General features: G+C 71.6%; 24 protein-coding genes and 1 tRNA gene (2 of these 25 running past the window's edge). 16 read left to right on the top strand and 9 right to left on the bottom strand.

Translation table 11 applies throughout. The features are described 5' to 3' along the window. The 3 genes in view from DFR69_RS10405 to DFR69_RS10395 are tightly spaced (at most 13 nt apart) and all read left to right on the top strand, a layout consistent with a single transcriptional unit that may run on beyond the window. Positions 1–386 carry the 3' end of a replication initiator gene (locus tag DFR69_RS10405; protein ID WP_110037249.1) on the top strand. 1,330 nt of this gene lie to the left of the window's left edge, so only the last 386 of its 1,716 coding nucleotides appear in the window; the start codon falls outside the window, past its left edge; its stop codon occupies positions 384–386. Between the two features lie 13 nt (positions 387–399). Further along, positions 400–603 carry a helix-turn-helix transcriptional regulator gene (locus tag DFR69_RS10400; RefSeq protein WP_110037248.1) on the top strand — a complete coding sequence of 68 codons (204 nt, stop codon included), beginning with the start codon at positions 400–402 and terminating at the stop codon, positions 601–603. Beyond that, positions 600–1,823, top strand: coding sequence for a tyrosine-type recombinase/integrase (locus DFR69_RS10395; RefSeq protein ID WP_208643949.1), 1,224 nt, complete (start codon positions 600–602; stop codon positions 1,821–1,823). Before DFR69_RS10400 ends, DFR69_RS10395 begins: the two co-directional genes overlap by 4 nt. A gap of 13 nt (positions 1,824–1,836) precedes the next feature. Here DFR69_RS10395 and DFR69_RS10390 read toward each other — a convergent pair. The 3 genes from DFR69_RS10390 to DFR69_RS10380 form a co-directional block, all read right to left on the bottom strand. Continuing rightward, positions 1,837–1,912 (bottom strand) — tRNA-Arg (locus DFR69_RS10390). Positions 1,913–1,993: 81 nt separating this feature from the next. Continuing rightward, on the bottom strand, positions 1,994–2,776 hold the full coding sequence (locus DFR69_RS10385) for a hypothetical protein (RefSeq protein ID WP_110037246.1): 783 nt from the start codon (positions 2,774–2,776) through the stop codon (positions 1,994–1,996). A 99-nt stretch (positions 2,777–2,875) separates the two neighbouring features. Beyond that, on the bottom strand, positions 2,876–4,015 hold the full coding sequence (locus DFR69_RS10380; protein WP_110037245.1) for an acyl-CoA dehydrogenase family protein: 1,140 nt from the start codon (positions 4,013–4,015) through the stop codon (positions 2,876–2,878). A 71-nt stretch (positions 4,016–4,086) separates the two neighbouring features. Here DFR69_RS10380 and DFR69_RS10375 point away from each other — a divergent pair, with 71 nt between their 5' ends. The 3 genes from DFR69_RS10375 to DFR69_RS10365 all read left to right on the top strand — a co-directional run bounded on the left by DFR69_RS10375 (position 4,087) and on the right by DFR69_RS10365 (position 6,855). Next, on the top strand, positions 4,087–4,686 hold the full coding sequence (locus DFR69_RS10375; RefSeq protein WP_110037244.1) for a TetR/AcrR family transcriptional regulator: 600 nt from the start codon (positions 4,087–4,089) through the stop codon (positions 4,684–4,686). Between the two features lie 36 nt (positions 4,687–4,722). Further along, positions 4,723–5,085 (top strand): ArsR/SmtB family transcription factor, encoded by a 363-nt coding sequence (locus DFR69_RS10370; protein ID WP_110037243.1) that lies wholly within the window; start codon positions 4,723–4,725, stop codon positions 5,083–5,085. A 132-nt stretch (positions 5,086–5,217) separates the two neighbouring features. Next, complete coding sequence (locus tag DFR69_RS10365) at positions 5,218–6,855, top strand: long-chain fatty acid--CoA ligase (protein ID WP_110037242.1); 1,638 nt, start codon at positions 5,218–5,220, stop codon at positions 6,853–6,855. A 59-nt stretch (positions 6,856–6,914) separates the two neighbouring features. On the opposite strand, the gene DFR69_RS10360 is transcribed toward DFR69_RS10365, so the two are convergent. Then, positions 6,915–7,307, bottom strand: coding sequence for an SCO5389 family protein (locus DFR69_RS10360; RefSeq protein WP_110037241.1), 393 nt, complete (start codon positions 7,305–7,307; stop codon positions 6,915–6,917). An 85-nt stretch (positions 7,308–7,392) separates the two neighbouring features. Further along, positions 7,393–8,424, bottom strand: coding sequence for a nitronate monooxygenase (locus tag DFR69_RS10355; RefSeq protein ID WP_186817541.1), 1,032 nt, complete (start codon positions 8,422–8,424; stop codon positions 7,393–7,395). A gap of 269 nt (positions 8,425–8,693) precedes the next feature. On the opposite strand from DFR69_RS10355, the gene DFR69_RS10350 reads away from it, so the two are divergent. The 7 genes from DFR69_RS10350 (at position 8,694) to DFR69_RS10315 (ending at position 50,313) form a co-directional block, all read left to right on the top strand. Next, the gene (locus DFR69_RS10350) at positions 8,694–9,560 is read left to right on the top strand and encodes a M23 family metallopeptidase (RefSeq protein WP_244198192.1); all 867 of its coding nucleotides are present in this window, start codon (positions 8,694–8,696) and stop codon (positions 9,558–9,560) included. Between the two features lie 217 nt (positions 9,561–9,777). Next, the gene (locus tag DFR69_RS10345) at positions 9,778–17,067 is read left to right on the top strand and encodes a non-ribosomal peptide synthetase (RefSeq protein ID WP_110037239.1); all 7,290 of its coding nucleotides are present in this window, start codon (positions 9,778–9,780) and stop codon (positions 17,065–17,067) included. 83 nt (positions 17,068–17,150) lie between these two features. After that, positions 17,151–23,180: an amino acid adenylation domain-containing protein gene (locus DFR69_RS10340; RefSeq protein WP_110037549.1), complete on the top strand. Its 6,030-nt coding sequence runs from the start codon at positions 17,151–17,153 to the stop codon at positions 23,178–23,180. Between the two features lie 227 nt (positions 23,181–23,407). Further along, the gene (locus DFR69_RS10335; RefSeq protein ID WP_244198190.1) at positions 23,408–30,718 is read left to right on the top strand and encodes a non-ribosomal peptide synthetase; all 7,311 of its coding nucleotides are present in this window, start codon (positions 23,408–23,410) and stop codon (positions 30,716–30,718) included. Between the two features lie 59 nt (positions 30,719–30,777). Then, positions 30,778–47,712 carry an amino acid adenylation domain-containing protein gene (locus DFR69_RS35140; RefSeq protein ID WP_425271597.1) on the top strand — a complete coding sequence of 5,645 codons (16,935 nt, stop codon included), beginning with the start codon at positions 30,778–30,780 and terminating at the stop codon, positions 47,710–47,712. 172 nt (positions 47,713–47,884) lie between these two features. Beyond that, a complete protein-coding gene (locus tag DFR69_RS10320) occupies positions 47,885–48,907 on the top strand; it encodes an alpha/beta hydrolase (protein WP_110037237.1) in 1,023 nt (340 codons plus the stop codon). 170 nt (positions 48,908–49,077) lie between these two features. Then, on the top strand, positions 49,078–50,313 hold the full coding sequence (locus DFR69_RS10315; protein ID WP_110037236.1) for a TetR/AcrR family transcriptional regulator: 1,236 nt from the start codon (positions 49,078–49,080) through the stop codon (positions 50,311–50,313). A gap of 9 nt (positions 50,314–50,322) precedes the next feature. On the opposite strand, the gene DFR69_RS10310 is transcribed toward DFR69_RS10315, so the two are convergent. Continuing rightward, complete coding sequence (locus tag DFR69_RS10310) at positions 50,323–51,822, bottom strand: aldehyde dehydrogenase family protein (RefSeq protein WP_110037548.1); 1,500 nt, start codon at positions 51,820–51,822, stop codon at positions 50,323–50,325. A 255-nt stretch (positions 51,823–52,077) separates the two neighbouring features. On the opposite strand from DFR69_RS10310, the gene DFR69_RS10305 reads away from it, so the two are divergent. The 3 genes from DFR69_RS10305 to DFR69_RS10295 are packed head-to-tail and all read left to right on the top strand — an operon-like array spanning position 52,078 to position 54,724. Continuing rightward, entirely contained in the window at positions 52,078–53,064 is a 987-nt protein-coding gene (locus DFR69_RS10305) for an ATP-binding cassette domain-containing protein (protein WP_110037235.1), read from the top strand. Then, positions 53,061–53,870, top strand: a complete 810-nt coding sequence (locus DFR69_RS10300; RefSeq protein WP_110037234.1) for an ABC transporter permease — start codon at positions 53,061–53,063, stop codon at positions 53,868–53,870. Before DFR69_RS10305 ends, DFR69_RS10300 begins: the two co-directional genes overlap by 4 nt. Continuing rightward, positions 53,867–54,724 (top strand): ABC transporter permease, encoded by an 858-nt coding sequence (locus DFR69_RS10295; protein ID WP_244198189.1) that lies wholly within the window; start codon positions 53,867–53,869, stop codon positions 54,722–54,724. The genes DFR69_RS10300 and DFR69_RS10295 overlap by 4 nt, the downstream gene beginning before the upstream one ends. Before the next feature lie 54 nt (positions 54,725–54,778). Here the strand turns inward: DFR69_RS10295 and DFR69_RS10290 are convergent, their stop codons facing one another. The 3 genes from DFR69_RS10290 to DFR69_RS10280 all read right to left on the bottom strand — a co-directional run. After that, positions 54,779–55,957 carry a lycopene cyclase family protein gene (locus DFR69_RS10290; protein WP_244198188.1) on the bottom strand — a complete coding sequence of 393 codons (1,179 nt, stop codon included), beginning with the start codon at positions 55,955–55,957 and terminating at the stop codon, positions 54,779–54,781. 83 nt (positions 55,958–56,040) lie between these two features. Next, complete coding sequence (locus DFR69_RS10285) at positions 56,041–56,601, bottom strand: Uma2 family endonuclease (RefSeq protein ID WP_208643948.1); 561 nt, start codon at positions 56,599–56,601, stop codon at positions 56,041–56,043. A 100-nt stretch (positions 56,602–56,701) separates the two neighbouring features. Further along, positions 56,702–57,671 carry the 3' portion of an ABC transporter permease gene (locus tag DFR69_RS10280; protein ID WP_167456217.1) on the bottom strand. The gene runs 206 nt beyond the window's last position, so 970 of the gene's 1,176 nt are visible here — the last part of the coding sequence; its start codon lies beyond the right edge, outside the window — the gene reads right to left on this strand; it ends in the stop codon at positions 56,702–56,704.

Genomic DNA, 57,671 nt, shown 5'->3' with positions numbered 1-57,671 from the left:
TCGTGCCCAAGGGCGCCAGCGAGAAGACCCAGCCCGGACGGTGCAACACCAAGGCCCACCGTCGTGAGTTCCTCGGAGTCCCCGGTCGCCGGGTCCTGGTCTCGAAGAACTGGACCGGCAAGACCCTGCCCGATCACAAGGCCGAGCGTCAGGAATTCGTTCGGCAACAGCTCGCCGCCGTCGGTATCGAGAAGCCGGACACCTCACATATTCGGGTGTATCCGGTCCCGCCCGGTGATCCGGACGCGCCACCGCGTGAACACCTCGTGATGGCACACGCGAATGCCCGGCAGGCATGGCGCATTCAGTACACCAACGCCCGTATGGCTTTGGCCGACGATCCACCGGGCGCACTGATTTCTGTTCAGCAATCCGCAGCAGCATAGGGAGGAATGTGAGATGGAGAGTGAAGACACCTATTTGAGGGCGAAGGACTGCGAAGCCCTCACCGGTATCCCGGAGGCCACCTGGCGGTGGTGGGCGCACGTCGGCAAGGGTCCGGCCAGCTTCAAGCTCGGCGCTCGCCGTCGCGTGTGGCGCAAGTCGGTGATCCTGGCGTGGATCGCCGAACAGGAGGCCGAAGCCCTCGGTGATGCCGCGTGAGCACCGTCCGCCGCAACCGTCGCGCCGGGGTCGAAGACCTCTGGACGAAGGAAGAGCGCCGACCGGATGGCACGCTGCATCGCGTTCGTTCCAAGCTGTGGGAGAAGGGAAAGCGTTGGCGTGCAAGGTATGTCGACACGATGGGCAAGGAGCACTCCAAGCGGTTCGCTCGCAAGGTTGACGCTCAGGCGTGGCTGGACGGACAAACGTCGGCGGTCGTGACGGGTGCGCACGCATCGCCTTCGGCTGGTCGGGTGACTGTCGATGTCGTGGCCAAGGCGTGGTTGGCTGGTCATCCGTCGTGGGAGAAGGGGACGCGTTCGCGGTACGAGTCCATCGTGAAGCGGCACATCCTGCCGAAGTGGGGGAGTGTCCGCCTCGGCGATCTGGTCGAGATGCACGACGAGATTCAGGAGTGGGTGACCTCGCAGGTTGCGGGTGGTGCGGCGGGTGGCACGGTTCGGAAGAACCTCGGCGTGCTGTCCCAGATCTGCGATCACGCGGTGAAGACGCGAAAGATCGCGGTGAATCCGTGCCGCACGGTGGACCGGCCGAAACAGCGTCTGGCGAAGCGGCGCTACTTGTCCGGTGTGGAGGTTGAGCGGTTGGCCGAACAGGCAGGTGGCAACTGGCTGACGGTGATGGTGCTCGCCTACTGCGGTCTGCGGTTCGCCGAGCTGGCGGGTATGCAGGTCTCTGCGGTGTCGATCGCGCGCAACCGTATCCAGGTCGAGCGGACGATCACTGAGGTTGACGGGCAGCTGGTGACGAAGGCTCCCAAGGATCACCAGCGGCGGAGTGTCGCGTTCCCAGCATTTCTGGTCGAGCCGCTGACTCGGCGTATTGCCGGCCGAAGTGCTGACGCGGAGGTCTTCACCTCCTCGCAGGGTGCGGTGCTGCGGGTTCGCAACATGCGCCGGGATTGGTTCGATGCTGCTGCGAAAGCTGCCGGACTGGAGGGGCTCACGCCGCACGAGCTCCGCCACACTGCGGCCTCGTTGGCGGTGTCTGAGGGAGCGTCGGTGCTGGCGCTGCAACGGATGCTGGGGCACGACAAGCCGAGCACCACGCTGGATTTCTATTCGGATCTGTTCGACGACGACCTCGACGACGTGGCCACCAAGCTCGACTCGGCTCGCAAGGGCTTCGCGGCTACTGCGTACAAGCTGCGTACGGAACGGGCGGAAGGGCCGGGCGGCGACGGAAAGAAAGTCGCCTGACCTGCGTAAATGCTGGTGCCCTCGGCAGGATTCGAACCTGCGACACCCGCTTTAGGAGAGCGGTGCTCTATCCCCTGAGCTACGAAGGCGGGGGGCCGGGTTGGCCGGCCGAGGTGAGTATAGCGTGGCGGGATCGTGGGGTGGGGTGGTGCTTGGGGCGCGGGCGATGGTCAGAACCCGCCTGCGTCGAAACCGCCACCGCTGTCGTAGCCGCCGCCTCCGTCGTAGCCGCCGCCGTCATGGCCACCGCTGTCGAAACCGCCGTCGTCGTATCCGCCGGAATCGAGCTCGGCCTGCTGGTCGAGGGCGGCTTCGCCGGTGCCGTCTTCGAAGGCCTGGGTGTCGTAGGGGACGCCGGGCATGCCGGTGAAGAGGGCGGTGAAGAGGAGGGCGGCGCCCGCGCCCCAGGCGCCGGCGATGAGGGCGGGTTTCCACCAGGGTTCGGAGTACCAGCCGGCGGGGACGGGGCGGCCTGCTACGCGGCCGCCGGGGAAGTAGTTGGGGGTGAGCGGGGAGGGGGTGGGGGCCGCGGTGACGGGGCGGCCGTTGTGGTTGACGGTGCGTGGCTGGTCGACCTCGCCGGCGATGTCCTGGCCGTCGAGGGTGGGGATGGGTGGGCCGGGGTCCATGTCCATCGCGGTGCGGGCGGCGCGAATGTAATAGAGGCCCTCGAGGGCGGTCTGTTTGGCCAGGCGCGCCTTGGCGGCGGAATCGGCGCGGTCGAGCTGGCCGCCCGCCGCGTTGTAGCGCTCGGAGGCGTCGGCCAGGGCCTGGCGCGACGCCTCGTTGCGGGGGGAGAGCTGATAGACCTGGCCGCCGAGCCGCTCGGTCGTCACTCGCGCGTCGGCCTGGGCCTCCTCGAGTTCGCGCGCCGTCCGCTTGTTCTGCTCGGCGCGCAGGTACAGCAAGGCCGCCACGCACACGACGACGATCACGATCAGCCACCACAGCATCGCGCACCTCTTTCGCCTGAGGTCTCGAGACGCTGTCCAGTTTACTGAACGGTTGCCCTATCGAGCGCAGGCGGGATGATCAGCGCGTTGCCGGATAGCTCACCCGGCCAGATGGCGGGCGATCACCAGGCGCTGGATCTGGTTGGTGCCCTCGAAGATCTGCATGACCTTGGCCTCGCGCATGTAGCGCTCCACCGGGAAGTCCTGGGTGTAGCCGAAGCCGCCGAAGACCTGGACGGCGTCGGTGGTGACCTTCATGGCGGCGTCGGTGGCGACCAGCTTGGCGACGCTGGCCTGGCGCGAGTACGGCAGGCCGGCGTCGCGGCGGCGGGCGGCGTCGAGGTAGGTGGCCCTGGCGGTGTCGACGGCGGCGGCCATGTCGGCCAGGACGAAGCCGAGGCCCTGGTGGTCGATGATCTTGCGGCCGAACGCCTCTCGCTCCTTGGCGTAGGCGACGGCCTCGTCGAGGGCGCGCTGGGCGAGGCCGGTGGCCACGGCGGCGATGCCGAGGCGGCCCGCGTCCAGGGCGCTGAAGGCGATCGAAAGACCCTGTCCCTCTTCGCCGATGCGCCGCTCGGCGGGCAGAAAGGCGTCGTCGTAGGCGGCGGTGGTGGTGGGGATGCCGCGCAGGCCCATCTTCTCCTCGGGCTTGCCGAAGCTCAGGCCCGCGGTGTCGGCGGGGACGAGGAAACAGGAGATGCCGCGCGAGCCTTCGCCGGTGCGGGCGAACAGGGTGTAGAAGTCGGCGCGGCCGCCGTTGGTGATCCAGGCCTTGGTGCCGGTGACCCGGTAGCCGCCGTCGACGGCGGTGGCGCGGCAGCGCAACGCGGCCGCGTCGGAACCGGCGTGTGACTCGGAAAGGCTGTAGGCGCCGATCGTTTCGCCGGAGAGCATGGTCGAGAGCCACTGCTGCTTCTGCTCGTCGGTGCCGTAGGTGAACAGGGGATGGCAGGACAGGCCGTGCACGCTCACCGCCACCGCGACGGCGGCCCAGCGGCTCGCGAGCTCCTCGAGCACCTGCAGGTACACCTCGTAGGGCTGGGCGCCGCCGCCGAACTCCTCCGGGTACGGCAGGCTCAGCAGCCCGGCCGCGCCGAGCGCCGGGAACACGCCGTCGGGGAAGACGCCGGTCTTCTCGCTCTCGGCGACGCGCGGTTCGAGCACCTTGTCGGCGATGTCGCGGGTCAGCTCGATCAGGTCGCGCGCCTCGTCGGTGGGCAGCATTCGGTCGACAGCCATGCTTTCACAGTACGTCCAGCACTGAATTGCGTGCAAGGGAGCACGGAATTTTCTCGGTCTATACTGGGGCGATGCCGGGGCTGCCACCGAACAAACACCAGGAGAAGAGTCTGCGGACGCGGGCGCAGTTGCTCGATGCCGCGATCGAGAGCCTGGCCGAGGTCGGCTACGCGGGCGCCTCGATCGCCGACATCACCGCCAGGGCCGGGGTCACCCGCGGCGCGCAGCTGCACCAGTTCCACACCCGCGCCGAGCTCTTCGCCCAAGCCATCGGGCACCTCACCGAGCGGCAGCGAGAAGCCATGCAGCGCAAGGCGAAAGCCCTCACCGGAGCGACGGCGCCGGGTGCGGTGCTGGTGGAACTGGTCACCGCGACCTTCGCGGGGCAGCTCGGGCGCGCGTCGGTGGAGCTCTACGTCGGCATCGCGCACGACCCACCACTGCGTCGGGAGATGTTGCGCGTGCAGCACGAGCTCACCGTGGAACTGCTCGACCGCTGCGCCGGGCTGATCGACCCCGCGATCGCCCGCGAACGGCTCGAAAGCGCCTTCTGGCTCACCATCAACCTGGTCCGTGGCGCCACCCTCGACGAGATGGTCGGCCGCGACCGCGTGCGTCGTAAACAAGTACTGGCCGACTGGACCGCTCTGGCCGACCTCGCCCTGCGCTGACCACGGCGGAAGGCGGGTCCGGCCTATCATCGGCGCATGAACGCAGCGCCCCGCCCGCCCCTCGACGAAGACCAGGTGGGCCTGGTGGTCGAGGTGTTCCGGATGCTCGCCGATTCGACCAGGGTGCGGGTCCTGTGGGCGTTGACCGACCGGGAACTGTCGGTGAACGAACTCGCGACCGAGGTCGGCAAGCCGGGGCCGTCGGTCTCGCAGCACCTGGCGAAGCTGCGGATGGCGCGGCTGGTGCGGACCCGGCGCGAGGGCACCACGATCTTCTACAGCCTGGACAACGACCACGTGCGCCGGCTCGTCGTCGACGCCGTGCACAACGCCGAGCACGCCGGGCCGGGCGTGCCTGCGCACCATCGCGGGCCCGATGCCGAGCCGCCGCATCGGTGACCGCACGGCTGACGATGAACACTCGGTTCCACAGGAATAGTTGTGCTCAGGAACAGTTACCACCGGCCGACTCTTCGGTAGCATCCGGCGTGTGACGTGGCTCATGCCACCGCGGGACCGAAGGAGTTTTCGATGCTGAGCACCATGCAGGACGACCAGCTGTCGCTGGCCAAGCTGCTCAATTACGCCGCCACCTTCCAGGGTGATTCGACCGTGTCCACCTGGACCGGTGACGGGGTGCGCACCATGACCTTCCGCGAGCTCGGCGCCGACGCCGCGCGGTTGGCCAACGCGCTGCGTGGGCTCGGTGTCGGCGAGGGCGACCGGGTCGGCACGTTCATGTGGAACAACAACGAGCACATGGTCGCCTACATCGCGGTGCCCGCCATGGGCTCGGTGCTGCACGCGCTCAACATCCGGCTGTTCCCCGAGCAGCTGGTGTTCGTCGCCAACCACGCCGAGGACAAGGTGGTGCTCGTCGACGGCACGCTGGTCCCGCTGTTCGCGCAGTACCTGCCGAACCTGAAGACGGTCAAGCACGTGATCGTCGTCAACGGTGACGCGTCCGCGCTCACCGCGCCCGAGGGCGTCACCGTGCACTCCTACCGCGAGCTGCTCGACAGCCAGCCTGCCGACTTCGACTTCCCGGTCGTCGACGAGCGTTCCGCGGCCGCCATGTGTTACACCTCCGGCACCACCGGTGACCCGAAGGGCGTCGTCTACTCGCACCGGTCCAACTGGCTGCACGCCATGCAGGTGAACTCGCCCAACGGCATGGGCTTCCACGGTGGCGACTACGTGCTCGCGATCGTGCCGCTGTTCCACGCCAACGCGTGGGGCCTGCCGTACGCGGCGCTGATGTCGGGCGCCAACATCCTGATGCCGGACCGCTTCCTGCAGCCGGGCCCGCTGCTGGAGATGATGGCCGCCGAGAAGCCCACCTTCGCCGCCGCCGTGCCGACCATCTGGGGTGGCGTGCTGGCCGGGCTGGCCGCGCAGCCGCAGGACATCTCGCACCTGCGCACCGCCGTCGTCGGCGGTTCGGCGGTGCCGCCGTCGATGATGCGCGCGTTCGAGGAGAAGCACGGCGTGCGAATCCTGCACGCGTGGGGCATGACCGAGACCTCGCCGCTGGGCAGCGTCGCGCACGCGCCCTCGGGCGTGGAGGGCGAGGAGGCCTGGGCCTACCGCTACACGCAGGGCCGTTTCCCCGCCAATGTCGAGGCGCGCCTGGTCGGCGACGACGGCAAGGTCGTCCCCAACGACGGTGAATCGCTGGGCGAGCTCGAGGTCCGCGGCGCGTGGATCACCGGCTCCTACTACTCGCCGACCGGCGCGGAGATCGACCCGGACAAGTTCGACGACGGCTGGCTGCGCACCGGTGACGTCGGCAAGATCAGCCCCAACGGCTACCTGACCCTGGTCGACCGCTCCAAGGACGTCATCAAGTCCGGTGGCGAGTGGATCTCCTCGGTGGACCTGGAGAACGCCGTGATGGGCCACCCGGCCGTCGCCGAGGCCGCCGTGATCGGTGTGCCGGACGAGAAGTGGGACGAGCGCCCGCTGGTCGCGATCGTGCTGGCCGAGGGCGCCGCCGCCGAGGCCGCCGAGCTGAAGGGCTTCCTGGCCGACAAGTTCGCCAAGTGGCAGCTGCCCGAGCGCTGGACCTTCATCGCCGAGGTGCCCAAGACCAGCGTCGGCAAGTTCGACAAGAAGCGGCTGCGCGCGCAGTACGCGGAGGGCGAACTCGACGTGGTCACCGCGGACTGAGTACGCGGAAAAGGCGGGCGTGGAGAGGTCTCCACGCCCGCCTTTTCGCTGCCCGGGGATCAGCAGTTGCGCAGCTCGGGGCTCTGGTTGAGCAGCTGGGCGCGCGGGCTGATGTAGCGGGTGTAGGTCTCGCCGCCGACCGCCGAGAGCGGGAAGGCCGCGACCCGGTGGCAGTTCTGGAAGGCCAGCTTCACGCCGAAGTGGCGCTCCAGACCGCCGCGGATGGCGTCGGAGGCCAGGGCGCGCAGCAGCTGACCGCGCGCCACCTCGTCCGGCGGCGGCACCACGTTGTCGGCGAATTCCGCGTCGCCGGCCCGCAGTTCACCGGCGACGCGGCTCACGACCTCCCAGGCGTAGGGCAGTGACGTACGGACGCATTCGACGAATTCCGCGTCGTCGATATCGCCCTGTTCGGCGCGCTCGAGCAAGGCGGCGGGAACATCGAGGGACATGGCGCTCTCCTCCTGCTTGGGGGTGGTCGGCGTGATGCGATGCGCCTATGAGTCTAAACGAAATCCGTTGTCAATAACCCTGGATTCATTCCGAAAGCGCTTTTCGGAGTGCGTTTTTCGCGTCCGCGGCGAGCTCCGCGACCAGTTCGCCCGCCGATTGCTCCCTGGTCAGCGAATGAGCTTGCCCCGCCCACAGATTCACATCGTCGGAGTTGCCCGCCGCCCTCGCAGCCGCCCGCAACGGCGCGGTGGCGTAATGAATTTCGGGGTAGGCGGCGGGGGCTGTCGCGGTGTGCGCTTCCAGAAAACTGTTGCGGATCCCGCGTGCGCGGCGTCCGGTGAAGGCGCGGGTGAGCATCGTCGGCTCCGTCGACCCGATGGCGGCGCGATGCACGGCGTTGGTCCCCGCCTCGGGACAGCGCAGGAAGACGGTGCCGAGCTGCCCGGCCGCCGCGCCTGCCGCGAGCACCGCGGCCAGCCCGGCGCCGGTGGCGATACCGCCCGCCGCGATGATCGGCCGCGCGGTGACAGCGGAGAGCAGCTGGATCAGGGTGAGCAGGCCGGGCGGGTCGACGATGTCCTCGGCGGGATCGTCGAGGAAGCTCGCGCGGTGGCCGCCCGCCTCGGCACCCTGGGCGATGAGTGCGTCGGCCCCGGCGTCGAGGGCGATCAGCGCCTCGGCCGGGGAGGTGACCGTCACCCAGACCTCGGTGCCGACGGCGTGCAGCCGGTCGACCTCCACGGCGGTCGGGCAGCCGAAGGTCGTCGAGACCACCGCGATCGGGTCGGCGACCAGCAGGTCGAGCTTGTCCGCCCAGGCGTCGGTGTCGTGCCTGGGCGTGCCGAGCGGATGGTCGACACCCAGTTCGGCGAGGTAGGCGGCGTAGTCGGCGGGCTCGGCCACCGGGCCAGGCGCGAACAGGTTCATCCCGAAGGGCGCCGTGGTGGCGGCTCTGGTCGCCGCGATCTGGGCGGCCATCGCGTCGGCGGCGAGATAGCCCGCGGCCAGTTGGCCGAAGCCGCCCGCCGCCGAGACGGCGGCGACCAGTTCCGGGGTGGTGGGGCCGCCCGCCATGGGCGCGGCGACGATGGGGACACGCAAGCTCTCGATCACCATGGTCCGAGTCTGGCCTGTCGGGGTGCGTCGGTGACCGCACGGCGCCGCGGATAACGGTCTGCAACACGCGTTTGTTACCGTCCGACACGGCTCCTACCTGCGACTTCCACCCAGAAGGTTGCGGAATGGTCACGACCGGGTAGAGTTCCCGTCACAACGGATGCCGAAACGTTACGTCGGATCGGCACCGGGAACCGCGCGAGCGGGTTCCGGGCCGGATCGTCAGAGCCGGTGTCGTTTCCTTTGTTGCCGGACGCTAGGACGAAACTTTGTCGCAGCACCGTATGGGCCCCGAATCCATCTCCGTCAAGGCCCTGCTGGGTGACGGAGGCGCCGGGCGCCCGAGCCGGCACCGCGCCGAACCGTCCAGGACCGACCGGGTGCGCGTCGCCGCCAGCGCCGCGGTCGCCACCGGCGCGCTGGTCGGCATCGCCGCCCAGGTCGCGCCGACCATCGCCTACGCGGCCCCGCTGCTGCCGACGCAGAAGGACGACGTCGAGGAATCCGTCGTCCCCGATTCCGCTCGCGAGGCGGCCGAGGTCAGCCTGATCGCCGCGCAGCACACCGCGCCCGTCGCCGAGGCACCCGCACAGGTCGACGCCGTCGCCGCGCCGATCGCCTCGCCCGTGGCCGCGCCGTTCGGCATCGGCAACCTGCCGCCCGAGATCTCCGCGCCGCTCGCCCAGGTCGAAGACATCATCCAGGGCATCCAGCACCAGGTCGCGCCGCCGCAGGCCGCCCGCCCGGTCGCCGGTCCGATCAGCTCCGGCTTCGGTGCCCGCTGGGGCGCCATGCACAGCGGCATCGACTTCGCCGATTCGCTCGGCGCGCCGATCCACTCCGTCATGAGCGGCACCGTCGTCGAGGCGGGCCCGGCCTCGGGCTTCGGCCTGTGGGTGCGCGTGCTCCAGGACGACGGCACCACCGCCGTGTACGGCCACGTCAACGACATGCTCGTCACCGAGGGCCAGCGGGTGAACGCCGGCGACGTCATCGCGACCGTCGGCAACCGCGGCCAGTCCACCGGCCCGCACCTGCACCTCGAGATCTGGGACCAGGGCGGCACCAAGATCGACCCGCTGCCCTACCTCGCCTCGAAGGGCGTGCCGATGGAGTGGGGTCCGTCCGCGCACTGAGCGCCGGCGCGGATTTCACCGCGAAACCAAAGTGACGGTGGTTCGCTATGAGCCCCGTCACTTTGCTGTGTGATGCGGCAACGTCGCTGGTCGGCGGGCCGATACTCCTCAGGGCCCATGGAAGCTGGGGCCCCGGAAACAGGGCTGGATATGATGGCTCGATCTGCACCGGGCGGCCTCAGCGCGTCCAGGCTCGATGAGAGGTGAATGAACTCGAATGGAAACCGCCCGTCGTTCTGCCCGCGGTAACCGCCGTCGCCGGTCGAGCAGTCCGACATTCGGGCAGTTACTGACCGGGGCGGTCGAGTCGTCGGCCGATCGGGTCGCCGTCCGGTTCAACCCCACGGGCGAGCCCGCCGACCAGCGGGAGCTCACCTACTCCGAGTTCGACCAGCGCTCCGCCCAGCTGGCCAGGGAACTGATCGGGCGCGGGATCGGTCCCGGCGACGTGGTCGCCATCGGCATCGCCCGCAGCATCGAATCGGTGCTCGCGGTGTGGGCCGTCGCCAAGACGGGCGCCGCGTACGTGCCTGTCGACCCGAACTATCCGGCCGACCGCATCGCCCACATCCTGTCCGACTCCGGCGCGGTGCTCGGCCTCACCACCGGCGCGCATCGCGGTGTCCTCGGCGACACCCTGCCGTGGCTCGAACTCGACGACGCGGCGACGGCCGCGCGCATCGCCACCCAGCCCGCGCACCCGGTCTCCTACGCCGACCGGGTCCGCACGCTCGACGAGCGCCACCCGGCCTACCTGATCTACACCTCCGGCTCCACCGGTAAGCCCAAGGGCGTCGTGGTGACCCACACCGGGCTGGCGCCGCTGGTGGCCGCCGAACGGGAGCACTACCGCGTCACCCCCGAGGCGCGGGTCCTGCACGTGTGCTCGCCGAACTTCGACGTGTCGGTGCTCGAACTGCTGCTGACCTTCTCCGCGGGCGCCACCCTGGTGATCGCGCCGCCGCAGGTGTTCGGCGGTTACGAACTCGCCGATCTGCTGCGCCGCGAGCGGGTGACGCACATGCTGATCACCCCCGGCGCGCTGGAATCGGTCGACCCCGCCGACCTGGACGACCTGCGCGTCGTCGTGGTCGCCGGCGACAAGTTCGGTCCGGAGCTGGTCGGCCGCTGGGCCGTCGGCGAGCGCGAGTTCTACAACGGCTACGGCCCGACCGAGGCCACCATCCTCGCCACCAGCACCCCGCCGATGGACCCCGCGGCGCCGGTGACCATCGGTTCCGCGATCGCGGGTGTCGGCGCCTTCGTGCTGGACGCGCGTCTGCGCCCGGTGCCCGCCGGGGTGATCGGCGAGCTGTACCTGTCCGGTCCCGCGCTGGCCCAGGGCTACCTGAACCGTCCCGGCCTGACCGCGGAACGGTTCGTCGCGAGCCCGTTCGGCGCGCAGAGCGGTGACGCCAACGCCCGGCTCTACCGCACCGGAGACCTGGTGCGCCGCACCGAATCCGGTGACGGCGTCATCGAATACATGGGCCGCTCGGACTTCCAGGTGAAGATCCGCGGCTTCCGGATCGAGCTGGGCGAGATCGACAACGCGCTCACCGCGCATCCCGACATCGACTTCGCGGCCACCCTCGGCAAGACCCTGCCCTCCGGCGCGACGGCGCTGGTGTCGTACGTACTGCCGAGAGCGGGCGCCTCCGTCGAGGTGAGCGCGCTCGACGCGTTCCTGGCGGAATCGTTGCCCGGCTACATGATTCCGGCCTCGATCATGGTGCTCGACCAGATCCCGCTGACGCCGGTGGGCAAGCTGGATCGCAAGGCGCTGCCCGAACCGGTCTTCGCGGCACGGGAGTTCCGTGCGCCGTCGACCCCGGTGCAGGAGATCGTCGCCGAGGTCTTCGCGACGCTGCTGACCGCGGGCGGGGCCGAGGAGATCCGCGTCGGCGCCGACGACGACTTCTTCGAGCTCGGCGGCAACTCGCTGCTGGCCGCGCAGGCCGCCACCCGCATCGGCGCCGCGCTCGACACCAGGGTGCCCGTGCAGGTGCTGTTCGAGGCGAGCACCGTCGCCGCGCTGGCCGAACGGGTGGAACGCCACATCGGCACCGGCTCCGGGCAGGAACTGCTGCCGCAGGAGCGGCCCGAGATCATCCCGCTCTCGTTCGCGCAGCAGCGGATGTGGTTCCTCAACCGGTTCGACCCCACCAGCGCGGTCAACAACATGCCGATCGCGGTGCGGCTGTCCGGCGCGCTCGACGTCGACGCGTTGCGCGCGGCGGTCCGCGATCTGGTGGCCAGGCACGAGGTGCTGCGCACCATGTACCCGCAGGTCGACGGCGCGGGCCAGCAGCTGATCCTGCCGCTGAGCGACCCGCGCGCGGTGCCCGGCCTCGACTGCGAGCAGGTCACCGAGGACCAGGTGCCCGCGCTGGTCGCCGAGACGGTCGGCGTCGGTTTCGATGTCGCGCTGGCGCCGCCGATCCGGCTGCGCCTGCTGCGGCTGCGCGCGGACGAGCACGTGCTGGTGTGCGTGGTGCACCACATCGCCGGTGACGGCGTCTCGATGGGCCCGCTCACCCGAGACCTGATGGGCGCCTATGTCCAGCGCAGCGCGGGCCAGGAGCCGCGGCTGCCCGAATTGGCCGTGCAGTACGCCGATTTCACGCTCTGGCAGCGCGCGGTGCTCGGTACCGAGGACGACCCGGATTCGGTGCTGGCCCAGCAGATCGACTACTGGCGCGCCCAGCTCGCCGGACTGCCCGATCAGCTCGACCTGCCGACCGATCGCCCGCGCCCGGCCGAGGCCACCTACCGCGGCGCGACCCTGGATTTCCGCATACCCGCCGAGGTGCACGCCGGGCTCGACAAGCTCGCGCACACGCACAATTCGACGCTGTTCATGGTCGTGCACGCGGCGCTGTCGGCGCTGCTCGCGCGGCTCTCGGGCAGCACCGACATCGCCGTCGGCACGCCGGTGGCCGGTCGCGGTGACGCCGCCCTCGACGATCTGATCGGCATGTTCGTCAACACCCTGGTGCTGCGCACCGAGGTGGATCCGGCGGGCAGCTTCGACGATCTGCTGGTACGCACCCGCGCCACCGATGTCGCCGCGTTCGGCCACGCCGACGTGCCGTTCGAGCGGCTGGTCGAGCTGCTCGACCCGGCTCGCTCCACTTCGCGGCATCCGCTGTTCCAGGTGATGCTGGCGTTCCAGAACATGGCGCGCACCGCGCTCGAACTGCCTGGCATGACCGTCAGCGGCGTGGATCTGAGCATCCCGTTCGCCAAGTTCGACCTGCAGTTCGAGATGGTCGAGGACACCGACCGCCACGGCGTGCCGCACGGCATCGGGGTGGGGCTGACCTACTCGACCGACCTGTTCGACGCGGCCACCGTCGAGGGCATCGCCGATCGCTTCGTGCGCCTGCTCACCGCGATCGTCGCCGACCCGGCGGCCCCGCTGGGCGGGCACGAGCTGATGGATCCGGCCGAGCTGGATCGAATCCTGGTGCGCTGGAACGACACCGACCACGAGCTCGCGCCCGCGCTGCTGCTCGACGGCTACCGGCGCGCCGTCGCCGCGCACCCCGACGCCGTCGCGGTGGCCTACGAGGGCGTCGAACTCACGTACCGGGAGTTCGACGAGCGGGTCAACCGGCTGGCCCGGCGGCTGATCGCCGACGGGGTCGGCCCGGAATCGTATGTCGGTCTCGCGGTGCGGCGTTCGCTGGATCTGGTGGTCGGCATGTACGCGATCGTCACCGCCGGTGGCGCGTACGTGCCGCTCGACCCGGATCATCCGGCCGAGCGCATCGCGTACATCCTGGAGACCGCGGCGCCGGTGTGCGTGCTCACCACCACCGCCGACGCGGTCGAGGTGCCTGCGCACACGCCGGTGATCCTGCTCGATTCCGTTCCGCTGGACGGCTTCTCGGCCGAGCCCGTGGCGGCGGCGGAGCTGGTGCGCCCCGTGCTGCCCGCCCATCCGGCCTACGTCATCTTCACCTCCGGCTCGACCGGCAGGCCCAAGGGTGTCGCGGTCTCGCACGCGGCGATCGAGAACCAGACCAGCTGGATGCTCGCCGAGTACCCGCTCGGCCCCGGCGACGTGTACCTGCAGAAGACCGCGACCACCTTCGACGTGTCGCTGTGGGGCTACTTCATGCCGCTGCGCACCGGCGCCAAGCTGGTGGTCGCCACGCACGACGGCCATCGCGATCCCGCCTACATCGCCGAAACCATTGCGGCACAGGGCGTCACGGTGACGGACTTCGTGCCGTCGATGCTCACCGTCTTCGCCGCGCACACCGCGCCCGGCGCGGTGCCGACGCTGCGTGACATCTTCGCCGTCGGCGAGGCGCTGCCGCCGGAGACGGTCGCGGCGATGAACGCCGTGTCCACCGCGCGGGTGCACAACCTGTACGGGCCGACCGAGGCCGCGGTGTCGGTGACCTACTGGCCCGCCGAGCGGACGGGCCGCGGCTCGGTGCCGATCGGTGTGCCGGAGTGGAACACCCAGGTGTACGTGCTGGATTCGCGCCTGCGCCCGGTGCCCGCCGGTGTGGTCGGCGAGCTCTACCTGGCCGGTGACCAGCTCGCCCGCGGCTATGTCGCCAGGCCCGACATCACCGCCGACCGGTTCGTCGCCAATCCGTTCGCGCCCGGTCTGCGGATGTACCGCACCGGCGACCTCGTGGTGTGGCGGACCCAGGAAGACGGCAGCGGCGCCCTGGAATACCTGGGCCGCACCGACTTCCAGGTGAAGTTCCGTGGTCAGCGCATCGAGCTCGGCGAGATCGAGACCGCGCTGCTGGCCCAGCCGACGGTGAGTCAGGCCGTGGCGCTCGTCGCCGATTCACCCGCCGGGGAACAGCTGGTCGCCTATGTGGTGCCCAAGCCCGGCGCCGAGATCGAGCAGGCCGCGCTGCTGGCCGCCATCGGTGATGCGCTGCCCACGTACATGATTCCCGCCGCGCTGGTGGCGCTGGCGGCGTTCCCGCTCAACCCGAGCGGCAAGCTCGACCGCAAGGCGCTGCCCGCGCCCACGTTCACCGTGGGCGAGTTCCGCGCCCCGGCGACTCCCGTCGAGGAGATCGTCGCCGGTGTCTACGCCGAACTGCTCGGAATGGGCCGCGTCGGCGCCGACGACGACTACTTCGCCCTCGGCGGCAACTCGCTGCTGGCCACCCGTGCCGTCGCCAGGATCAACGAGGCGCTCGACGCCGAGATCACCATCCGCGATCTGTTCGAGGCGCCCACCGTCACCGCGCTGGCCGCCCGCGCCGGCGCCGTCGGGGGCGCGGCCGCCCGGCCCGCGCTGGTGGCCGCCGAACGGCCGCAACGGATTCCGCTGTCGCTGGCCCAGCAGCGCATGTGGGTGCTGAACCAGCTGGACCCGGCGTCGGGCTCCTACAACCTGCCGTTCGCCATCCGCCTCACCGGCGAGCTCGACGTGGCCGCGCTCGACGCCGCCGTGACCGATGTGCTCGGCAGGCACGAATCCCTGCGCACCCTGTTCCCGTCGGTCGACGGCGCGCCCACCCAGGAGATCCTGCCGGTGACCGCGGTCCTGCCGAACGGGCTCGAGGTGGAGACCACCGACGACGTGCTCGGCCGTGCCGCCGCGCTGACCGGTGCCGGCTTCGACGTCACCCGCGAGGTCCCGGTGCGCGCCCGGCTGCTCACCGACGGCACGTCGGCCGACTGGCTGCTCGTCTTCGTGGTGCACCACATCTCCGGCGACGGGGCCTCGCTGGCGCCGCTGGCCCGCGACCTGATGACCGCCTACGTCGCCAGGACCGGCGGGCAGAGCCCCGCCTGGACGCCACTTCCCGTGCAGTACGCCGACTTCGCGCTGTGGCAGCGCGAGGTGGTCGGCTCCGACGAAGAGCCCGGCTCGGTCGCCGCCGCCCAGCTCGCCTACTGGCAGCAGCAACTGGCCGGGGTGCCGCCGCTGCTCGAACTGCCGCAGGACCGCCCGCGCCCCGCGGTGCCGACCCTGCGCGGCGCCACCACCGAACTGCGCCTGCCCGCCGAGGTGCACGCACAGCTCAACCATATTGCGCGCGAACACAAGTCGTCGCTGTTCATGGTCGTGCACGCGGCGCTGGCCGTGCTGCTGGCCCGGCTGTCGGGCACCACCGACATCGCCATCGGCACCGCCGTCGCCGGTCGCGGCGAGCGGGCGCTCGACGAGCTGGTCGGCATGTTCGTCAACACGCTGACCCTACGCACGCCGCTGGACCCGGCCGGGTCCTTCGACGAGGCCGTCGACCTGGCCCGCGAGACCGACCTCGGTGCCTTCGCACACGCCGATCTGCCGTTCGAGCGGGTCGTCGAGGTGGTCGCGCCCGGCAAGGGCAGCGCGCACAATCCGCTGTTCCAGGTCGCGCTGACCTTCAGCAACAACGAGGTGGCCGCGCTCGAACTGCCCGGTCTCACCGTTTCGGCGCTGGAGACCGCAGTGGCGGCGAAGTTCGACCTGCAGGTCGACGTGGAGCCCCGGTTCACCGCGGAGGGCGCGCCGGACGAGCTCGTCGCCCTGTTCAACTACGCCACCGACCTGTTCGACGAGGCGACGGTACGCACCCTCGGTGAGCGGTTCGCCCGCATCCTGACCTCGGTCGCCGCCGATCCGCAGCAGCGCGTCGGCGACATCGACATCCTCGACGAGCAGGAGCGGGCCCGGCTGCTGGCCGGCGCCGCGCAGGCGCCCGCGCCGACGGCGCCGACCGGCGGAACCACGCTCGCGCAGGCGTTCACGGCCGCCGCCGAGGACGACCCCGACGGTCCGGCGCTGGTCTGGGGCGAGGAGTCGCTCACCTACGAGCAGCTCGACGCCCGCTCCTCGCGCCTGGCCCGGCTGCTCATCGGCCGCGGGTTCGGCCCGGGAGCCGGTGTGGCCGTTGATCTTCCGCGCGGCATCGACTGGGCCGTCGCGGTCTGGGCGGTACTCAAGTCCGGCGCCGCGGTGGTGCCGGTCGCCGGCCCGCCGTCCGGCGAACCGACCGCCAAGATCGGGATCACCACGGGCACGCCGGGTTCGGGCGATCTCGACTGGCTGGTGCTCGACGATCCGGCCATTCGCACCGAATTGTCCACGCAGTCGGCGCGTCCGGTGACCTACGCCGACCGCACCAGGGCACTGCGCGGCACCGACCCCGCGTTCGTCGGCGCCGACGGTGTCCGCAGCTACGACGAACTCGCCACCGCGGGCGCCCGGGTGCGCACCGGTGCCGAGCTGACCTTCGAGTCGCGGACCTTCGCCAACGGGGCGGCGGACAGCTTCGCCGCGCTGGTCGAGCCGGTCGCGGCCGGTGTGGCCGGTGCGTCGATGGTGCTGGTTCCGGCCGGGACCGACATCTCGGGCGCGCTCGCCGACGAGTGGGTGAGCCACCTGTTCGGCGATCGGGCGGGCCTGGAGACGGTCGAGACGGCCGGGCTCGAGGACCTGCGCGCGGTGATCGCCGACGACGCCGCGCCCGCCGAGACCGGCCGGGCCGAGGTCGTGCTGGTACTCGGGGATCTGCGTACGTCGGCGGTCTGAGTCGTGTCTTCGACAGCGACACAACGATGTTCGGTGATGGGTGAGGTGGAATCGCGATGACACGACCGGTACGGACCCGCCCGGTGCGCACACGCCCCACCCGGGTGACCGCGCTGCCGCAGCTGCTGGCCACCGCCGTGGAGACCAACCCCGACGGTGTCGCGGTGGTCCTCGCCGACGCCACGCGCGCCCTCGGGAGCCTGAGCTACGCCGAACTCGACGAGCGCTCCAGCCGCATCGCGCGGCTGCTCATCGCGCGCGGCATCGGTGCGGGGGACCTGGTGGCGATCGGCATCCCGCGCTCGATCGAGTCGGTGCTCGCGGTGTGGGCGGTCGCCAAGACCGGCGCCGGTTTCGTGCCCGTGGACCCGAACTATCCGCCGGATCGCGTGGCGCACATGGTGTCCGACTCCGGCGCCGTCTTCGGACTGACCGTGTCGAAGGTCGCCGGGCAACTGCCCGCGCGGGTCGACTGGCTCGCCATCGACGACGACGCCATGGCCGACGAGTTCGCCGGTGACCCGGTGACCAATGCCGATCGGGTGCGCCAGATCCGCGCGGAGGATCTCGCCTACGTCATCTACACCTCGGGCTCGACCGGCCTGCCCAAGGGCGTTGCCGTCTCCCAGGCCGGGCTGGCCGGCTTCTGCGCCGAACAGCGGCTGCACTACGGCGTCGAATCCGATTCCCGGACCCTGCATTTCGCCTCGCCCTCGTTCGACGCCTCGGTGCTGGAGCTGCTGCTGGCGGTCGGCGCGGGCGCGACCATGGTGATCGTCGACCCGAGCGTGTACGGCGGTGACGACCTGGCTGCGCTGCTGCGCCGGGAACGGGTGAGCCACGCGTTCATCACCCCGGCCGCGCTCGCCTCCATCGACCCCGCCGGACTCGACGACTTCCGGGTGGTGGCGGTCGGCGGTGAGGCGTGTCCGCCGGATCTGCTGCGCCGCTGGGCGATTCCACTCGCCGACGGCGGGCTGCGGCAGTTCCACAATGTCTACGGCCCCACCGAGACGACCATCGTCACCAATATCAGTGTGCCGCTGAAGTCCGGTGACCCGCTCACCATCGGTGGTCCGCTGCGGGGGGTCGCCGAATACGTTCTCGACGACCGGCTGCGGCCGGTGCCGCCCGGCGTCACGGGCGAGCTGTACATCACCGGTGCCCAGCTCACGCGCGGCTATCACGCCAGGCCCGGCCTCACCGCCTCGCGCTATGTCTCGAACCCGTTCGACCCGGCCGGTTCCCGGCTCTACCGCACGGGTGACCTGGTCCGCTGGACCGCTGACGGTGCGCTGGACTACGTGGGCCGCAACGACTTCCAGGTGAAGATCCGCGGCTTCCGGATCGAACTCGGCGAGATCGACGCCGTGCTCTCCGCGCACGAGAGCCTCGACTTCGCCGCCACCGTCGGCCACGAACTCGACAGTGGCGCCACGATTCTCGTTTCCTACGTGCACGCGGCGCCCGGCGCGACGGTCGATGCGGCCGCGCTCACGGGGTTCGCCGAGCGCAGCCTGCCCGCGCACATGGTGCCGACGGTGGTGATGGAACTCGACACCATCCCGCTGACACCCGTGGGCAAGCTGGATCGCCGCGCACTGCCCGCGCCGGTGCTGGAGCACGCCGAATTCCGCGCGCCCGCGACGCCGGTGGAACAGATCGTCGCCGGGACCTTCGCGCAGGTGCTCGATGTCGGCGCCGACACCCAGCTCGGGCTCGACGACGACTTCTTCGCCCTCGGCGGCAACTCCCTGCTCGCCACCCAGGTCGCGGCCCGGCTCGGCGCCGCGCTCGACACCGACTTCCCTGTCCGCCTGCTGTTCGAGGCGCCCACGGTGGAGGAGCTGGCGCGCAGGCTCGCCGAGTCCGCGGGCGCCGGTGCGCGGCCCGCGCTGGTGGCGGGGGAGCGGCCGGAGCGGATTCCGCTCTCGCTGGCCCAGCAGCGCATGTGGTTCCTCAACCAGTTCGATCCCGAATCTGTCGCCTACAACATCCCCATGGCGGTGCGGCTCGGTGGCGCCATCGACGTCGAGGCGCTGCGGGCCGCCGTGGGTGACCTGGTCGCCCGGCACGAGACGCTGCGCACGATCTACCCCGAGACCGACGACGGCCCCATCCAGCGCGTACTGCCGGAATCGGCGGCGACCCCGCAGCTCGAGGTCCGCCGGATCGAGGCCGCCGAGCTGGACGCGGCGATGCACGCGCTCGGCGCGTCCGGGTTCGACGTGCGCGCCCAGGTGCCGCTGCGGGTCGCCCTGTTCGAGCTCGGGCCCGAGGAGTCGGTGCTGGCCGTGGTGGTGCACCACATCGCCGGTGACGGCTCCTCGCTCACCCCGCTGACCAGGGACCTCATGCTCGCCTACGCCGCGCGCTCGGCGGGCTCGGCGCCGGCCTGGGAGCCGCTGGCGGTGCAGTACGCCGACTACGCGCTGTGGCAGCGGGCGCTGCTCGGCAGCGAGGAGGACCCGGATTCGCTCGCCTCGGCCCAGCTCGCCTACTGGCGCGCGGCGCTGGCGGGACTGCCCGATCAGCTCGATCTACCCACGGACCGACCTCGACCCGCCGTGCAGTCCTTCGCGGGCCGTCGGGTGCCGATCGAGATCGACGCCGAGACCCATCGCGCGCTGCTCGCGCTGGCCCGCGGCCAGGGCGCGACGCTGTTCATGGTGGTGCACACCGCGCTCGCGGTGACGCTGGCCCGGCTGGCAGGCACCGACGACCTCGCGATCGGCACGCCCATCGCGGGCCGTGGCGAGGCCGCGCTCGACGCCCTGATCGGCATGTTCGTCAACACCCTCGTCTTCCGCACGACCCTGCGCCCCGGCGAGCCGTTCACCGACCTGCTCGCCCGCCAGCGCGACACCGATCTGCAGGTCTTCGCGCACGCAGACCTGCCGTTCGAGCGGCTCGTCGAGGCGATCAACCCCGCCCGCTCCACCGCGCGGCACCCGCTGTTCCAGGTGGGCCTGTCGTTCCAGAACCTCACCCGCACCGGCCTCGAACTCGGCGAACTCGCCGTCGACGCGGTGGACGTGGATCTGTCGGTCTCGCAGTTCGACCTGCACGCGATCATCGCCGACACCTACGACGCCGACGGCGTCGCGCAGGGCATCAACGGCGTCTTCACCTACGCCACCGACCTTTTCGACGAGACCACCGCCCGGGACTTCGCCGACCGTTTCGCCCGCGTCCTCGCCGCCGTCGCCGCCGCGCCGCAGCGCCCCGCCGACGAGCTCGAGCTGCTCTCGGCGCCCGAGCGCGACCGAATCCTGCACGGCTGGAACGCCACCGGCCATCCGGTGCGGCCCGCGACCCTCGCGTCGCTGTTCGCCGACACCGCCGCCGCCCATCCGGACGGCACCGCCGTGCTCGCGCCGGACGGGGCCGCGCTGACCTACCGCGAGTTCGCCGGGCGGGTGCATCGGCTGGCCCGGCATCTCATCGCCCAGGGCATTGGCGTCGAAGACCGTGTCGCACTGGCTATCCCGCGCTCGGTCGAGCTGGTCGTCGCCATGTACGCCGTCGCCCAGACGGGCGCGGCCTACGTCCCGATCGACCCCACCCAGCCGGCCGACCGCATCGGCCACGTCCTCACCACCGCCGCACCAGTCCTGGTGCTGACAACCGCGGACTCCGGTCTGGACAGTGCTGCCTCGCCGTCGGCGACCGGCACCGGACCGACCGGGCACACGGGCACGGCCGAGCATCGGGTGCAGTCGTTCGGCGGCTCGGCCGACTCCGCTGCCGCCCCATCAGTCGAAAGGGTCGCTCCGCCCGCAGGATTCGCCGGTCCCACGCGAGTCGTCGAGATCGACGCCCTCGACCTGTCCGGCCTTTCGGGCGCGCCGATCGCCGCGAACGAGCGTCGTGGCGTGCTGCGTCCGGCGAACACGGCGTACGTGATCTTCACGTCCGGTTCCACGGGCACACCCAAGGGCGTCGCCGTCTCGCACGGGGCGATCGTCAACCAGTTGCTGTGGAAGACCGAGGCTTTCGGGCTCGGACGCGACGATTCGGTGCTGCTGAAGACGGCGGCGACCTTCGATCTGTCGGTGTGGGAGTTCTGGTCGGCGGCGGTCTGCGGCGGCACGCTGGTGATCGCCGCCCCCGACGGGCACCGCGATCCCGGGTACCTGCTCGGTGTCCTCGCGCGGTGCGCGGTGACCACCCTGCACGTCGTGCCCTCGATGCTCGACGCGCTGCTCATCGAAGCGGGCGGCGCGCTGCCGCGCACGCTGCGCCGGGTGCTCGCCATCGGTGAGGCGCTGCCCGCCGCGACGGCGCAGCGCTTCGTCACGGGCAATCAGGCCGCGCTGCACAACCTGTACGGTCCGACCGAGGCCGCGGTCTCCATTACCGATCACCGCGTGACGGCGGCCGATCGCACCACGGTGCCGATCGGCGCCCCCGAATGGAACAGCCGCGTCTACGTCCTCGACGCGCGCCTGCGCCCGGTGCCGGTGGGTGTCTCCGGTGAGCTGTACCTCGCCGGCGCGCAGCTGGCCCGCGGCTACTTCGCGCGCCCCGATCTCACCGCGGACCGCTTCGTCGCCGACCCGTTCGCCGGATCCGGTGGCTCCGCCGATCGTCGCGGTGACGACCCTCGCGCCGAGTCCGGTGGCTCCGCTGCGAACCCACCCGGCGGCGGTTCCGAGCGAGCGGCGCGCCCGCACGGCGCCAGGATGTACCGCACCGGCGACCTGGTGGCCTGGACCGCCGACGGCGAGCTGGAGTATCGCGGCCGCACCGACTTCCAGGTGAAGATCCGCGGGTTCCGCATCGAACTCGGCGAGATCGAAGCCGCGCTGCTGGCCGTGCCGACGGTCGCCAACGCCGCCGTGCTGGCGCAGTCCGATCCGCGGCTCGGCGACCGGCTCGTGGCCTACGTGGTCCCCGCGCCGGACGCCGAGATCACCGCAGCGAGTGTGAAGGCCGCCGTGGGGCAGGTGCTGCCCTCGTACATGGTGCCCGCCGCCTTCGTCGTCCTCGACCGGCTGCCGTTGAACGCGAACGGCAAGCTCGACCGGGCCGCCCTGCCCGCGCCGGCGATCGAGCCGCGCACCTACCGCGAACCGGTGGGCGAGAACGAGATCGCCGTGGCCGAGGTCTTCGGCGAGGTCCTCGGGGTCCAGCGGCCCGGCCGCGACGACGACTTCTTCTCCCTCGGCGGCAACTCGCTGCTGGCCACCAGGGTCGTGCACCGGTTGCGCGAGCGCACCGGTACCGAACTCACCGTGGCCGCCTTCTTCGCCGACCCGACCGTCACCGGCCTCGCCGACCGGCTCGGCGCCGGGTCGGCGGCGCTCGGCGGCGACCTCGACGCGGCGCTGGCGACCACGTTGCCGCTGCGCCGTGGCGGGGATGTGGCACCGCTGTTCTGCCTGCATCCGGTATCCGGGTTGGCGTGGGCGTACGCGGGCCTGGCCCCGCACCTGCCCGAGGACCGGCCGATCATCGGCCTGCAGTCACCGGCCCTGCGCGACCCGGACTTCCGGCCCGCCTCGGCCGACGAGCTGATCGAGCACTACCTCACCGAGATCAGGGCGGCCCAGCCGCACGGCCCGTACCACCTGCTCGGCTGGTCGCTGGGCGGCGTGCTCGCCCAGGCCGTGGCGACCAGGCTGCAAGCCGCGGGCGAACAGGTGGCGACGCTGAGCATGCTCGACAGCTTGCCCGGCGCCGACCTGGCCGACTTCGGCGCCGAACTCCGGGACGCCTTCCGCGAACTCGGCATCCCCGAGCAGCAGCTGCCCGCGCCCGAACGGCTCGCGGCCCTCGGCGACGACGCCCTCGCCGCCCTGCACGCGGCGCTGGCCGGTTCGACCCCGATCTCCTTGGCGCGCTTCGTCGGCATGTACCGGGGTGCGCTGCACACGGTCGCTACGGTTACCCAACTGACGCCCGATCGTTTCGTGGGTGATCTCACCTACTTCACGGCGCTGCGGACGACGGGCGACGCGGCGGGTGGCGCCTCCAGGTGGCGGCCGTACGTCAGCGGCGTCATCGCCGATCACCCGGTCGACGCCAGTCATCAACAGATGCTGTCGCCGGTGGCCCTCGCCACTGTCGGACCGGTAACCGCGCAGGTCATGGGCATCTCGGGCGGGTAGGGCCGAAGCTCCGCGTAACAGGCCACGGGCAGATTACGATTCTGTTGCTACAGAGTCGGTGTGTCGTGGCGCACACCTCGGCGACGAGCGGCGACAGCAGTTAGGTGTGACTATGCTGTGTCCGACTCGGCCGCCGGACGCGAGAGGTGTATTGGTCTGTGGAAACCCCCCGCCGCACTGGCCGTGCCGGCCGTCGACGCATCGCCGGCACGCCTTTGTTCGGTCAGTTGCTCACGGCAGCGGTCGAATCCGCGGCCGAGTCGATAGCTGTCCGCTACAACCCGACGGGGATGCCGGGCGCCGAGCGCCAGCTCACCTACCGTGAACTCGACGAGGAATCCTCGCGTCTGGCCAGGGAACTCATCGATCGCGGCGTCGGCGCGGGCGACGTGGTGGCCCTCGCGATCGCGCGGTCCATCGAGTCGGTGCTCGCGGTCTGGGCGATCGCCAAGACCGGCGCCGCCTATGTGCCTGTCGACCCGGCCTATCCGCGCGAGCGCATCGCCCACATCGTCGCCGACTCCGGCGCGGTGCTCGGGCTGACCGTCGCCGCGCACCGGCCGACCCTCGGCACCGGTCTGTACTGGATCGAACTCGACGATCCGGTGGTCGCCCAGCGCATCTCCGCCCGGCCCGCGCACGCGGTGAGCTACGCCGACCGGGTGCGTCAGATCGACGACCGGCACCCGGCCTACGTCATCTACACCTCCGGTTCCACCGGCAGGCCCAAGGGCGTCGTCGTCACGCACGCGGGGCTCGCCTCGCTCGCCGGCGCCGAGCGCGAACACTTCGGCGTGCGGCCGGAATCGCGCGTGCTGCACGTTTGCTCGCCGAATTTCGATGTCTCCGTGCTGGAACTGCTGCTGGCGTTCACCGCGGGCGCGACCCTGGTGATCTCGCCGCCGCGGATCTTCGGCGGCTTCGAACTGTCGGATCTGCTGCGCCGCGAACACATCACGCACCTGCTGATCACGCCGGGCGCGCTCGAATCGGTGGACCCGGCCGGGCTGCCGGATCTGCGGGTCGTCGTGGTCGCCGGTGACCGGTTCGGGCCGGAACTGGTCGGGCGCTGGGCCACCGAGGGCCGCACCTTCCACAACGGCTACGGGCCGACCGAGGCGACCATCCTCGCCACCAGCACCGGGCCGCTGCACCCGCACGCGCCGATCACGCTCGGCGGGGCCGTGCCCGGCATGGGGCTGTACGTGCTCGACGCCCGTTTGCGGCCGGTGCCCGCGGGGGTCGTCGGCGAGCTGTACCTGTCCGGTCCCGCACTGGCCCAGGGTTATCTGGGCAGGCCGGGGCTCACCGCGGAACGCTTCGTCGCCTCGCCGTTCGGCGAGGGCAGGCTCTACCGCACCGGCGACCTGGTGCGCAGGCTGGAGGCCGACGGCACCCTCGAATACCTCGGCCGCACCGACTTCCAGGTGAAGGTGCGCGGCTTCCGCATCGAGCTCGGCGAGATCGACAACGCCCTCACGGCGCATCCCGACCTCGACTACGCGGTGACCGTCGGCAAGACCATGCCCTCGGGGGCCACCGCGCTGGTGTCGTACGTGCTGCCCCGCGTCGGTCGCACGGTCGACACCGGGGAGCTGGCGGAGTTCCTGTCCGGATCGTTGCCCGCGTACATGATCCCGGCCGTGATGATGGTGCTCGACGAGCTGCCGCTGACCCCGGTCGGCAAGCTCGACCGGGCCGCGCTGCCGACCCCGGTGTTCACCGCGCGCGGCTTCCGCGCCCCCGCCACGCCCGCCGAACAGGTGGTCGCGGACGTATTCGCCGCGCTGTTGCTGCGTGACGGCGCAGGCCGCGTCGGCGCCGACGACGACTTCTTCGAACTCGGCGGCGACTCGTTGCTGGCCGCGCAGGCCGTCGCCAGGATCGGCGCCGCGCTGGACGTGCGCGTGCCGGTGCAGGCGGTCTTCGAGGCGCCGACCGTGGCCGCGCTGGCCCTCAAGGCCGAACAGCAACGGCTCTCGGCGCACACGCTCCCGCTGACCAGACAGCACCGGCCCGAGCTGATCCCGCTGTCCTATGCCCAGCAGCGGATGTGGTTCCTGAACCGCTTCGATCCCGATTCCGCGGTGGACAACATCCCCGTCGCGGTACGGCTCTCCGGTCGGCTCGACCTGCCCGCCCTGCGCGCGGCGGTCACCGACCTGGTCACCCGGCACGAGGTCCTGCGCACCGTCTACCCGGCGCGCGACAGCGGTACCGGCGAGGCGTGGGCCCGCCCCGATGCCCTGGTGCTCGACGGCGAAGGCCACCAGGTGGTCCTCGCGCCGGGAGATCCGGCCGCGGCCCCGGAGTTCGAGATCCGCGAGATCTCCGAGAGCGAGCTGGGCGACGCCATCGCTGACGCCGCGCTGACCGGCTTCGACGTCACCACCGCCCCGCCGGTGCGCGTGCGGGTCCTGGCGATCGCCGAATCGCGCGCCGACACCGACGGCGAGTCCGCGGCGACCGAACACGTCGTGGTCTGCGTGGTGCACCACATCGCCGCCGACGGTTTCTCCTTCGCGCCGCTGACCAGGGACCTGCTGGCCGCCTACGCCGAACGGCGCGGGGGCGGCGCGCCGCACTGGCCGCCGCTGCCCGTGCAGTACGTCGACTACACGCTGTGGCAGCGCGCGCTGCTCGGCGCCGAGGACGACCCGAACTCGCTGCTCGCCGCGCAGGTCGCGTTCTGGCGGCAGACCCTGTCGGGCCTGCCCGAACAGCTGGAACTGCCCGCCGACCGCCCGCGTCCGGCCGTCGCCAGCCGGTCCGGCGGCACCCTGCGCATCCAGGTGCCCGCCTCGGTGCACGCCGGCCTGACCGCGCTCTCGCGCGAGCACAACGCGACGCTGTTCATGGTCGTGCACACCGCGCTGGCGCTGCTGCTGGCCCGGCTCTCCGGCACCCGCGACATCGCGATCGGGACCCCCGTCGCCGGTCGCGGCGAGCAGGCGCTCGACGAGCTGATCGGCATGTTCGTCAACACGCTCGTCCTGCGCACCGAGGTCGACCCGGCGGCGAGCTTCAGCGAGCTGCTCACCGACGTCCGGACCCGCGACCTCGCCGCGTTCGGCCACGCCGACGTGCCGTTCGAACGGCTCGTCGACCTGCTGCAGCCCGTGCGCTCGACCGCGCGGCACCCGCTGTTCCAGGTGATGCTGACCTTCCAGAACCTGGCGCGCACCGACCTGGCCCTGCCCGGGCTGGCGGTGTCGGCCGCGGACTTCGCCGTACCGCTGGCGAAATTCGACCTGCAGGTGGAGCTGGCCGAGCGGATCGGCGCCGACGGCGCGCCGCAGGGCATGGCCGCGACCTTCGTCTACGCCACCGATCTGTTCGACCACGCGACCGTCGCCGATTTCGCCGACCGCTGGACGCGGGTGCTCGCCGCCGTGGTGGCCGACCCGTCGGTGCCGGTCGGTGACATCGACGTGATGGCTCCCGGTGAACGCGAACTCGTGCTGCGCGAAGGTGATTCGCCCGGCATCGAGGTGCCCGAGGTGACCCTGGCCGACCTGATCTGCGCGCAGGCGCAGCAGCGTCCCGACGCGCTCGCGGTGCGGGCGGGGGAGTACTCGCTCACCTTCGGCGATCTGCTCGGCCGTGCCTCGGCGCTGGCCCGCGCGCTCATCGCGCACGGCGCGGGGCCGGAAACCCTGGTGGCCGTAGCGGTCCCGCGCACCGAGGAGCTGCCGGTCGCGCTGTTCGCCGTGCTGCTCGCCGGCGCGGGCTACCTGCCGATCGACACCAGCTACCCCACGCAGCGCCTCGAATACGTGCTCGGCGACGCGAAACCCACTGTGCTGCTGACCACCTCGGCCGAGCGCGGGTCGGTGCCCGCTCCCGAACTGCCGGTGGTCCTCGTCGACGCCGCGCCCGCGTATCCCAGCACCCCGCTGGCGCCCGCCGAGCGGCGCGCGCCGCTGCGGCCGGACCATCTGGCCTACGTCATCTACACCTCGGGGTCGACGGGCCTGCCCAAGGGCGTCGGCGTCAGCCACCGCAATGTGCTGGAGCTGTTCGCGAACACCCAGCTGCTGTTCGAGTTCGACGTCGACGACGTGTGGTCGGTGTTCCACTCCTTCGCCTTCGACTTCTCGGTGTGGGAACTGTGGTGCGCGCTGGCCGGTGGCGCGTCGGTGGTCGTGGTCGACCACCTCACCTCGCGGTCGCCGATCCAGTTCCGCGAGCTGCTCGAACGCGAACGGGTGACGGTGCTCAGCCAGACCCCCACCGCCTTCGCCCAGCTCGACGAGGCCGACCGCGCCGCGCAGGCCGCGGGCGCCGCCCCGCTGTCGTTGCGCTACATCGTCTTCGGCGGTGAGGCGCTCGATCCGCGCAAGCTCAGCCGGTGGTACGCCAGGTACGGAACCGGCCCCGCCGCACCGCAGTTGGTGAACATGTACGGCATCACCGAGACCACCGTGCATGTCTCGCACCTGAACATGGACGGTGGCGCGATCGAGCTGCCGAGCAGTGTGATCGGCCGTGCGCTGCCCGGTCTTTCGGTCGCCGTGCTCGACGACCGGTTGCGGCCGGTGCCGTTCGGCGTCGCCGGCGAGCTCTACATCGCGGGCCAGCAGGTGTCGCGCGGCTACCTCGGCAAGCCGGGCCTGACCGCAACGCGATTCGTCGCCGACCCGTTCGGTCCGCCCGGATCGCGGCGCTACCGCTCCGGCGACCTCGGCCGCTGGATCGGCTTCCGCGGCACGCCGGTGCTGGAGTACGGCGGGCGCGGCGATCAGCAGGTGCAGCTGCGCGGGTTCCGGATCGAGCCGGGCGAGATCGAGTCGGCGCTGCTCGGCGTGCCGGGCGTCGGCCAGGCGGCGGTCGTCGTGCGGGCCGACGAGCACGCGGGCGACCGGCTGATCGGCTATGTCGTCGGCGTCGACGGCGCGGCGCTCGACCCCGCCGGGGTCAGGGCCGCGGTCGGCGAATTCCTCACCGGCTACATGGTTCCCGACGCGGTGGTGGTACTCGACGCCCTGCCGCTGACCACCAACGGCAAGCTCGACCGGGCCGCCCTGCCCGCGCCCGAGTTCAGCGCGGTGGGCCCGTTCCGCGCGCCGACGACGCCGATCGAACTCGCGGTCGCCGAGGTCTTCGCGACGCTGCTCGGGGTGCCCGAGGTCGGCCTCGACGACGACTTCTTCGACCGCGGCGGCAACTCGCTGTTGGCCACCAGGGCCATCGCCCGCATCGACCAGGCCCTCGGCACCGACCTGGTGGTGCGCGACCTGTTCGAGGCGCCGACCGTGGCCGCGCTGGCCGCCCGGGTGCGTCCCGGCGCCGTCGCCGCGCCGCGCCCGCCGCTGGTCCCGGCGCAGGATCGCGGGGTCATCCCGCTCTCGCCCGCCCAGCAGCGGATGTGGCTGCTCAACCGGATCGACCCCGATTCGCCCGCCTACAACATCCCGCTGGCGCTGCGGCTGCGCGGCGCGCTGGACACCTCCGCGCTGCGCTACGCGGTCGCCGACGTGCTGGAACGGCACGAGGCGCTGCGCACCCGCTTCCCCGCCGACGGCCCCGACGCCGTGCCGTACCAGGAAATCATGCCGGTCAGCGCGGTCCTGCCGACCGGGCTGCCGATCGAGGAGACCGAGGACCTGCGCGACCGCGTGATGTGGCTGCTCGCAGGCGGATTCGACGTCGCCGAGCGAGTTCCCCTGCGCGCCGGGCTGTTCACCGTCCCCGACACCGACCCGCTGGCCGAGGAAGAGCACGTGCTCGCGGTCGTCGTGCAGCACATCATCGCCGACGGCGCCTCGCTGGCGCCGCTGGCGCGCGACCTGGTGATCGCCTATCGCGCGCGGGTGGAGGGCCGTTCGCCGAGCTGGGCGCCGCTGCCGGTGCAGTACGCCGACTACGCGCTGTGGCAGCGCGCGGTCCTGGGCGAGGAGAGCGACGAGAACTCCACCGCGGCAAGGCAACTCGCCTTCTGGCGGCACACCCTCGACGGCTACTCCGGCACGGTCGAACTGCCGCACGATCATCCGCGCCCGCCGCACGCCTCGCTGCGCGGCGCCGATGTGACCACCACGCTGCCCGCCGACGTGCACGCCCGGCTGGCCGAGATCGCCCGCGAGCACAACGCGTCGCTGTTCATGGTCGTGCACGCGGCGCTGGCCGTGCTGCTGGCCAGGCTGTCCGGCAGCACCGACATCGTCATCGGCACCCCGATCGCGGGGCGCGGCGAGCCCGAACTCGACGACCTGGTCGGCATGTTCGTCAACACGCTGCCGCTGCGCACCGAGGTGGCGCCGACGCGCGGCTTCGACGAGCTGGTCACCGCGGCCCGCGAGGTCGACCTGGCCGCGTTCGCCAACGCCGACCTGCCGTTCGAGCGGATCGTGGACGAGGTCGCGCCCAGCGGCACCGTCTCGCACAATCCGCTGTTCCAGGTGGTGCTCTCGTTCCACAACAACGAGACCCCGGTGCTGCGGCTGCCCGGCCTCACCATCGAGGCGATGGACCTGGCTGCCCGGCCCGCCAAGTTCGACCTGCAGGTGAACGTGGAACCGCGGCTCACGGCCACGGGGGAGCCCGACGAGCTCAACGTGGTCCTCACCTACGCCACCGACCTGTTCGACGAGCAGACCGTCGCCGCGTTCGCGCGCGGGCTGGCCGAGATCGTCACCGCCGTCGCCGCCGATCCGGCGGTGCGCGTCGGCGACATCGACCTGCGCGACGCCAGGGAGCGCGAACGCGAGCTCACCGCGGCGGCCTACGCGCCCGCGCCGTCGGCCAACGGCGCGGCCCTGGCCCAGGAGCTCGCCGCCGCCGTGGAGGAGGACCCGGAGGCGCCCGCGATCGACCTGGGCGACGCCGAGCTGACCTACCACGAATTCGACGCCAGATCGTCGCGGCTGGCGCGCTCGCTCATCGCGCGGGGCGCGGGCCCTGGCACCGGCGTCGCGGTCCGCCTCGAGCGCGGGCAGCACGCGGCCATCGCGACCTGGGCAGTGCTCAAAGCGGGCGCGGCCGTGGTGCCGATGATGACGATGGACGCCGCGCTGACCGACCGGCTCGAGGTGAAGCTCGGCCTGGCCCTCGACATCCTCGACCCGCCCGACGGCCTGGACTGGTACGACCTGGCCGACCCGGCGCTGATCGCGGAACTGGCCGCGGAATCGCCGCGCCCGATCGGCTACGCGCACCGCACCAGGGCCCTGCGGGGTGACGACGTGGCCTTCGTCGGCGGCGGCCGCACGCTGACCTACGACGAGCTGGCCGGCGCCGCCGAACGAGTGGCCCAGCGCACCGGACTCAGCTTCGAATCGCGGACGCGGGCGGCGGGTCGGCCGGATTCGGTGGCGGGCGTACTGGAGATCGTCGCGACCGGTATCGCGGGCGCGACCTTGGTGATGGCGCCGGACGACGGCGGCGAGGACGAGGTGAGCCACGTGTTCACCGAGTCGGCGGTCGCGGTGGCCGCACCCGGTGACGGCACCGGGGCGACGATCGTGGCGTTGAGTGAGATGATCGGCAACGCCGGGGTGCCGCAGCAGCGGCGCACGGCGGCGGGGATGGATGGATAGGTGCAGGTGCGCATGACTGGGCAACGGCTGGTCGGCTCCGTCGAGCGGAGGGACCTGGCGTGACCCGGGCCGGCAGGGCATCCGGTGCCAGGGGTAGGCAACGCGGCAAGACGCTGCCGCAGTTGATGTCTGTCGCCGTCGAGTCGAACCCGGGCGGCCTCGCGCTGACCTGGGACGACGGCGTCGCGGCGCCCGTGCGACTGACCTACGCCGAACTCGACGAACGCGCCAACCGGCTGGCCCGCCTGCTGATCGCGCGCGGGGTCGGCCCGGAGGACATCGTCGCCATCGGTATCCCGCGCTCGGCCGCCTCGGTGCTGGCCATGTGGGCGGTCACCAAGGCGGGCGCGGCGTTCCTGCCGGTCGACCCGAACTATCCGCCCGCCCGGGTGACGCACATGCTCGCCGATTCCGGCGCCGTCCTCGGCCTCGCCGTCGGCGGCGCGCTGGACCGGCTGCCGGACACCGTCGACTGGCTGTGTCTCGACGATCCGGCCGTGCGTCGCGCCGCCGAGGAACAGCCCGGTGACCCGGTGACCTTCGCCGACCGGGTGCGCCCGCTGCGGCTGAGCCACCCGGCCTACATCACCTACACCTCGGGCTCCACCGGTCTGCCCAAGGGCGTGGTGGTGACCCACGCCGGCCTGGCCGGATTCAGCGCCGAACAGCGCGCGCTCTACGGCATCGAGCCCACCTCGCGGACCCTGCACTTCGCCTCGCCCTCCTTCGACGGCGCCGTGCTCGAACTGCTGATGGCGGTCGGCGCCGCCGCGACCATGGTGGTCGCGCCCGCTGGCATTCTCGGTGGCGCCGAGCTCGCCGAGGTGCTGCGCCGCGAGTCGGTGACGCACATGTTCATCACGGCGGCGGCGCTCGCCTCGCTCGACCCGACCGGCCTCGACGATCTGGTCGTGATCGCCAGCGGCGGCGAGGACGTCCCGCCCGCCATGGTCCGCCGCTGGGCCATCGAACTGCCCTCGGGCACACGGCGTTTCCACAACGGCTACGGGCCGACCGAGACCACGATCATGACCAATATCAGCGCCGCGCTGGCGCCGGGCGCGGCCGTGAACTTCGGCCCGCCGCTGCGCGGGGTCACCGAGTACGTCCTCGACGAACGCCTGGTCCGGGTGCCCGACGGGATGATCGGCGAGCTGTACATCGCGGGCAACGAGCTGGCCCGCGGCTATCACGGGCGACCGGCCCTGACGGCCGCCCGTTTCGTCACCGACCCGTTCGATCCCGCCGGCGGCCGCATGTACCGCACGGGCGACCTGGTGCGCAGGCGCACCGACGGCGCGGTGGAATTCGTTGGCCGCAACGACTTCCAGGTGAAGGTCCGTGGTTTCCGGATCGAGCTGGGCGAGATCGACGCGGTGCTCAGCGCGCACGACACCGTCGACTTCGCGGTGACGGTGGGGCATCAGCTCGACACCGGCACCACCATTCTCGCGTCCTACGTGCACGCCGCGCCGGGCGCGCGGATCGACTCCGACGAGCTGCTCGCCCACGCCAGGGCCGGGCTGCCCGCGCACATGGTGCCGACCGCGCTGACCGTGCTCGACGCCATCCCGCTCACCCCCGTCGGCAAGCTCGACCGCGCCGCTCTGCCCGCACCGACCCTGCGCGCCAAGGAATTCCGCGCGCCGTCGGGCGCGATGGAGGAGCTGGTCGCGCACGTCTTCACCGAACTGCTCGCGCCGGAACAGCGGATCGGCGCCGACGACGACTTCTTCGCCCTCGGCGGCAACTCGCTGCTGGCGACGCAGGCGGCTGCCCGGCTCGGCGCGGAGTTGTCCGCGCGCGTGCCCGCCGGCCACCTGTTCGAGAGCCCGACGGTCGCAGGCCTGGCGGAACTGCTCGAGCCGCTCAAGGGCGCGGGCGGCCATGCCGCGCCGACGCGCCGCGAGCGGCCCGAATTCCTGCCGCTCTCGCCCGCGCAGCAGCGGATGTGGTTCCTCAACCAGTTCGATCCGGCCTCGACAGCCGAGACCATCCCGTTCGCGCTGCGGCTGGCCGGACCCTTCGACCCGCGCGCGCTGCACGCGGCGCTCACCGACCTGGTGCAGCGGCACGAATCACTGCGCACCTACTACCCGGTCGTCGACGGCGTCGGCCACCAGGTGGTGCTGCCGCTCGCCGAGGCCGTCCCCGACGTGCTCGTCGACACGCTCAGCGAGGACGAATTGCCGCTGTGGCTGGGCGAATTCGCCGCCACCGGCTTCGACGTGGCCGCCGAGGTGCCGCTGCGGGTGGCGCTGGCCGAGCTGGGTCCGCGCGATCACGTGCTGGCCGTGGCGCTGCACCACATCACCGCCGACGGCGCGTCCATCGCGCCGCTGCTGCGCGACCTGCTCGGCGCCTACCTGGCCCGGCGCAACCGGTCGCGGCCCAGCTGGGGACCGCTGCCGGTGCAGTACGCCGACTACACCATCTGGCATCGCGAGCTGCTCGGCGCCGAGGACGATCCGCAGTCGCCGGCCTCGGCCCAGCTCGCGCACTGGCGCACCGCGCTGGCCGGACTGCCGGACCGGCTCGACCTGCCCACCGATCGGCCGCGTCCGCCGGTCTTCACCGGGCGCGGCGCCGAATTCGCGTTCCAGATCCCCGCGTCGGTGCACACCGCGCTGGCCGACCTGGCCCAGCGCTGCGGCGCCTCGGAGTTCATGGTCGTGCACGCCGCCTTCGCGGTGCTGTTGAGCAGGCTCGCGCACACCGACGACATCGCCGTCGGCACGCCGGTCGCCGGTCGTGGCGCCCGCGAGCTCGATGACCTGATCGGCATGTTCGTCAACACGCTCGTGCTGCGCACCCGCGTCGACGAGCGGGTGAGTTTCGCCGAGTTGCTGCGCGAGACCAAGCGCACCGACCTTGCCGCGTTCGCGAACGCCGACCTGCCGTTCGAGCGGCTCGTCGAGCTGCTCGACCCGGTCCGTTCGCAGGCGCACCACCCCCTGTTCCAGGTGGCGCTGTTCTTCCAGAACCTGGACCTGCCCAACCTGCGCCTGCCCGGGCTCGACGCCACCCCGGTCGAATTCGGCGGCACAGTGGCCCGTTTCGACCTGCAGCTGACCATCGTGCCCGGCGCCGCGCCGACCGAGCCGATGGGCGCCTCCTTCACCTACGCCACCGATCTGTTCGACGCCGAGTCGATCGCGACGATGGCCGCGCGCTTCACGCACCTGCTCGGTGCGGTGGCGGCCGACGCCGAGGTGGCGGTCGGCGAGATCGACCTGCTCACCGCGGCCGAACGCGACACCACCCTCGTCGCCTGGAACGACACCGCCCACCCGGTGGCGCCCGAACTCATGCTCGACGCGTATCGCCGTGCGGTACAGGCGCATCCGGACGCCACCGCGCTGGTGTACGAACGCGCGGAGCTGAGCTACCGGCAGTTCGACGAGCGGGTCAACGCGCTGGCCCGGCTGCTGATCCGGGCCGGTGTCGGCCCGGAGGAGCTGGTCGGCCTGGCGATCCGGCGCTCGCCGGAGCTGGTGATCGCGATGTACGCGGTGCTCACCGCCGGTGGCGCGTACGTGCCGCTCGACCCCGATCATCCGGCCGAGCGCATCGCCCACATCCTCGACACCGCCCGCCCCGCCGCCGTTCTCAGCGCCGAGGCCATGGCCGTGCCGGCGGGCACCGAGCTGTTGCTCCTCGACGCGCTCGACACCACCGGTGTCTCCGTCGACCCGGTCCGTCCGGCGGAACTGCGCGCGCCCCTGCGCGCCGACCATCCCGCGTACGTCATCTTCACCTCCGGCTCCACCGGCAAGCCCAAGGGCGTGGCGATCTCGCACGCCGCCATCCACAACCAGCTGGTGTGGATGCTGGCGAAATACCCACTGGCCCTGGGTGATGTGTATCTGCAGAAGACCGCGACCACCTTCGACGTCTCGCTGTGGGGCTATTTCCTGCCGCTGCGCGTGGGCGCGACGCTGGTGCTGGCGACGCCGGACGGGCATCGCGACCCGGCGTACCTGATCGACCTGATCGAGCGGCACGGCGTCACCGTCACCGACTTCGTGCCCTCGATGCTGACCGTGTTCGCCGCCCAGGCCGCGGGGGCGAACGCCGCCGCGCTGGGCTCGCTGCGGGACGTCTTCGTGATCGGCGAGGCGCTGCCGCCCGAGACCGTGGACGCGATGGCGGCCGTCTGCTCCGCGCGCCTGCACAACCTGTACGGGCCGACCGAAGCCGCGGTCTCGGTCACCTACTGGCCTGCCCGCGCGGGCGAGCGCACCGTGCCGATCGGGCTACCGGAGTGGAACACCCGTGTCTACGTGCTGGATTCGCGCCTGCGACCGGTGCCGCCCGGGATCGCGGGAGAGCTCTATCTCGCGGGCGATCAGCTGGCGCGCGGATACGTCGCGCGGCCGGGACTGACCGCCGACCGTTTCGTGGCCGACCCGTTCGACGCGGGCCGCCGGATGTACCGCACCGGTGACCTCGTGGTGTGGCGCCCGCCGACCGCGACCGCGCCGCATCGCCTGGACTACCTGGGCCGCATCGACTTCCAGGTGAAGTTCCGTGGCCAGCGCATCGAGCTCGGGGAGATCGAGACCGCGCTGCTCGGGCACGAATCCGTGAGCCAGGCGGTCGCGCTGGTGGCACCGAGCGAGCTCGGCGACCAGCTGGTCGCCTATGTCGTGCCGACGCCGGGACAGGCCGCCGATCCCGATCGGCTGCGCGCCGTGGCGTCGAAAACCCTGCCCGCCTACATGGTTCCGGCCGCGATCACCGTGCTGGACGCGCTGCCGCTCAACGCGAGCGGCAAGCTCGACCGCAAGGCGCTGCCCGCCCCGCGGTTCACCGCTCGTGCCTTCCGCGCGCCGGGCACCGAGCCCGAGCGGCTCGTCGCGGCGCTGTTCGGGGAAGTGCTCGGCCGCACCGACATCGGCGCCGACGACGATTTCTTCGCCCTCGGCGGCAACTCCCTGATCGCCACCAAGCTGGCTGCCCGCCTCGGCGCCGCCACCGGCTCCCGCGTGGCCGTGCGCACCCTGTTCGAGAGCCCGACCGTCGCCGCGCTGGCCGCGACACTGGGGGAGGGCGCCGAACCGGAGCCGGACAGCGGACTCGGTGCGCTCGCGCGCCCCGCCGAACTGCCGCTCTCGCCCGCCCAGCGGCGCATGTGGTTCCTCAACCGCTTCGACCAGGGTGTGGCCACCGACGGCGCCGCCGCCTACAACCTGCCCTTCGCCCTGCGCCTCACCGGCACCCTGGACGTCCCCGCCCTCACCGCGGCGCTGCGCGATGTCCTCGCCCGGCACGAGGTGCTGCGCACGATCTATCCGGACACCCCCGCCGGCCCGATCCAGCAGGTGCTCGCGCCCGACGAGGTTTCGCTCGACTTCGCCGTGCACCGGCTCGCCGAGACCTCGCGGTCCGACGTGGCGGCGGCATTGATCGAGCAGATCACCGCCGTCGCGGCCACCTCCTTCGACGTGACCGCCGAGGTTCCCCTGCGGGTCCGGCTCTTCGACGTCACCGCCGACGCGCCCGACGCGCCCGCTGAGTACGTCCTCGCCGTGGTAGTGCACCACATCGCGGCCGACGCCTCGTCCATGGCGCCGCTGATTCGCGATGTCACCACCGCCTACCTGGCCCGCGCCGCGGGGCAGGCGCCCGGCTGGGCGCCGCTGCCGGTGCAGTACGCCGACTACGCGCTGTGGCAGGTGGACCGGCTCGGCGCCGAGGACGACGCGAATTCGCTCGCCGCCCAACAGGTCTCGTTCTGGCGCGAGGAACTGTCCGGCGTGCCCGACCTGCTGGAGCTCCCGGCCGACCGCCCACGCCCCGCGGTGGCGTCGCTGGCAGGCGGCCGGGTGCCGGTGCGCGTCGACGCCACCACACACGCGCGGCTGGCCGCGATCGCGCAGGACAGCGGCGCCACCGTCTTCATGGTGCTGCACACCGCCTTCGCCGTGCTGCTTGCGCGGCTGGCCGCGGCCACCGAGGTCACCGTGGGCACCCCGGTGGCCGGGCGCGGCGAGCGCGAACTCGACGATCTGATCGGCATGTTCGTCAACACCGTCGTGCTGCGCACCCGCTACGACGGCGGCGCGACCTTCGCCGAACTCCTCGCCGCGCAGCGGGCAAGCGATCTGGCCGCCTTCGCCGCGGCCGACGTGCCCTTCGAGCGGCTCGTCGAGGTGCTCGACCCGCCGCGCTCCACCGCGCGGCATCCGCTGTTCCAGGTGGGCCTGTCGTTCCAGAACATGGACCGGGCCGCGCTCGAGCTGCCGGGACTGCGGATCGCGCCGGTCGCGGCGGATCTGGCCGTCTCGCAGTTCGATCTGCATCTCATCGTCGGCGACGGCTACGACGCCGACGGCACACCCACCGGTATCGAGGGCTTCTTCACCTACGCCACCGACCTGTTCGACGAGTCCACCGTGCGGGCCTTCGCCGACCGGCTGACGCTGCTGCTCGACGCGGTCGTCGCCGAGCCCGGCGTGGTCGTCGGCGACGTCGACCTGCGCACCGGTCCGGAGCGCGCCGCCGAGATCACTACGGGCGCGGCCGATCTCGCCGCATTCGGCGGCACCCTGGCCGACCTGCCCGCGCTGGCCCGCCCGGAGGCGATCGCCGTGGTCGCGGATCTGCCCGAGGGCAGGCTCGAACTCACCTACGCCGAGTTCGAATCCAGGGTGAACCGCCTCGCCCGGCATCTGATCTCGATGGGCGTCGGCCCCGAATCGCTGGTCGCGCTGGCGCTGCCGCGCTCGATCGACCTCGTCGTCGCCATGTTCGCGGTGACCAGATCGGGTGGCGCGTACGTGCCGATCGATCCCGACCAGCCCGCCGAACGCATCGACTACATCCTGGGCACCGCGGCGCCGATCTGCGTGCTCACCAAGGGTTTCCGCACGGATGTCTCGCCGATGGTCCGCGTCGACCACCCGGCGGTGGCCTCGGCCGATCCGTCCCCGATCACCGACGCCGACCGCCGGGCGCCGCTGCGTCCGGAGAACACGGCCTACGTCATCTTCACCTCCGGGTCGACCGGCCGTCCTAAGGGCGTCGCCGTGCCGCACGCCGCGGTGGTCAACCAATTGCAGTGGCTGCGCGGTGAATTCGGCACCGGGCCGACCGACGCCTTCCTGCTGAAGACGCCGGCCACCTTCGACCTCTCGGTCTGGGAGTTCTGGTCCGCCGCCGCCTGCGGTGGCCGCCTGGTGATCGCCGCCCCCGACGGCCACCGCGATCCCGCCTACCTCGACGCCCTGATCGCCGACGCGGGCGTCACCACGCTCACCGCGGTGCCCGCCCTGCTGGACGCGCTCGTCGGCTACTGGGAGACGAATCCGGCCGCGGCTCAAATTGAGTCACGGTCGCACGTGCCGTCGCAGGCAGTCTCCGCGCCGCGGCGACCGCTGGCGCGCATCCTCGCGATCGGTGAGGCGCTGCCCGCGCAACTCGCCCAGCGCCTGCTCGCCGCGCTGCCCGAGACGAGGATCGACAACCTGTACGGCCCCACCGAGGCGGCCGTGTCGATCACCGATCATCGGGTGACCACGGCCGACGTACTGACCGTGCCGATCGGCCTGCCCGAATGGAACTGCCGCGTCTACGTTCTCGACGAGCGACTCCATCCCGTGCCGCCCGGAGTCCGGGGTGAGTTGTACCTCGGCGGCGTGCAACTGGCCCGTGGCTATCTCCGCAAGGCAGCGCTCACCGCCGAACGTTTCCTGGCCGATCCCTTCGAGCCGGGCGCTCGCATGTACCGCACCGGCGACCTGGTCGCTCGCGGCGCCGACGGCGCACTGATCTACCTGGGCCGCACCGACTTCCAGGTGAAGATCCGCGGCTTCCGGGTGGAGCCGGGTGAGGTGGAGACCGCACTGCTCGGACTGCCGGGCATCGCCAAGGCCGCCGTGCTCGCACGGCACGATCAGCATTTCGGCGACCGGCTGGTCGCCTATCTCGTCGGCACCGGACCGAGCGACGATGCCGCGGACCACACCGGCGCCCCGTCCACCGGTGGTCGCACGGATATCGATGTGGCACAGGTGAAGTCGGCCCTGCGCGATCGGCTCCCCGGCTATCTGGTGCCGGAGGCGTTCGTCGTGCTCGACGACCTGCCGCGCACGGTCAACGGAAAGCTGGACCGGGCCGCGCTGCCCGCGCCGGTCTTCGAGGCCGCCGCCTTCCGCGCGCCGGCGACGCCCACCGAACAGCTCGTGGCCGACGTGTACGCCGAGATCCTCGGCGTGGACGCGGTCGGCGCCGACGACGACTTCTTCGCCCTCGGCGGCAACTCGCTGCTGGCGACCAGGGCGGCCGCCCGGATCGGCGCGGCGCTCGACCGTGCCGTCGGCGTGCGGCTGCTGTTCGAGGCACCGTCGGTCTCCGACCTCGCGGTCCGCGTCACCAGATCCGACGAGCTGGCCGCGCGTCCGCTGGTCGCCGGACCACGCCCCGAGCGGCTCCCGCTCTCGCTGGCCCAGCAGCGCATGTGGCTGCTCAACCGCCTCGACCCCGAGGCCACGGTCTACAACATCCCCGCGGCCCTGCGCCTCACCGGGGCGCTCGACCTCGCCGCCCTGCGCGTCGCCGTCACCGACCTGTTCGCCCGGCACGAGGTCCTGCGCACCCGCTACCCGGTGCTCGAAGGGACGAGTTCGGAACCGCAGGCCGACGGCGACGTCGCGTCGCCCCTGTCCACCGTCACGCGCGACGCGCACGGCGACGGGTCCCTTCGGTCCGCGACCGCCCGCACCGCTGCGGAGCCGCTGACCCCGGGCAGCGTCGCCCAGGGCTCATGGCCCGTGCAGGAAGTGCTCGCTCCGGGAGCGATCCGGGTCGATCTGACGCCGGTCCCCGTCACCGCGGCCGACCTGGCCGACGAGGTGCGCCGCACCGTCGCCGTCGGATTCGATGTCACCGCCGCCCCGCCGGTGCGGTTGCGGCTGCTGCGCCTGGCCGAGGACGAGCACGTGCTGGTGTTCGTCGTCCACCACATCGCGGCCGATGGATTCTCCATGGGTCCGCTCACCCGCGATCTGGTACTGGCCTACACCGCGCGCACCGAGGGCGTCGAGCCCGCGTGGACTCCGCTGCCGCTGCAGTACGCGGATTACGCGGTGTGGCAACGAGAATCGCTCGGCGACGAGCGCGATCCCGCGTCCACCGCGGCCGCCCAGCTGGCGTACTGGACCGAGGAGCTCGCCGGGCTGCCCGAGGAGATCGCGCTGCCGTCCGATCGGCCGCGTCCGCCGGTGCAGTCGTTCGCCGGTGCGCTGAGCACCGTCGAGATCGATGCTGGGCTGCACGCCGAGCTGGCCGCGCTCGCCCGCGCGCAGGGCGTCACCGTGTTCATGGTGGTGCAGGCGGCGCTGGCGCTGCTGCTCGCCCGTACCAGCGGCACCGACGACGTCGCGATCGGCACCCCGATCGCGGGCCGCGGCGTCAGGGAACTCGATGACCTCGTCGGCATGTTCGTCAACACGTTGGTGCTGCGCAGCCGCGTCGGCGCCGACGAGCCGTTCACGGCGCTGCTGCGGCAGACCAGGGACACCGATCTGCGCGCCTTCGCCCATGCCGATGTGCCGTTCGAGCGCGTCGTCGACGCCGTGGCGCCGGCCAGGTCGGCGGGCAGGCATCCGCTGTTCCAGGTGGCCCTGTCGTTCGAGAACCTCGCCCCCGTCGCCGTCGAACTGCCCGGCATCGCGGTGAGCGGGCTCGACGCCCGCACCGCCGAAGCCAAGTTCGACCTGCTGCTCACCGTGCGCGAACTGCCCGACCACGGCGGCATGCACGCCGAATTCACTTATGCCACGGACCTTTTCGACGAGTCCACGGTCCAGGCCTTCGGCCGCCGGTTCGCCAGGGTCCTCGCCGAGGTGGTCGCCGAGCCCGACCGCGCGGTCGGCCGGGTGCCGCTGCTCGACGAGGCCGAGTTCCGCGCCCAGACCACCTTCGCCGGGCCGCCCGCCGAACCGGAACGCACGCTGGCCCAGCTGATGGACGACGCGGTGCGCGCCAACCCGACCGGCCTGGCCGTGCGCGGCGACGGCCGCGGGTTCACCTACCTCGCGCTCGACGCCGCCGCCAACCAGCTGGCCCGCGGCCTCGTCGCGCGCGGCGCCGGACCGGAAGTCGCGGTGGCCGTGGCCATCCGGCGTTCCATCGAATCGGTGCTCGCGGTGTGGGCCATCGCCCGCACCGGCGCCGTGATCGTGCCGATCGACCCCGGCTACCCGGCCGAGCGGATCAGTCACATGGTCGCCGACTCGGGTGCGGTCATCGGCGTCACGCTCACTGCCGAACTGGCCGGGCTGCCGCCGCTGGCGGAGGCGGGCTGGATCGCCCTCGACGACCCGGACTTCACCGCCGAGATCGCGGGCAACGCCTCCATCGGGCTGCGCGAGATCGAACTGCGGGCCGTGCCGCGCCCCGGCAACGGCGCCTACATGATCTACACCTCCGGCTCCACCGGCCTGCCCAAGGGCGTGCTGGTGACCCATGCCGGTCTCGCCAATTTCCGCGCCGAGCAGAAGCAGCGGTACGGCCTCGATTCCGACAGCCGCGCACTGGCTTTCGCCTCGCCGTCGTTCGACGCGTCGATGCTGGAGCTGCTGCTCGCGCTCGGTGGCCCCGGCACGCTGGTCGTCGCGCCGCCCGGCACGGTCGGCGGCGCCGAGCTCGCCGAGCTGATCCGGTCCGAGGAGGTCACCCACGCCTTCCTCACCCCGGCCGTCCTCGCCACGCTCGACCCGGCGAGCGTGCCGGGCCTGCGCGCGCTGGCGGTGGGCGGCGAGCACGTGCCCGCCGAGCTCGTCGCCCGCTGGAACACGCTGCCGCAGCGCGCCTTCCACAACGGCTACGGTCCCACCGAGACCACCATCATGACCTGCATCAGCGACCCGCTGAGGCCCGGCGACAGTACGCACATGGGCGGCCCCATCCGGGGCACCAGCGCCTTCGTCCTCGACGGGCGCTTGCGTCCCGTCCCCGCAGGTGTCACCGGCGAGCTCTACCTGGGCGGCATCCAGCTGGCCCGCGGCTATCACCGGCGTTCCGGTCTCACGGCGGCCCGGTTCGTCGCCGACCCGTTCGGCGGGGGCACCCGCCTCTATCGCACCGGCGACCTGGTCCGGCGCCGCGGCGACGTGCTGGAGTTCGTCGGCCGCAACGACTTCCAGGTGAAGATCCGCGGCCTGCGGATCGAGCTCGGCGAGATCGACGCGGTGCTGGCCGCCGCGCCGGGCGTCTCCTGGGTCACCACCCTGGGCCGCGACAACGGCGCCGGGGCGACCATGCTGGTCTCCTATGTCATGGGCGAGCGGCTCGACCCCGCGGAGCTGACCGCGCTGGCCGCGACGAAGCTGCCCGACTACATGGTGCCCGCGACGATCATCGTCCTCGACGAGCTGCCGCTGACACCGGTCGGCAAGCTCGATCGCGCCGCCCTGCCGGATCCGGTCAGCGCGCGCGAGGAGTACCGCGCGCCGAAGACCACCGCCGAGCGGGTCATCGCCCGGGTGATCGGCGAGGTCGTCGGGCACGATCGAGTCGGCCTCGACGACGACTTCTTCGCCCTCGGCGGCGACAGCATCACCGCCATCCAGGTCGTCTCGCGCGCCGCGGCGGCCGGGGTGGTGCTGCGCCCGCGCGACCTGTTCGACGCGCGCACCGTGGCCGCGCTGGCCGGGCGCGCCGAGGTCACCACCGACGTCGGCGCCCAGCCCGCCGCGCTCCCGCTCACCGCGACGGCGGCGCAGCTGATCGAAGCGGGCGAGAGTGCCGTCGAACCGCGCGCCGTGCTGCTCGACGTGCCCGCCGACTGCCCCGACGACGCGGTCGCCGAGGTGGCCACCGCGGTGATGAACCAGCACCCGATGCTGTGGGCGGTCCTCGACCGCACCGGCGCCACCCCGGTGCTGCGCATCCCCTCGCACCAGGAGCGCACCGGCGGCGCGTTCCGCAGGCTCGACGCCGAGGACGGCGAGTCCTCGCTGCCCGTCGACGACATCGTCGCCGCGGCCGCCGCCGCGCTCGACCCGGACGAGGGCCGCAACATTCACTTCGTCCTCACCGGCGACGGCGACGGTCCGGCGACCCTGATCGTGGTCGCCAACGCCCTTGTGCTGGACGAGGTCTCGCTGCGCGCGGTCGTCGACCAGCTGACCACCGCGTGGAGCAGGGGCAGGCACGCCGCCCCGTTCGCACCGGACGCGGGCCTCGGCGACCTGGTGCGCAGGCTCGCCGACTACCCGGCCGGGCCCCGCGCCCGCGCCGAACGCGCGTACTGGCATCGCGCGATCCGTTCGCGGGCCGCCGAATCCGTCGACCTGCGCCAGCGCAACCGGGTCTCGCTCAGCATCACCGGCGAGGGCACCGCCGCCGTGAGCACCGTCGCCGAGGCCTACCGCGCCACCGTCGACGAGGTGCTGCTCACCGCGGCCGCGCTGGCCCTGCAGACCGCCGCCGACACCCCGGCGGCGCGGGCGATCGGCACCGTGGTGCGGCTGCGCGCCGACCAGCGGGTGCTCGGCAGGCCCGACGCGGAGAACGTGGTCGGCGGCTTCACCACCGACTACCCGCTGGCCCTTCGCCTCGACGGCGTCGACATCGCCGACGCCCTGGTCGGCGGACCGGCCGCGGGCGCGGCGCTGGCCCAGACCAAGGAACTGCGCCGCGCGGTCCCCGCGCACGGCGCAGGCTTCGGGCTGCTGCGCCACCTCGACGGCGACGCCGCCGACAGCGTGCGCACCCTCGACCGCGGCCGCTTCGCGGTGCGTTTCCGCGATCTGCGCCCGGCCCGGGTGCACACCGACCTCGCCGCCGACGACCTGGCGCTCGTCATCACCGTCGACGCCACCGACGACGGCATGGTCGCCCGCTTCGACTACGCCACCGCGGTGCTCACCGCCGACGACGTCAAGACCTTCGCCGAGCACTGGATCCGCGCGCTCGGCGGCCTCGCCGAACACGGATTGCGGCCGGGCGCGGGTGGATTCACCCCGTCGGACTTCCCGCTGGTGCGGCTCGGTCAGGCCGAACTCGGCCGGCTCGTGCGGCGCTATCCGCTGCTCGGTGACATCTGGCCGGTGACGCCGCTGCAGTCGGGCATGCTGTTCCACGCGCTGCTCGCGGAGAACTCGGTCGACCCCTACATCACCCAGTTCGTCCTCGATCTCGACCCGGCCGTGGACGACGAGCGGCTGCACCAGGCCGCGCAGACCGTGCTCGACCGCCACGACAACCTGCGTGTGGCCTTCGCGACCGACGCCGCGGGCACCCCGCTGCAGGTGGTGCTCGAGGACCTCGATGTGCCGTGGCGCGTCATCGACGCCGACGCCGCCACCTATCCGCGGATCAAGTCGGCGGACCTGGCCACCCATTTCGACATGGCCACCGCGCCGCTGCTGCGCTTCACCGTCGTGCGCACGCCGGAGTCGGCGCACCTGCTGGTCACCAGCCATCACATCCTGATCGACGGCTGGTCGATGCCGCTGCTGCTGCAGGAACTGCTCATCGCCTACGCGGTCGGCAGCCGGACCCGGCGCCTGCCCAAGGTGGCGCCGTATCGCGACTACCTGGCCTGGCTGGTCGACCAGGACCCCGAGGCCGCGCGCCAGGCCTGGCGCACCGCGCTCACCGGACTGGCCGAGCCGACGCCGCTGGCCCCGGTCGATCAGGGCCGCGAGATCGCCGCGGGGACAGGCGAAACCGGGTTCGCGCTCACCGAGGCCGACACCGCCGCCCTGAGCGAACTCGCCGCGCGCCTCGGCGTCACGGTGAACACCGTGGTCCAGGCGGCGTGGGGGTTGCTCATCGCCCGCCTCGTCGACCGCGACGACGTGGTCTTCGGCGCCACCGTGTCCGGCAGGCCCGCCGACCTCGACGGCGTGGAACGCATGGTCGGCCTGTTCCTCAACGCCATCCCGGTGCGGGTGCGGGTGCGGCCCGGCGACACCGTCGCCGAGCTGCTGCGCGGTCTGCAGGCCGAGCAGGCCGCCCTGCTCGACCACCACTACCTCGGGCTCGGCGAGATCCAGGAGATCGCCGGGATCGACGCCCTGTTCGACTCGCTCGTGGTCTTCGAGTCCTTCCCCGTCGACCGGGCCGGGCTCGCCCAGGCCGCCTCCGGCTCGGCGGGCGTGCTCGGCATGGACGCCGCCAACGGCACGCACTACCCGCTGACCGTGCAGGTCGTCGCGGACTCCCAGCTGCGCGTCTCGGTGAAGTACCTGCGCGACGTCTTCGGCGAGTCCACCGCCAACGCACTGGCCCAGCGGCTGTCGATGCTGCTGGCCCGCTTCACCGCGGCGCCGGACGCGCGCATCGCCGAGATCGACGTGCTGCTGGCCGAGGAACGCGCGACGCTGGCGACCGTCAACGCCACCGACGCGCCCGAACTCCTCGACGAGGCGACGCTGCTCGCCCTGTTCGACGCCCAGGTCGCGAAGACCCCCGACGCCGTGGCCCTCGTCGACGGCGAGACCACCCTCACCTACGGCGAATTCGACGCCAGGGCCCGGGCGCTCGCCACCGCTCTGCGGGCCGAGGGCGCTCGGCCGGAGACGCTCGTCGCGGTCGCCATGCGCCGCGGCATCGACCTGGTGACGGCGATCTACGCCGTGCTGCGGACCGGCGCGGCCTATGTGCCGGTCGACCCGGACCATCCCGCCGAACGCACCGAGCGGGTGCTGGCGGCGGCCGCGCCGATCCGCGTCCTCACCACCACGGGGACCGGATTCGACACCGCCGCCGCGGTTCCGGTCCTCGCGATCGACACGCTGGACCTCACGGGCGGCAACGTGGAGTTCGAGCGGCCGCGGCCGGACAGCCTCGCCTACGTCATCCACACCTCCGGCTCCACCGGAAAGCCCAAGGGCGTCATGCTCACCCATCGCCAGCTGGTCGCCCAGTTCCGCTGGGCGCAGCGCGCCTACCCGCACGGGCCCGGCGATGTGGTGCTGCACAAGACGCCGGTCACCTTCGACATCTCCACGTGGGAACTGTTGTGGCCGTTGCAGACCGGCGCCGCCGTGGTCATCGCCGCGCCCGATGGTCATCGCGATCCGGTCTACCTCGCCGGTGTGATCGCCGAACGTGGCGTCACCACCGTGCATTTCGTGCCGTCCATGCTCGACGCCTTCCTCGCCGACGGTGGCGCGGGCCGGTACCCGGCGCTGCGCCGGGTGTTCGCGGCCGGTGAGGCGCTCTCGACCGCGACCGCCCTGCGGTTCGCGGACGCGCTGCCCGGCGTCGACCTCATCAACTGGTACGGCCCGGCGGAGGCGACCGTCGTCACCGCCGCGGCCGCCGAACCCGGTGCGGGCGTGAGCATCCCGATCGGCAGCCCGGTCGCCAACACCCGCGTGCACGTGCTGGACCGCCAGCTGCGGCCCGTCCCGCCCGGCACGGCCGGCGAGCTGTACCTGGCCGGGGTGCAGCTGGCCCGCGGCTATCTCGCCGCGCCCGCGCTGACCGCCGAACGCTTCGTCGCCCATGCCGGCGGCGAGCGGATCTACCGCACCGGCGACGTGGTCCGGCTCACCGCCGACAACACCCTGGAGTACCTGGGCCGCAGCGACTTCCAGGTGAAGCTGCGCGGGCAGCGGATCGAACTCGGCGAGGTCGAGGCCGTGCTGCGCGATCATCCGTCGATCCGGCACGCGGCCGTCGCGCTCGTGCACGGACCGACCGGCGATCGCCTGGTGGGCTACGTGGTCCCCGCGGACGCTGCGGCAGAGGCGTCCGCGCCGTCGACCCCGGCCGCCGGCTACTCGATCGAGAGCGGCGCGGCGGCCACCGGCCTCGACGAGGCGGCGCTGCTGGCCCACGCCAGGTCCGCGCTGCCGTCGTACATGGTGCCGTCCGCGCTGGTGACCTTGAAGGCGTTGCCGCTCAACGCGAGCGGCAAGCTCGACCGCAACGCGCTGCCCGTGCCCGCCGTCACCACCCGGCCCTACCGCCCACCGGCCACGCCGTTGCAGCGGGCCGTCGCCGAGGTGTACGCGGAGGTGCTCGGCGCGGGCAAGGTCGGCCTCGACGACGACTTCTTCGAACTCGGTGGCAACTCGCTGATCGCCACCAAGGCGATCAGCAGGCTGCGCACCCGGGTCGGCGCCGACGTGCGGGTGCAGTGGTTCTTCACCGACGCCACCGTTGCCGCCCTCGCCGCGCGCATCGACGCCAGCTCCGGGGACTACGACCTCGAATCCGACGACGCCCTCGGCGTGCTGCTGCCCATCCGCAACCGGGTGCCGCACGGCACCGAGGCCGGCGGGCCGCTGTTCTGCGTGCACCCGATGTACGGACTGTCCTGGTGCTACGCCGGACTCGCCCAGTACATCCCGTCGCGGCGGCCGATCTTCGGCCTGCAGTCGCCGGCGCTGAGCGAGGCGGGCTACCTGCCCGGCACCCTCGCCGAGATGGCCAGGCGCTACGTCGACGAGATCAGGGCGGAACAGCCACACGGCCCCTACCGGCTGCTCGGCTGGTCCCTCGGTGGCGTGCTCGCGCACGCCGTCGCGACCCAGCTGCAGGCGGCGGGGGAGCGGGTGTCGCTGCTGGCGATGCTCGACTCGCACCCCGACATCGACGTCCCCGACTTCCACACCGCGGTGCGCGACGCCCTCGCCGAGCTCGGCGTCGACGTGAGCGCGGCGCTGCCCGCCTCGGGCGTGCGCGACCTCAGCGAGGAGGGGCTGGCCGCGCTGCACGCGATCATCCCCGCCAACATGGCCGTGCTCACCCCGGAGCGGGTGCGCCGGATCTACCGCAGCGCCGTGCGCTCGGCCGAACTCATCGCCGAGCACCGGCCGGGCGTCTACCGGGGCAGGCTCGAATACTTCAGTGCCCTCGGACACGACACGGCGGCGGCGAATTGGGCGCCGTATGTCGACGGCGAGGTGCGTGATCGACCGGTCCCGGTGGTGCATGATCAGATGACCTCACCGCAGGCGCTGGCCGAGATCGGCCCGCGGCTGGCCGAGTTGCTGGACGCGGGTGACCGGGAGGCCGGGGCGCGATGACATCGGTGATGCCGGTGAGGCATGATGTGACCGCGCTGTTGTAACGATTCCTACTGTTGTATCGGCTGGGTAACCCGTAGGGTTTGCCCGTGGTGCAACCCATTCGAAACGAAGCGAAGGTGCGAAATTGATTCGTCGGCACACCCGGCGTCGCGGCTCCCGCGCCGCGGCGATGATCGCGGCGACGGCAGTGGCCGCCGGACTGCTGTCCGGCCTCGGCGCGAGTCCCGCCTCGGCTGACCCGATCATCGATTCGAAGAGCCTGCTCGCCAACCCCGTTTCCGAGGACGGCTCCAAGATCGTCAAGGCCGAGGTGAAGGATTCGCGCAGCCTGCGGCTGCACGTGTACTCCGCGGCCATGGACGAGAACATCATCGTCGACGTGCAGCGCCCCGCCGACGCCTCCGTCCCGCGCCCCACCCTGTACCTGCTCAACGGTGCCGGTGGCGGCGAGGACTCCGCGTCCTGGGTCGCCAAGACCGACGCGCTCGAGTTCCTCGGCGACAAGAACGTCAACGTGATCCAGCCGATCGGCGGCTCCTGGAGCTACTACACCGACTGGATCAAGGACGACCCGGTCGTCGGCCGCAACAAGTGGAAGACCTTCTTCACCGAGGAGCTGCCCCCGCTGGTCGACGGCGCCCTCGGCACCAACGGCGTGAACGCGATCGCCGGCCTGTCCACCTCGGGCACCACCGTGCTCGCGCTGCCGATCGCCAAGCCCGGCCTGTACAAGGCGGCCGCCGCCTACTCTGGCTGCGCGCAGACCTCCGACCCGGTGGGCTCGGAGTTCGTCAAGCTCACGGTGGAGACCTGGGGCGGCGGCGACACCATGAACATGTGGGGCCCGCAGGGCTCGGAGGAATGGGTCAAGAACGATCCGTACGTGAACGCCGAGGGCCTGCGCGGCCTCGACCTCTACATCTCCACCGGCAACGGCCTGCCCGGCCCGTACGACACCCTCGACGGACCGTACGCCCTGCCCGGCGCCTACGGCCTGGCCAACCAGATCGTCATCGGTGGCGTCATCGAGGCGGGCACCAACTACTGCACGCACAACCTGGCGAACCGGCTCAACGAGCTCGGCATCCCGGCGACCTTCAACTTCCGTCCCAACGGTACCCACTCGTGGGGCTACTGGAAGGACGAGCTGAAGCTGTCGTGGCCGACCCTGGCTCGCGGCCTCGGTCTGTAGGTCGCCCTCGCTCGACGAACCGCCCCGGTCCAGCCGGGGCGGTTCGCATTTTCCGGACTCTCTCTCGCCGTTTGCGAATTGTGGTTAACTTAGGTTGACTGGTCCGGCGCTGCCCAGCGGGGGCGCCAGCCCAAGTCGACAGCCCGGAACGCGGAACGGAAAGTGAGTGCATGGTCGCCGATCGCAGTGAGGCCGAACGCGCCTGCGAGCCGACCGAAGCACCGGCCAAGGTCGTGCGCCGCAGGCCCAAGGACCGCAAGATGCAGATCATGCGGGCCGCCGCCCGCGCGTTCAGCGCCCGCGGCTACTACCCGGTGGGCGTCGACGAGATCGCGGCCGAGGTCGGCATCTCCGGGCCCGCCCTCTACCGCCATTTCGCCAACAAGTACGCGCTGCTCGTCGCCGCCGCCGAGGCGGGCGCGCGCGGGCTGCGCGATGTCGCGAAGGCCGCCGACGATCCGGCCGCCGACCCGGAGGCCAGGCTCGACGCGCTGCTCACCGCCGTCGCCGAACAGAACATCGACATCCGCCGCGAAGGCGGTCTCTACCGCTGGGAACGGCGCTACCTCGAGCGCGAGGACCGGGTCCGGATCCGCGCGTTCTACCGCGAACTCGAGGCCCTGGTCGCCGCCCCGATCGCCGAGCTCAGGCCGGAACTCACCGAGGACGACGTCACCGTGCTGGCCGTCGGCGCGCTGTCCGCGCTGGCCAGCATCGCCGCGCACCGCACCACGCTCTCGCACGCGCGCATGCTCGCGCTGCAACTCGACATGGCCTGGTCGATCGTGCGCGCCGACCTGCCGCCCGCGCCCGCCGAGGCCGACCACGGCAAGCAGAACCGCGGGCTACCCGTCACGTCGAAACGCGAACAACTGCTCACCGAGGCGATTCGCATCTTCGGCCGCAACGGCTACCACGAATCCGGCATCGAGGAGATCGGCGCCGCCGTCGGCATCAACGCCTCCAGCGTCTACCGGCACTTCGACAGCAAGGCCGACCTGCTCGCCGCCGCCTTCCACCGCACCGGCGACCGGATGGCCGTCGCGATCGGCGAGGCGCTGGCCGAATCGGAGAACCGTGCCGACGCCGCGCGGCGCATCGCCGACCGCTACGCCCGGCTCACCTTTTCGACGCCGGAGATCATGCCGGTCTACTACGCGGAGTTCAGCAATCTGCCCCAGGCCGAGCAGCACCGGCTGCGCGCCCTGCAGCGCCAGAACATCCTCGAATGGGCCAACCTGCTCGACGACGACCCCATCGAGGCCCGCTTCCGCGTGCACGCGGCCATCGGCCAGATCATCGACGTCGGCCGCCTGCTGCGCTTCGACTCCCGCCCCGAACAGCTCGCCCGGCTCGCGGCGCTGACCGGTGCGGTGCTGCTCGGCGACGCCCCGAAGCCGGACTGAGCCGCGCGGTCAGCGCCCGTGCCGGAGCCGGAACAGGGCCCTGGCCGTGCGCAGGTGCCGCGGATGACGATCGAAAGTCGACAGGCGCACCGGCGCCCGATACCGCCTGCGCGCGATCGACATCGTCCGGCTGAACTCGTGCAGCCCCTGCTCGCCGTGGCTGTGCCCCTGCCCGTACTCGCCGACCCCGCCGAACGGCAGGGCCGGGATCCCGGTGAACGCGGTCGACGAATTCACCGTCACCACGCCCACGCTGAGTTGCTCGGCGATGAACTCCGCGCTGGGGATGTCGCGGGTGAACACGGTGACCGCGATGCCGTTGCCCGCGGCGTTCACCCGCGCGACCGCGTCGGCGAGATCGGCCACCCGGTTCACCACCAGCACAGGGCCGATGCCCTCCCCGGTGATGGCGATGCTCTCCTCCGGCACCTCGGCCAGCACGATCGGCTCCACATACGGATCGCGGAAGGAGTCGAGCCCGCCCAGGACCGCGTGGCCGCCGCGGGCGATGGCGTCGCGGACCTGCCTGCGCACCACGTCGACCTGGGCGGCGTTGATCATCGGACCGTAGGCTGCGCGATTGTCGGCGCCCGGCCGCAGCTTCGCGGCCCGATCGGCCGCCCTGGCCAGGAAGTCGTCGAACACCGAATCGGCGACATAACAGCGCTGGATGCCCGAGGCGTTCTGGCCCGCGTTGGCCATGGCCCCGAACACCGCGGCCTCGGCGGCGGCGTCGAGGTCGGCGTCGACGTGCACGATCATGCTGCCCTTGCCGCTGTTCTCCACCACGACGGGCGTGAGCGTCTGCGCGCACAGCGCGATCACCTCGCGCCCACCCGCCTCCGGGCCGGCATAGGCGATCTTGTCGACCTTGGCCTTGCACAGCGCGGTCGCCGTGCGGGTGTCGCCGGTGACGGCCTGCAGCACCGGCTGGTCGGGCACGACCGTGGCCCAGCTACGGGCCAGCCACACCCCGACGCCGGTGGTGATCTCGTGCGGATGGAACACCACCGCGTTGCCCGCCGCCATCGCGTAGGCGATCGAACCCATCGGGGTGAAGACCGGGTTGTTCCACGCGCCGAGCACACCGACCACACCCAGGGGCAGATAGCCGACCGAGGCGTGCTGATTGCGCGTGAACCACCCGGTCGCCAAGCGTTTCCGGCCCAGCGCGCGTTCGGCGTTGCGGGCCGCCCAGTCCAGGTTCTCGACCGCGAGCATCACCTCGAGCGCCGCGTCGGCCTCCGGCTTGCCGGTCTCGGCGCGCAGCACCTCCACCAATTCGCCCGCGTGCCTGGCGATCTGGGCGCGCCAGTCCAGCAGCAGGCGACGCCGTTCGGCGAATCTCAGTTCGCCCCACCAGCTCTGGGTCGCGCGGGCCGTGCGCACCGCGCGGGTGACCTCGGCGGGACCGTCGACGGAATACTGCGCGAGCTGCTCGCCGGTGCGCGGGTCGAACGACGTCAGCACGTCGGACCGTCCCGTCGGCGCAGCGGTGGCCTCTGTCATCGTCACCTCTCACAGGAGATCGAACGCGCCCGGGCACGGGCAGGTGAGACGAGTGTTTCCCCGTCGGCCAGCGTATGGGCGTCCGCGCGAGCCGACAAGGTCGATGTACTGCCCTTGTACTGCCCTCGTGAGCAAGACCACACGACAACGGCCCCGCGAACGGCCGGACCGGTAACATCGCGCCGAACGGTACAGATCACTTACCGACAAGCTAATTTCCGTGATGGTGGAGAGTTGATGCCGAGTTCGATCTCAATGGATTCGCCCGCAGGGGGCGTCGCGTCGCGTGCCGATGAGCCCGCGGTGCTGGTGTCCGATGTGCGCAAGTCCTTCGGCGACGTGCACGCGTTGCAAGGCATCAGCTTCCGGGCGGAGAAGGCCAGCGTGCTCGGCATCCTCGGACCCAACGGCGCCGGCAAGACCACCACGGTCAAGATCCTGTCGACGCTGCTGCGCCCCGACTCCGGCACCGCCGTCGTGGCGGGCCACGACGTGCGCACCGATGCCGCCGGCGTGCGCCGCGCGATCATGATGACCGGCCAGTACGCCGCCCTCGACGAGAACCTCACCGGCCGCGAGAACCTCGAGCTGTTCGGGCGGCTGATGGGGCTGTCCAAGTCGGCCGCGCGCAAGCGCGCCGAAGTCCTGCTCGAGGAGTTCGACCTGGTCAGCGCGGGCAAGCGGGCCGTGCGCAACTACTCGGGCGGCATGCGCCGCCGCGTCGACATCGCCTGCGGGCTGGTCGTGCGGCCCGAGGTCGTGTTCCTCGACGAGCCGACCACCGGCCTCGACCCGCGCAGCCGTCAGGGTGTGTGGGACCTGGTCACCGCGCTCAAGAACCAGGGCATCACGGTGCTGCTCACCACGCAGTACCTCGAAGAGGCCGACGTGCTCAGCGACAACATCATCGTCATCGACAAGGGCACCGTCATCGCCGAGGGCACCGCCGACCAGCTCAAGGCCAAGACCGGCGGCAGCTTCTGCGAAATCGTCCCGCTCGACCCGAGCCGCCTGGCCGCGACCGTCGAAGCGCTCGGTGACCTGGTCCCCGCCGCCGTCGCGGCCGAGATCGCCGGCGCCGACAAGCTCTCGGTGCCCGCGCCCGACGGCGCCGCGACCCTCGCCGAGGCGCTGCGCAGGCTCGACAGCGCCGGCATCGACCTGGCCGACATCGCGCTGCGCAGGCCCTCGCTCGACGACGTGTTCCTGTCCATCACCGGCCACTCGGGCGGCCACCAGTGAGTGCCCCGACCGTCGCGGGGACCACCCTGTTCGACGACCTACCCCCGGCCCAGCCGAGCAGCTTCGCGCAGTGGCGCGCGCTGACCGGCCGCGTCGTCTGGACCATGGTCACCAAGGGCGAACTGATCGTCGCGGTGCTGTTCCCGCTGGTGATCACCGTGGCCTTCTATCTGCCGCTGCGGTACGTGATGAAGGTCCAGGGCATCGACTACGCGCAGTACGTCATGCCGATCATCGTGCTCCAGACGATGGCGATGACCATGATGTCGAACGCGCAGCTGGCCGCGTTCGAGGCGCTCACCGGCCTGAGCTCGCGGCTGCAGACCATGCCCATCGGCTCGCTGGTGCCGCTGGTCTCGCGGATCAGCGCGGGCCTGGTGCGCTCGGTGATCTCGCTGGCGGCCACCATCGGCTACGGCTACCTGATCGGCTTCCGGTTCACCGGCGGCTGGCTGCAGGCGCTGGCGTTCTGCGGGTTCGCGCTGGCCGTCGGCCTGGTGCTCACGCTCGGCGCCGACGCGCTCGGCAGCCTCACCAAGAACCCCGAGTCGCTGAGCCAGGCGCTCACCCTGCCGATCCTGATCTTCGGGATGCTGTCCACCGGGTTCGTGCCCGAACAGGCCTTCCCGAGCTGGGCGCGCGGCTTCGCCCGCAACCAGCCGATCTCCCAGGCCGCCCAGACCCTCAGCGACATGGCCGCGGGCCAGCTGAGCTGGGCGGGGACCTGGGTGTCGCTGGCCTGGCTCGGCGGCCTGGCCATCTTCTTCCTCCCACTGGCTGTGTGGGCGAGTGTGAGGCGATCATGACCACGACGACCCCCGAGCGGAACTCGCTGCCCGCCGACGAGACCGCGGCGCTGCTGCCGGTGGTGCACGCCAAGCCGGAAGGCGCGGTGTCGATGTGGGTGAGCCACAGCCTGCTGCAGTGCAAGCGCCTGCTGATGGTGTGGCTGCGCGATCCGGCGACCACCATCCAGACCATCGTCTATCCCGCCGTGACGCTGCTGATGTTCCGCATCGTGCTCGGCGACTACATCACCGCCTACGGCGGCATGCCCGCGATCTACGGCCAGGCCGCGCTACTCACCCTGGTGGCGGCCATGACCGGCGCGGTGGTCAGCGCGCTCGGCTTCAAGCGGGAGAAGGCCGCCGGGCTGCTCAGCCGGTTCTACACGATGCCGCTGAACAAGGCCTCGCTGCTGACGGGCCGGTTGCTGGCCGAGGCGGTGCGCATCCTGATCACCACCGTGATCGTGCTGCTCGTCGCGGTGCCGCTGGGCTTCCTGTTCATGGAGGACCCGCTCACCAACATCGCGCTGGTCTGCGTGCCGGTGCTGTTCGGTCTCGGCTTCGCGGTGATGGTGACCGCGTTGGCCACCGTCACCGAGGGCGTGATGCTGATCAGCCTGATCAGCATCGTCAACACGCTGCTGATGTTCTTCAACACCGGCTTCGTCCCGATCATCGCCTACCCGACCTGGCTGCAGACCATCGTGGAGAACCAGCCGATGAGCTGCGCGATCAACGCGATGATCGGCCTGTCCTACGGCGGACCGGTCGCCGAGCCGCTGCTGAAGACGCTGGCCTGGACGGTCGGCATGATCGCCGTCTTCGCCTATCCGGCCATCGTCGGCTACAAGCGCGCCGCGCAGACCGCCTAGCCTGACCACCGCATCGCCCCGTAGTCCCCTGTGGACTGCGGGGCGATCGCGGTCTCAGTGGGTCGGTGCCTCGGCGGGCGCGAACGGGTAGTCGAGCCAGCGGTCGCGGTTGGTCCAGCCGACGAGGTCGTAGCGCCACCGGAACGGCCAGGTGTGCGCGACCGTGTTGAACAGGACGGCGCCGAGGGCGGTGTAGTCGTCGTGGGCCGACAGCAGCGCCCGCTGCCCGCGCTCGGATTCGGTGAAGAACGCCTCGAACATGGCGATCGACTGGTCGGTGGTGAGCCGACCGAGCCCCCACAGCCCGCGCATCCGCATCCAGTACACCGCGCGTGCCCGCCACGGCCACAGCGCCTCGATCGGATCGCGGCCCCGCTGGACGGCGTCGACCGCGGTGTCGACCAGCGCGAGCGAATCGGCGACGGAGTAGCCGGTGCACGGGTGCATCATCCCGCCGCGCGAACCGAACGGCACGGCGCCGGCGGCGCCCTTCCTCGGCGGCGGCTGGTCCAGCGGATAGTGCGCGGCCTCGTGCGGCTCGTCGCCGGTGAGGCGGATGCCGTGCGCGGCCAGCCTGTTCAGCGTCCGCTTGCGCAGCTCGTGCTGGGGCATGCCGCCGCGCAGGCCGAGGCTGGTTTCCTCGAAGATCACCGTGCCGTCGCCGAGCGGCACCGCGTACAGGAACGACGGCGGCTCGTCGGGGCCTGCGCCGTTCTCCGGCCGCCAGTCCAGCAGCAGCCCTTCGCCGTCGGCCACCATCGGCGCCGCGGTCTCGGCGTCGACGAAGATGCCGTGCGCGGAGGCTGCCCTGCGCTTGCCGAGGGTCGGCAGGCCACGGGTGTCGAACACCGTCGCCGCCTTGATCACCGCGCCGTCGGCGAGTTCGACTTCGTGCTGGTCGACCCTGCTCGCCCGCGCGGCGAACACCGTCGCGTCGTCGAGCGCGAGCGCCGCGTGCAGCCCCGCCTTGGACAGCACGCAGTACGGCCGTTCGATCCGATGCTCGGTCTTGGTCCACACCGTCGGCGCGGCGATGCGCTGGGCGACGGCGCTGTCGGGCAGCCAGGCGGGCAGTTCATCGACCCAGCAGGAGAACGTCGGCGGGAACAGCCGGTCCGGTCGCGGGTCCACCGCGGCCACGCGGAACCCGGCCACTGCGGCGCGATGCGCCAGCCCTCGCCCGGTCGGGCCGAGCCCCACCACACACACATCGAATTCCCGCGAACCGCTCACCCCGGCATTCAATCGGGCATCGTCACCCCGATGCAATTCCGGCCTGATCCGCTCGATGACCGGACCCGACAGCAGTCGAAGAGTCAGCGCCGAGTGGTCAGCAGCGTCGTCGGATCGATGATGAGCTGGGTGCCGGCTAGTTCGATAGCCGTCGGGGCGGAGGTGTCGGCGATCAGCTTGTACTGGTCAGCGACCAGTCTGTACGCGGTGATCGAGGCTGGTGCTTCGATATCGACGAGCCAGTAATGCTCGATACCGGCCTCGGCGTACTCCGCGAATTTGGTGATTCGGTCGGTGCGTCGAGTACCGGGCGAGAGGATCTCGACAGCTAGGAGCACGTCGGTCGCGTCCCAGCGAACAACAGCGTCATCCAGCGCAGGCACCACACAAACGTCTGGTATGCGCACAGTCGGAGGTGGCGTCTCCTCGATCACGACTTCGACCTCGCCCAATGCCTCCAATTCCGCAGGCAGTTGACTGTTGAGCTGTGTCGCCAGCCGGATGATCACCCGCTGATGAATCGACGTCGGTCGCGGTGACACAGCAAGAACCCCCTCCGCCAGCTCGATCTTGCGTTCGTTGTTCTCCGGGAGATCATCCCAGTCCGCCAGGGTCAACAAATGGTCCGGCCAGAGCATTGCCATGTCGCACCTCCTCGAGCGGTGATCGATCTCCAGTCTGCCACAGTCCGCCTGCCGCAATCGCGCAAAGCCGCAGCTCGGCGCAGGGTAAGGCGGCCTCGGATCAGTCCTCCAGCGCGAGTGCCTGGCGCATCGTCAGCCGGCCCTGGGTCTGCATCAGTGACCGGCGGTAGATCTTCTCGGCCACCACGACGATCCCGTAGGCCGCCACCGCCATCACGGCCAGCGAGACGACCGGCTCCCACCACGCCGCGCTGCCCTCGGCCAGCCGGCCCGGCATGGCGACGATCGACATGATCGGCACGTACGAGGCCACCACCCGCGCGGTGCCGGTCAGGAAGATGCCGGCGAACAGCACGATCATGATCAGCATCGACAGGGGAGTGGCCGTGGACTGCAGGTCCTCGCTGCGGGTGGCCAGCGAACCCGCGACCGCCCACAGACTGGCCAGCGCGAGGAAACCGACCAGGAAGAACACGATGAACCAGCCCGCCGCACCGGCGATCCGGCCCAGCTGATCGCCCTGCCCGATCGCCGCGAGACCGACCAGCCCGGCACCGACGAACAGGCTGAGCTGGATGAACGCCAGCACCGCGTTGCCGGCGACCTTGCCGATCAGCAACTGCCGCAACGGCATCGCGCTGGCCAGGATCTCGACGATCCGGTTCTGCTTCTCCTCCACCACGCTCTGCGCGATGGACATGCCGAACAGCACCGAGGACAGATAGAAGAGGAAGGCGAACACGAACGCCACGATCTTGGCCAGGCCCGGATCGACGGCGCCCTTCTCCAACAGGTCGTAGGTCACCCCGGCGCCGCGGCCGAGTTCTTCCAGTGAGACCCCCGCCGCCGCGGCATTGCGCTCCAGGGCGAGCTGGGTCGCGGCGGCGGTGATGTAGGTGGTGGCGTTGTCGTCCTCGGCGGTCTTGCCGATCAGCAGCCACCCGGAGACGTCCGGCACCAGACCGACATCGGCCCGCTCGTCGCGCACCGCCTGCTCGACGGCGGCCCGATCGGCCATCGGTTCGGCGGTGAAGGTGACATCGGTATCGGCCGCCGAGGCCAGCCCGTCG

Source organism: Nocardia neocaledoniensis, assembly GCF_003182135.1.
GTDB lineage: Bacteria > Actinomycetota > Actinomycetes > Mycobacteriales > Mycobacteriaceae > Nocardia > Nocardia neocaledoniensis.
The sequence above is the reverse complement of the archived record's forward strand: the minus strand, read 5'-3'. Positions and strand labels throughout refer to the sequence as shown.

Excerpts from the sequence above, each read along its gene's own strand:
- DFR69_RS10360 (WP_110037241.1), bottom strand. The coding sequence starts at position 7,307 with ATGTCCCTCGATGTTCCCGCCGCCTTGCTCGAGCGCGCCGAACAGGGC.
- DFR69_RS10305 (WP_110037235.1), top strand. The coding sequence starts at position 52,078 with ATGGATTCGCCCGCAGGGGGCGTCGCGTCGCGTGCCGATGAGCCCGCG.
- DFR69_RS10370 (WP_110037243.1), top strand. The coding sequence starts at position 4,723 with ATGAACGCAGCGCCCCGCCCGCCCCTCGACGAAGACCAGGTGGGCCTG.
- DFR69_RS10320 (WP_110037237.1), top strand. The coding sequence starts at position 47,885 with ATGATCGCGGCGACGGCAGTGGCCGCCGGACTGCTGTCCGGCCTCGGC.
- DFR69_RS10295 (WP_244198189.1), top strand. The coding sequence starts at position 53,867 with ATGACCACGACGACCCCCGAGCGGAACTCGCTGCCCGCCGACGAGACC.
- DFR69_RS10385 (WP_110037246.1), bottom strand. The coding sequence starts at position 2,776 with ATGCTGTGGTGGCTGATCGTGATCGTCGTCGTGTGCGTGGCGGCCTTG.
- DFR69_RS10345 (WP_110037239.1), top strand. The coding sequence starts at position 9,778 with ATGGAAACCGCCCGTCGTTCTGCCCGCGGTAACCGCCGTCGCCGGTCG.
- DFR69_RS10400 (WP_110037248.1), top strand. The coding sequence starts at position 400 with ATGGAGAGTGAAGACACCTATTTGAGGGCGAAGGACTGCGAAGCCCTC.
- DFR69_RS10315 (WP_110037236.1), top strand. The coding sequence starts at position 49,078 with ATGGTCGCCGATCGCAGTGAGGCCGAACGCGCCTGCGAGCCGACCGAA.
- DFR69_RS10380 (WP_110037245.1), bottom strand. The coding sequence starts at position 4,015 with ATGGCTGTCGACCGAATGCTGCCCACCGACGAGGCGCGCGACCTGATC.
- DFR69_RS10375 (WP_110037244.1), top strand. The coding sequence starts at position 4,087 with ATGCCGGGGCTGCCACCGAACAAACACCAGGAGAAGAGTCTGCGGACG.
- DFR69_RS10365 (WP_110037242.1), top strand. The coding sequence starts at position 5,218 with ATGCTGAGCACCATGCAGGACGACCAGCTGTCGCTGGCCAAGCTGCTC.
- DFR69_RS10355 (WP_186817541.1), bottom strand. The coding sequence starts at position 8,424 with ATGGTGATCGAGAGCTTGCGTGTCCCCATCGTCGCCGCGCCCATGGCG.
- DFR69_RS10285 (WP_208643948.1), bottom strand. The coding sequence starts at position 56,601 with ATGGCAATGCTCTGGCCGGACCATTTGTTGACCCTGGCGGACTGGGAT.
- DFR69_RS10310 (WP_110037548.1), bottom strand. The coding sequence starts at position 51,822 with ATGACAGAGGCCACCGCTGCGCCGACGGGACGGTCCGACGTGCTGACG.